This is a genomic window from Streptomyces sp. NPDC001970 (assembly GCF_053594115.1).
The window spans coordinates 22,018-77,726 of the sequence record NZ_JBSFDW010000011.1 but is presented as its reverse complement, the minus strand read 5'-3'; the positions used below and the strand labels follow the sequence as shown (position 1 = coordinate 77,726).

Sequence of the window (55,709 nt, the reverse complement as noted above, 5' to 3'; positions counted from 1 at the left end):
TCCTCGGCGGCATCGGGGTGGTCCAGCTGGAGCACCCCGTGGACATGGCCGCGGCCACGGAGGCGGCGGTGCGCGAGGGTGTGTGGCTTCGTCCGTTCCGGGACCTGGTGTACACGATGCCGCCGTACGTGACGGGCGACGAGGACCTCGCCCGCATCACCCGCGCGGTACGGGCGGCCGCGGCGGCGGGGTGACGCGGGGCTCCACCGAGGCCCGTCCGGCGCGCGGCACCGCCGAGGCCCGTCCGGCGCGCGGCACCGCCGAGGCCCGTCCGGCGCGCGGCTCCGCCGCCTGCGCCCCCCGCAGGTGCTCCCCCGCCCGGCGGACGGGCGGCACCGCAGCAGCACGGCAGCACAGGACAGCAGCACAGGAACAGACAACGGCAAGGAGCAGCGCGCGCATGGGTGTCATCGTCGTCACCGGGACCGGGACCGAGATCGGGAAGACCGTCGTCACCGCGGCCGTCGCCGCCGTCGCCGCCGTCCGGGGGCGGAAGGTGGCCGTCCTGAAACCCGCGCAGACGGGGCTGGGGAGCGGGGAGGCCGGGGACGCGGAGGAGGCCGCGCGGCTCGCGGGGAGCGGGGTGAGCGGGGTGGAACTCGCCCGGTTCCCCGAGCCGTTGGCACCGGCGACCGCCGCGCGGAGGGCGGGCATGGCGCCGGTGCGGCCGCACGCCGTGGCCGAGGCCGCCGAGAAGCTCGCCACGGAGCACGACCTCGTCCTGGTCGAGGGCGCCGGCGGCCTGCTCGTCCGGTTCGACGACGCCGCCGGCACCCTCGCCGACGCCGCCCGCACGCTCCGCGCCCCCGTGTTGATCGTGGCTCCGCCCGGGCTCGGGACGCTGAACACGACCGCCCTCACCGCCGAGGCGCTGCGCGCCCGTTCGCTGGAGCCCCTCGGCGTCGTCGTGGGCAGCTGGCCCGCCGTGCCCGATCTCGCGGCCCGCTGCAATCTCACCGATCTGCCCGAGGCGGCGGGCGCGCCGCTGCTGGGCGTCGTGCCGGAGGGATCGGGCTCGCTGCCGCCCGCCGCCTTCCGTACGGCGGCGCCGTACTGGCTCGGCCCCGCGCTCGGCGGGGTCTGGGACGCGGAGGCCTTCGCCGCGTCCGTACGCTGACGTCATGACCGCCATGCGAGCAAGAGTCGACGAGATCGTCTTCGACTGCGCCGAGCCCGCGGTTCTCGCCCGGTTCTGGTCCGGCCTGCTCGGCGGCGAAGCGGTGGTGCGGGACGCGGACTGGGCGTATGTCGATCCGCCCGGGTTCGTACGCGTCGCCTTCCAGCGCGTGCCGGAGGCGAAGTCCGCCAAGAACCGGCTCCATCTGGACCTGAACGCGGGAGACATCGAGGCAGCGGCCGCCGAGGTCGTGCGGCTCGGCGCGACCCTGGTCGGCGGGATCGTCGACGACGACCAGGGCCGTTTCCAGGTGGTGCGGGACCCGGAGGGCAACGAGTTCTGTTTTGTGAGTGGCTGACGGCTGACGCGGCCCGTCCGGGGGGACAATCACCGTATCGGACGTCGGAGGAGGCCCACGATGCCGTTGCGCAGTTCGAGTGTCCCCCGGGACGCCGTCCACCACCCCGTCTTCGCCCGCTTCTACGCGCGCATCAGCGTGACCGCCGACGCGAAGGGCGGGATCGCCGAGTACCGCAAGGAGTTGCTGTCCGGCCTGTCGGGCCGGGTCATCGAGATCGGCGCGGGCAACGGGCTGAACTTCGCCCACTACCCCGCCGCCGTCTCCGAGGTCGTCGCCATCGAGCCGGAGCGCACCCTGCGCCGGATGGCGGCGACCGCGGCGCTCCGCGCCGACGTGCCCGTCGATGTGGTGCCGGGTGCCGCCGAGGCGCTGCCGGTCAAGAGCGAGGCGTTCGACGGGGCCGTCGTGTCCCTGGTGCTGTGCACGGTACGGGACGTGCCGCGGGCGCTCTCGGAGATCAAGCGGGTGCTGCGCCCGGGCGGTGAGTTGCGCTTCTTCGAGCACGGTCTGGCGCCGGGCCGGGCGATGGCCAGGACCCAGCGGGCCCTGGACCGCACGGTGTGGCCGTGGCTGTTCGGCGGCTGCCACACGGCCCGCGACCCGATCGCCGCTATGGAGCGGGCCGGCTTCGACGTCGGCGCGTTCCGCGGGCTGAGCATTCCGGAGAAGGGACCCCGACTGCCCTCGTCCTTCGCGGTGCTGGGAGTGGCGCGCCGGCCGTACACGACCGACGCACCGGCCCAGGACGTGTCCTAGCTGGTCCCCCTCGGCATCGGGAAGCGCTCAGCGTCGCCGGTCGCCGTCGCCCTTCTCCAGCTCGTCGGCGAACGCCCGTAGCGCGTCGGCCAGTTCCTTCTTCGTCGGCAGTTGGTCGACCTTGGCGTTCAGCTCGTCGATGCGCTCGGCCAGGCCGTCCAGATCGGCGGGCGTGCTGGGCGAGGGGGACGGGGACGGGGGATCCGTCGGCGCGGGGTCGGTCGGGCCGGGCGGGCCGGTCGGGCTGGGGTCCGGTCCGCCGACGGTCTCGCCCGTCGAACCGCTGCCGTCGGACCCGTTCGTGGTGCCGCCGTCGCTCACGCCCACGCTGCCGCCGCTGTCGGTACCGCCGCCGTCGCTGCCGCTGCTGTCCCCGCCCGTCGATCCGCCGGTGTCCGGCGGCGTCGACGTCTCGTCGGCGACGCCGACGCGGGCGACCGGCCCGTCCGTCCCGTTCGCCGCGATCGCACCGCTGATGCCCAGGACCGCGATCACCGCGGCGCCGGAGACCGCGAGCGCCATTCGTCTCGTACGCGCGTTCTGTGTGGTGGCCATGCGTCGCAACCTAGCCACGGCCCACGTCCGGACGGGCGGCTTCCGCGGATCTTCCGCGATGGCCGGCTCAGTGGCTCCACTGGCGGAGTTCGCCGGCGATGGTCCGGACGTCCGCCTTGCCGTCCTTCACGAGCCGTGCGAGGTCACGGACCTGCTCGGGCGAGGTCACGACCTTCAGGCCCGATGCGACGAGATAGCCGTACGCGACGGCCGACGCGAACATCGCGTTGGAGTGCTCCAGCGCGGGAACGTGCAGCAGCAGTTGCAGCAGGGACGCGGCACGCGTGTGCGGATCGCTGTAGACGGGCGTGCCGAATATCTCCGCATCGTGACGGCTGACGGCGGCGACGAGCGCACCCCAGTCGGTGACCTGCGGATCGCCGGGCGTCTTGTGCTCGGCGACCATGAGAAGCCAGGCGAGGTCGATCGAGAGGTTCAACGCCCGCCCTTGCTCCGCTCCGCGCTTGACGCGCGGCCCGGCACGCTGCCCGACGCACCGCCCGACGCGCCGAACTCCTCGGCGAACACCGACTCGTACTGCTTCATGAAGTCGGCCGCGGCATCGACGAACGTGCGCCCGACCTCGCCCGCGTCCTGCTGGACGAGCTCCTCGATGTAGCGGTTCACGCTCACCCCGCGCTGGTGCGCCCGCCGGCGCGCGGTCTCGGCGGTGCTCTCGTCCACCCGTACGTTCAGCTGAGTCTTGGCCACCCCTTCACGCTAGCGCTGTGGCGCTAGCACCGACAACCCCTGGAGGCTGCCCGTACGCTCGGGGGTACGCAGCACGGAGCACGGAGTTCGGGAGCCGCAGACACCCACGACCCGGGAGGCAGCATTGTCCACTCCTGCCACAGCGCCGGCCCATGGACCGGCCACGGACGCGCCGCTCGCCGCGCGGGCCCGCGGCCTCACCAAGGCGTACGGCACGGGCGAGACGGCCGTGCTCGCCCTCGACTCCGTGGACGTGGACATCGCGCGCGGGCGCTTCACGGCCGTGATGGGCCCCTCCGGATCCGGCAAGTCCACGCTGATGCACTGTCTCGCGGGCCTCGACACGGTCTCCGCGGGGCAGGTCTGGCTCGGCGACACCGAGATCACCGGGCTCAGGGACCGTGAGCTCACCCGGCTGCGCCGGGACCGTGTCGGCTTCATGTTCCAGGCGTTCAACCTGCTGCCGACGCTCACCGCCGCCGAGAACATCACGCTCCCGATGGACATCGCCGGGCGGAGACCCGACCGGGAGTGGGTGGACCAGGTGATCGACACCCTGGGGCTGCGCGACCGGCTGAAGCACCGGCCCGCGCAGCTCTCCGGCGGTCAGCAGCAGCGTGTCGCCTGCGCCCGGGCCCTCGCCTCCCGCCCCGAGCTGATCTTCGCCGACGAGCCGACCGGCAATCTGGACTCGCGGGCCGGTGCCGAGGTGCTCGGCTTCCTGCGGGAGGCCGTGGACCGCCTGGACCAGACGGTGGTGATGGTGACCCATGACCCGGGCGCGGCAGGCCACGCGGATCAGATGCTGTTCCTCGCCGACGGGCGCATCGTGGACGTGATGCACGAGCCGACGGCCGAGGCGGTGCTGGAACGCCTCAAGCGTTTCGACACCCTGCGCAAGAGCTGAGGGACCGGCGCCGTGCTGAAGGCGACGCTGCGGAGCTTCCTCGCCCACAAGGGCCGCCTGCTCCTCTCGGCCCTCGCGGTGATCCTGTCCGTCGCTTTCGTCAGCGGCTCGCTGATCTTCTCGGACACGGTGGCCCGCACCTTCGACCGGCTGTTCGCCTCGACCTCGGCGGATGTGACGGTCTCCCCGAAGGAGGGTCTCGACGAGTACGTGCCCTCCGGTGTCGTCCGTACGGTCCCGGCGTCGCTCGCCCAGCGCGTCCGCGAGGTCGACGGTGTCGCCGACGCGCATGTCGACGCGGCCGTCGAGAACGTCACGGTCGTCGACGACCGCAAGGAGCCCCTCGGCCCGACGACGGGGGCACCCACCGTCGCCGCCAACTGGTACGTCACCGACCGCAGTCCGGTGCGGCTCACCGCAGGACACGCGCCGGAGGGTCCGGGCCAGGCCGTCGTCGACAAGGACACGGCCGACAAGAAGGACGTGCGCATCGGGGACACGCTCACCGTCGTGGCCCAGCCGGGCTCCTTCGATGTCGAGATCGTCGGCATCGCCACCTTCACCACCACCAACCCGGGTGCGGCACTCGTGTATCTCGACACGGCGACGGCCCAGCGGAGGCTGCTGGGCAGGCCGGACGCGGCCACGTCGATCTCCGTGGACTCGGCCGGCGGTGTGTCCGACGCCGAGCTGAAGCAGCGGATCGGCACCGTGCTCGGCGACACCTACGAGCTGAGGACGGCGGACGAGCAGGCCGAGTCGGCCGCCGAGCAGCTGGGCGGATTCCTCGATGTGATCAAGTACGTGATGCTCGGCTTCGCCGGCGTCGCGGTGCTGGTCGGGATCTTCCTGATCGTCAACACCTTCTCGATGCTGATCGCCCAGCGGACGCGCGAGTTGGGGCTGCTGCGGGCCCTGGGCGCGGACCGGCGGCAGGTGCGCCGCTCGGTGCTCACCGAGGCGCTGCTGCTCGGGCTGGTCGGCGCGACGCTGGGGCTGGCCGCCGGGATCGGTCTCGCCGCGGGTCTGATCGAGCTGATGGGCCTGTTCGGGATGAATCTGAGGGCCGCCGAGATGGTGGTCGGGCCGGTGACTCCGGTCGCGGCGTACGTCGTCGGTCTCGGCGTCACCTTTGTCGCCGCGTATCTGCCGGCCCGCCGCGCGGCCGGGGTGTCGCCGATGGCCGCCCTCGCGGACGCCGAAGTCGCGGGTGTGGGACGGCCGCTGAAGGTCAGGGCGGTCGCGGGTGGGCTCGTCGGGGCGGCGGGCCTCGCCGCGCTCGCGGGGTGTGCGGCGAGCGGGCGGACGGCGACCGCGTCCTCGCTTCTCGGACTGGGCGTGGTGCTGACGCTGATCGCCGCCGTGGTGGCCGGTCCGCTGCTGGTGCGGCCGGTGATCAGGCTGCTCGGCGGGGCGTACCCTCGGCTGTTCGGTGCGGTCGGCCGCATGAGCCGGCGCAACGCCCTGCGCAATCCTCGGCGTACGGGCGCGACGGCCGCTGCACTGATGATCGGGCTGGCGCTGGTGACCGGACTCTCGGTGGCGAGCGCCTCGATGACGCGCTCCTTCGACCGGCAGATCGACCGCACGCTGGGCGCCGACTTCGTCGTCCAGAACACCAACTTCCAGCCGTTCCCGCGGGAGGTCACCGAGAAGGTACGGGACGTGGCGGGCGCGGGCACGGTCGTACGGCAGCGGTTCACGCCGCTGGCGCTGACGCTTCCCGACGGCGGGCGGGTGGAGTCGACGGCCGCGGGGTACGACCCCGGGCTGGACGAGGCCGCGAACGTCACGTACGCGAGCGGGGACACGCGAGCCGCGCTGGCGCCGGACGCACTGGGCATGGACCGGGGCTTCGCCGCGGAGCACGGGGTGCGGATCGGTTCGGTGCTGCCGGTGGAGTTCCCCGGCGGACGGCAGGCCCGGCTGACGGTCGGCGCGCTGACGGACATGGACCAGGCCACGGGGCCCGGGATGCGGGGCGGACTGTTCATGGGTCTTGCCACCCTGGACCGGCATGTGCCGGGCGGTCAGGAGAGCGCGGTCTACGTGAACGCGGCGGGCGGCGTCGATCCGGGCGAGCTGCGCATGGCGCTGGAGGAGGCCCTGGAGCCGTATCCGCAGGTGCAGGTGAGGGATCAGGCCGACTACAAGGAGCTGGTGCGGCAGCAGATCTCCGTACTGCTCCATCTGGTGTACGCGCTGCTGGGCCTGGCGATCGTCATCGCCGTGCTGGGCGTCGTGAACACGCTGGCGCTCTCGGTGGTCGAGCGGACCCGGGAGATCGGGCTGCTGCGGGCGATCGGTCTCTCGCGGGTGCAGCTGCGCCGCATGATCCGGCTGGAATCGGTCGTGATCGCGGTCTTCGGAGCGGTACTGGGACTCGCGCTGGGCATGGTGTGGGGAGTGGCGGTGCAGCAGGTGCTGGAGCTGGAGGGCATGACCGAGTTCGCCGTGCCGTGGGGGACGGTCGTGGCGGTCGTGCTCGGATCGGTGGTGGTGGGTCTGGCGGCGGCGGTGCTTCCGGCGCTGCGGGCGTCGCGGATGAACGTGCTCAACGCCATCGCGCACGAGTAGCCGATCTTCCGAGGAGGGACTTCCTGGCCAGGCCGTTCCGGTTCGGGGTGAACATGGTGACGCCCGCCGAGGGCGAGGAGTGGCGCAAGCGGTGCCGGCGGGCGGAGGAGCTCGGCTACGACGTCGTCCTGGTGCCCGATCACCTGGGCATGGTGGCGCCGTTTCCGGCGTTGACCGCCGCCGCCGATGCGACGCAGCGGCCGCGGCTCGGCACGTTCGTCCTCAACGCGGCGTTCCGGAACCCCGCTCTGCTCGCCCGGGAGATCGCCACCGCCGATGTACTCGCGCGCGGGCGGCTGGAGATCGGGCTCGGCACCGGCTATGCGGAGGAGGAGCACGACCGCGCGGGCCTGGACTTCCTCCCGCCTGGCTGGGGGGACCTCCCAGGCGAAGCTCTGGGGGAGCGTGGACCGACCGGCCCGTAGGCTCGAGGAGGTGAACCGGTTGCCGGCGGACGAGGGACACGTGCCGCAACCGGTGCAGCGCCCGCGGCCACCTCTGCTGATCGGCGGGAACGGCAACCGGGTGCTGCGGCCGGCGGCCGAGTACGCGGACGTCGTCGCGTTCACCGGGGCCCGCGAGTCGAACGGCGTGCTGATGGCGCTCACCACGGAGGAGCTGGACGAGCGGGTGGCGGCGTACCACTCGTTCGCGGCCGGCCGTGAAAGCCCTGCCGAGCTCAACCTGCTCGTCCGGGCCCCGACGATCACCGACGACCGGCGGGCCGCGGCCCGGGAGTTGCTGCCGCTGGTCCCGCATTTCACCGAGGAGCAGGTGCTGGAGCTGCCGCTGCTCGCCGTCGGCACGGTGAAGCAGATCACGGACCAGATGAGGGAGCAGCGCGCGCGGTACGGCTTCTCGTACCTCACCGTGCTCGACCCGTGGATGGAGTCGTTCGGTCAGGTGATCGAGGAGCTGCGGGGCGACTGAGCGGGCCCGTATCGCATGGCGGAATGCCGTCGACGGGCCGTCGGGGCGATGCTGGGATGGCCGCCATGACTGATCTTCGGATACGGACCGCGACGCCGGCCGACCTCGGCTCCGTGCTCGCGTTCTGGAAGGTGGCGGCGGAGGGCACCAGCATCAGCGACGACCGGGCGGGGGTCGAGCTGCTGGTCGAGCGCGACCCCGATGCGCTGATCCTCGCGGAGCGCGACGGCGAGCTGGCGGGCACGGTGATCGCGGGCTTCGACGGCTGGCGCTGTCACTTGTACCGGCTGGCGGTCCATCCGGACCACCGGCGGTGCGGTGTGGGCGGGGCGCTGCTCGCGGCCGCGGAGGAACGTTTCGTACGGCTGGGCGGGCGGCGCGGGGACGCGATGGTGCTGGACGGGAACGAGACGGCGCACCATGCGTGGCGCTCGGCCGGATATGCGCCGCAGCCGGAGTGGAGCCGCTGGGTGAAGCGTTTCATCTGACGCCCCGGCCCCCTGCCCGGCAGGCCCTGCCGGGCAGGGGGTCGGCCTGCCGGGGAGGCCGCCCCGGCCGGGCAGGGGCGCGACATGACCCCTTTGCCCGTCCTTTAGCATGGTGTTCTCCCGACCATATGAACGAAAGGTGTGAGCGTCCGCCCATGGGCGAGCCTCCCAGTAGCAGACATCGCGCGATCCTCCTCCCCCTGGCCGATCATGGGACGGAGGTGAACCGATGACCGAGGTCCTCCTGCTCATGGTGGCGGTGCTGCTCTGCTTCGCCTGCGGGGCATTCGTCGCGGCGGAGTTCTCGCTCACGACCGTCGAGCGCGCCGACCTGGAGCGGGCCGTGGAACGGGGCGAGCGCGGGGCCGCGAGCGCCCTGAAGGCCGTGCGCGGGCTCACCTTCCAGCTCTCCGGCGCGCAGCTCGGCATCACGGTCACCAATCTGGTCGTCGGCATGCTCGCCGAGCCGTCCATCGCCAAGCTGATCAGCGGTCCGCTCGAGGCGCTCGGTGTGTCCCCGAACGTCTCGTCGTCCCTGGCGCTCGCCATCGGGACGGGCCTTTCGACGATCGTGCTGATGGTCGTCGGCGAGCTCGTGCCCAAGAACTGGGCGATCTCGTCGCCGCTGACGGTCGCGAAGGCCGTCGCGACGCCGCAGCGGTTCTTCTCTGCGGCCTTCCGCCCCCTCATCGGCCATCTGAACAACACGGCCAACCGCATCCTGCGCCGGCTCGGGCTCGAGCCGACCGAGGAGCTGGCGTCCGCGCGCACGCCCCAGGAGCTCGTCGCGCTGGCCCGGCACTCCGCCAAGGAGGGCGCGCTGGAGGCGGACACCGCCGAGCTGTTCGTCCGGACGCTCTGTCTGGCCCAGCTCACGGCGGAGAACGTGATGACGCCTCGTGTCCAGGTCACCGCCCTCGACATCCTGGCGACCGCGGAGGACGTCGCCAACGCCACGCGGGCCACCGGACTGTCGCGCTTCCCCGTCTACCGGGGCAGCCTCGACTCCGTCGTCGGCATCGCGCACATCAAGGACGTGCTGGCCGTCCCGGCCGAGCGGCGGCTCCGTCATCCCGTGGCCGAGCTGCTGCGCGAACCGCTGCTGGTGCCCGAGACGCTCACCGTGGACCGGCTGCTCGACCGGCTTTCCGGCAAGCGGACGATGGCGGTCGTGATCGACGAGTACGGCGGTACGGCCGGAGTGGTCACCCTGGAGGACATCGTCGAGGAGGTCGTGGGCGAGGTCCGTGACGAGCACGATCCGCACGAGACACCGGACCTCGCGAGGGCCGGTGAGGACGCGGACGGCCGGGCCCTGTGGTCGGCCGACGGTGCCGCCCGCGCCGACCAGCTGGAGGCGATCGGGCTGCGGGTGCCCGAGGGGCCGTACGAGACGCTCGCCGGGCTGATCGCCACGGAGATCGGCCGCATTCCCGTCGTCGGCGACGGCATCGAGCTGTCCGGCTGGCGACTCGACGTGGTCGACGCGTCCGGACGGCGCGCGGCGCGGGTGCTGATGCACGCGCCGCTCGCGCCGCAGGACTCCGACGGCTCCGACAGCTACGGGGACTACGACGAGGGGCGGTCCACGCGATGACGACCGTGATCCAGCTCCTGATCGGTTTTCTGACGCTGGTCGTCAATGCCTTCTTCGTCGGTGCGGAGTTCGCCCTGATCTCCGTGCGCCGCAGCCAGATCGAGCCGGAGGCGCAGGCCGGGAACAAGCGGGCCCGTGCCGTCGTGTGGGGCCTGGAACACGTCTCGGCGCTGCTCGCCGCGGCGCAGCTCGGCATCACCCTGTGCACCCTGGTGCTCGGTGTGGTCGCGGAGCCCGCCATCGCTCATCTGCTGGAGCCGGTCTTCGACGTCCTCGGTGTGCCGCACGGGCTGGTCCACCCGATCTCGTTCGTGATCGCCCTGGGGGTGGCGACCTATCTGCACATGCTGCTGGGCGAGATGGTGCCGAAGAACATCGCGCTCGCCGAGCCCACACGGACGGCGCTGCTGCTCGGTCCGCCGCTGGTGACCCTGGCCCGGGCCCTGCGCCCGGTGATCTTCGCGATCAACGCCTTCGCGAACGCGCTGCTGAAGCTGTTGCGGGTGGAGACCAGGGACGAGGTGACGGCGACGTTCTCGGACGACGAACTGGCGCGGCTGGTCAGGGACTCCGGGAGAGCCGGACTGCTGGACGACCGGGCGGCCGAGCGGCTGCGCGACGCGCTGGAGCTGGGGCGCCGGCCGGTGGCCGATGTGGTGGTGCCGGTGGAGCGGGTGGTGTACGCGCACGTGGGCGTCACGCCCGAGGAGCTGGAGCGGCTGTCGGCGGAGTCGGGGTACTCCCGCTTCCCCGTCGTGGACAGCACCCGCACGCTCCTGGGCTACCTGCATGTGAAGGACGCCCTGGACGAGTTCCCGCGCAACGCGCCGTTCCCGGTCACGGCGATGCGGCCCATCGCGCGGGTGCGTGCCTCGACGCCGCTCGACGATGTGCTGACCGCGATGCGCCGCAGCCGGACGCATCTCGCCGCGGTGCTGGACGAGGACGGCAAGCCCGCCGGTCTGGTCACCATGGAGGACGTGCTCCGGGAGCTGGTGAGGCCGCCCGGTCAGCTCAGCTGAGCCGCCACATCCTCGTTCGGCCGCTCCGGGCGCCTCGGACGCCTGGGTCCGTACGGTCCGTGGTCTCCGTGATGCCGGGGCCGCGCCCGCCGACACCGGACGCGCCGATAGCCGTGAGGACGGCGAGCAGCGCCGCCAGGCCCGCCGTCGCGAGGGCGGCGGGCCAGTCGACGTCGAAGAGGCTCGTCGCGCCGGCCATGAGCACCGCGGCGAGTGACTGGGCGAAGGTGCGGACGGCGCGTTCGGCGGTGGCGGCCCAGAAGGCCGCGCTCAGCAAGCTCGTCATGTACGGGACATACCCACTCGGCCATGTCCGGCAGGCGGCAGGCCGTCGACGAGCCGGTTACCGGGCCGTGGCGGAGAGCCAGGCGTCGAGCACGCGGCGGTCCCCGCTGTGCGTGAAGCGCGCGTCGGAGGGCTCGTAGGGGCCGTGGACGAGCAGCAGCAGGTCACCGCTCTCCGCCTCGACGGTGGCCGCGGCCTCGCCGCGGGCGGTGGCGGTCCAGCTCGTGCCCTGGCCCTGGAGGGCGACCGTCCAGGTGGCCCGGTGTCGGTGGCCCTCAGGCACCACGTCCGCCAGAGCCTCCGCCAGGGCGTTCAGCAGCGCATCGCTCACAGGTCTCCCCCTCCGCGTGGGACAGGCTCCCGGAGGCCGGAACCGGGGGACCGTACCGCGCGGTAGTATCGCTCCGCCATGCAGATGAATGCCACATACACCAGCTTTGTCGCGGTCGGCGACTCCTTCACCGAGGGCATGTCGGACCTGCTGCCCGACGGCTCGTACCGGGGTTGGGCCGATCTCCTCGCGGCGCGGCTGGCCGCCCGCGCGCCGGGGTTCCGGTACGCCAATCTCGCCGTCCGCGGCAAGCTCATCGGACAGATCGTCGACGAGCAGGTGGACCGCGCGGCCGCGATGAAGGCCGATGTGGTGACCCTCGTCGGCGGGCTCAACGACACCTTGCGCCCCAAGTGCGACATGGGCCGGGTGCGGGGGCTGCTGGAGGAGGCCGTTGAGCGGCTCGCGCCGTCGTGCGAGCGGCTGGTCCTGATGCGCAGCCCCGGCCGCAACGGCCCGGTCATGGAGCGTTTCCGGCCGCGCATGGAGGAGCTGTTCGACCACATCGACACGCTCGCGCCGCGGCACGGCGCGCTGGTGGTGGACCTGTACGGGGCGCCCGTCCTCGGCGATCAGCGGCTGTGGGACGTGGACCGGCTGCATCTGACCGCCGAGGGGCACCGCCGGGTCGCCGAGGCGGTGTGGCAGGCGCTCGGTCTGGCCGCCGAGGACGACTGGCAGGCGCCGCTGCCGCCGGTGGTGCCGCCCGGGTGGGCCGCCCGGCGGACGGCGGACGTGCGCTTCGCCCGGCAGTATCTGGGGCCGTGGATCGGGCGTCGGCTCACCGGGCGCTCGTCCGGTGACGGCCGGCCGGCGAAGCGGCCCGACCTGCTGCCGTACGAGGTCCGGGTCGATGTGCCGGTCGACGTTCCGCTCGACGTTCCGGTCGACGAGGCCCGCGATACGGCTCGCGACCGCGGACTCGTGTGACGTGAGCGGGCCCCGAGGCGGGTACTCGTAGCAAGCCACAAATCGGGGCGGGGCGCTGGCCTGCGCAAACCGCCAGTAGAATCCGTACACGTGACTGCAAAGCCTCGCATCCCCAACGTCCTGGCCGGCCGCTACGCCTCCGCGGAGCTCGCCGTCCTGTGGTCCCCCGAGCAGAAGGTGAAGCTGGAGCGTCAGCTCTGGCTCGCCGTCCTGCGCGCGCAGAAGGACCTCGGGATCGAGGTGCCGGACGCCGCCGTCGCCGACTACGAGCGCGTGCTCGACCAGGTCGACCTCGTCTCCATCGCGGAGCGCGAGAAGGTCACCCGGCACGATGTGAAGGCGCGCATCGAGGAGTTCAACGCCCTCGCCGGCCATGAGCACGTGCACAAGGGAATGACCTCCCGCGACCTGACCGAGAACGTCGAGCAGCTCCAGATCCGCCTCTCGCTCGAGCTGATGCGCGACCGCACGGTCGCGGTGCTCGCGCGCCTCGGGAAGCTGTCCGGGGAGTACGCGGAGCTGGTCATGGCCGGCCGCTCGCACAATGTCGCCGCCCAGGCGACGACGCTCGGCAAGCGCTTCGCGACGGCGGCCGACGAACTGCTGGTCGCCTACGCGCGGCTGGAGGAACTGCTCGGCCGCTACCCGCTGCGCGGCATCAAGGGCCCGGTCGGCACCGCCCAGGACATGCTCGACCTGCTCGGCGGGGACGCGGCGAAGCTCGCCGAGCTGGAGCAGCGCATCGCGGGCCACCTGGGCTTCGCCCACGCCTTCACGTCCGTCGGCCAGGTCTACCCGCGGTCGCTGGACTACGACGTCGTGACGGCCCTGGTGCAGCTCGCCGCCGCGCCGTCCTCGCTGGCGAAGACGATCCGGCTGATGGCCGGGCACGAGCTGGTCACCGAGGGCTTCAAGCCCGGCCAGGTCGGCTCGTCCGCGATGCCGCACAAGATGAACACCCGCTCCTGCGAGCGCGTCAACGGCCTGATGGTGATCCTGCGCGGCTACGCCTCGATGACCGGCGAGCTGGCGGGCGACCAGTGGAACGAGGGCGACGTGTCCTGTTCGGTGGTGCGCCGGGTCGCGCTCCCCGACGCGTTCTTCGCGTTCGACGGACTGCTGGAGACGTTCCTGACGGTGCTGGACGAGTTCGGCGCCTTCCCTGCGGTCGTCGCCCGCGAACTCGACCGCTACCTCCCGTTCCTGGCCACGACCAAGGTCCTGATGGGTGCGGTGCGCGCCGGGGTCGGCCGCGAGCTCGCCCACGAGGCCATCAAGGAGAACGCCGTCGCCTCGGCCCTGGCGATGCGCGAGCAGGGCGCCGAACGCAACGAGCTGCTGGACAAGCTCGCCGCCGACGACCGCATCCCGCTGGACCGCGCAGAGCTCGACGCGCTGATGGCGGACAGGCTGTCCTTCACCGGCGCGGCGGCCGACCAGGTCGCCTCGGTGGTCGCCCGCATCGAGGAGATCGCCAAGCAGCACCCGGACGCCGCCGCGTACGCGCCGGGTTCCATCCTCTGACCGGGATCGCTCCCGTGGCCCGGTTCACCCCCGCCGAGCTGGAGGCCGCCCGCGACCGCCTCGTTCCCGACGTGGTCGCGGACGGTCTGTCCGTCCTGTTCTGCGGCATCAACCCCGGTCTGATGTCGGCCGCGACGGGCCACCACTTCGCCCGGCCGGGGAACCGCTTCTGGCCGGTGCTGCATCTGTCGGGCTTCACCCCGCGCCAGTTGAAGCCGTCCGAGCAGGACGAACTGCTCAGGTACGGGCTCGGGATCACCAACGTGGCGGCCCGGGCGACCGCGCGGGCCGACGAACTCGGCGACGAGGAGTTCCGCGAGGGCGGCCGGATCCTCGCCGGGAAGGTGGAACGCCTGCGGCCGCGCTGGCTGGCGGTCGCGGGCGTCACGGCGTACCGCACGGCCTTCGGAGACCGCACGGCGCGCGTCGGCCCGCAGGAGCAGATGATCGGCGACACCCGGATCTGGGCGCTGCCCAACCCCAGCGGTCTCAACGCCCACTGGACGGCGCAGACCATGGCGGAGGAGTTCGCCCGGCTGCGAGAGGCCGCGGCCGCCCCGGGAGGAACCGGCCGCGCCTGAGGCGGCCCGGCCATTTCACGAGGGGGCTGCCCATCCACGAGCAGCCTGCCGATCCGCAGGCGGCCCGGCCGTTCCTACGGCGGGTCCGTGTCCGTCACGACGGCCAGCAGCTGGAACGGCAGCTCCGTGTCCCACTGCGAGAGGCCCAGCACCACCCACCGGCCGTCCACGCGCCACAGGTGCACATCGGGCACCGAGTTGCTGAGCGTCCCCCAGGGCTCCGGTATCTCCTCGCCGCCGTCGAAGGATCCGGCGAACACCGAGGCCAGACTGAAGACCTGCGCCTCGCCCCACCGCTCGCTCAGCAACAGCGCGAGGGCCTCGCGCTCCGCCTCGTACTGCTCCTCGACGAGCTCCCGCCGCGATCCGTCCTCCCAGAAGTCCTCGCTCGTACTCAGCTCGGCCATGTGAAAACCGGGACCGCTGGGGCCCACGTCCGATCTGCCGGGCTCCGCCGGAAAGGGACGGGCGCGCAGCAGATCGATGGTCGCCAGATGCCGTGCGAGGGTCATGAGGCCAGTAAACCTGCCCTCACTGACATGTGGCGGACCGTCAGGTGGACAGCCGGGAGCCCGGCAGGGCGTTTCCCGGCCGTGCGGTACGCACCTCTTCTGCGGACGCTCGCCGTGCCCCACCGCCATTGAGTACGATCCGCAGACACGCGCACGAGCTGGAAGGACACACGGTGGGTCGGCTGACCGGCGGGGACCCGTCGCTGCTGCGGCGGATCAACTCCGCGGTGGTACTCCATGCACTGCGGGGCGCCGACTCGACCACGCTCACCGACCTCACCCGGATCACCGGGCTGTCCCGGCCGACCGTCGAGGGTGTGGTCGAAGGGCTGATCGAGGCCGGTCTGGTCCTGGAGGCCGCACCCGACGAGAGCGAGGCCCGCCGGCAGGGTCGTCCGGCGCGGCGGTTCCGCTTCCGCGCGGAGGCCGGGCATCTGCTGGGAGTGGAGATCGGCCCGCACAGGGTTGCCGCGCTGCTGTCGGGGCTCGACGGGCGGATCACGGGCGCCGGGTCGCGGGAGGTGTCGGAGACCGCGTCGGTCGAGGAGCGGCTCGAGCGGGTGCGTGCCGTCGTCGCCGATGTCCTGCGCCGGTCCGGTGTCGCCCGGAGTTCGCTGCGCGCGGTCGGGGTCGGTACGCCGGGGATCGTCGAGGCCGACGGGACGGTGCGGCTGTGCACGGCTCTGCCCGGCTGGACGGGGCTCGCGCTCGGTGAGCGGCTGAGGCGGTCGTTCCGCTGCCCCGTGCTGGTGGAGAACGACGCCAACGCCGCGGCCGTCGCCGAGCACTGGAAGGGTGCCGCGACGGACTCGGACGACATCGTCTTCGTGCTGGCGGGGTTGAGCCCGGGCGCGGGCTCGCTGATCGGCGGGCGGCTGCACCGTGGCTACGGCGGCGCGGCCGGGGAGATCGGCGCGCTGCATCTGCTGGGCCGGGAGGTCACGCCCGAGACGCTGCTGTCGACGACCGGTGAACCATTGCATCCACTGGACGAGCAGGCCGTTGCCGCGGTGTTCGCGCTTGCCCGGCAGGGAGACCAGCGGGCGCGGGCTGCCGTGGACCGGTTCATCCAGCGGCTGGTGCACGATGTGGCGGCGCTCGTCCTGGCGCTGGACCCGGAGCTCGTCGTCGTCGGCGGCTGGGCTGCCGGTCTGGACGGCGTACTCGACCCGCTGCGGGGTGAACTGTCCCGCTACTGCCTCCGGCCGCCCCGCGTGGCGCTGTCGATGCTCGGTGAGGCCGTTGTGGCGACGGGGGCGCTGCGGCTGGCGCTGGACCATGTGGAGGAGCAGTTGTTCGCCGTCGAGGGATCGGTGACGGCTCGGCACTGAGCCCGCGGGCACGAGGACGGGCTCGAAGGAACGCGTACGGCCCGCCGCTCGGTGCGACGGGCCGAACAGGGCACCCGGCAGGCTTCCAGCGCACCCGGGAGGCCGGAGCGCGGAAGGCTCAGGAGGCCGGAGCGCGGAAGGCTCAGGAGGCGCGGCGCTGGTGTCCCTCGTGCCGGATCTCCAGGTCGCCCGAGTCGCCGAAGGTGAGCCGGCAGGTGTCCGCCCGGTACGTCGCGACGGACACGACGGCGGTGCGGCCCTCGCTGAAGTAGCGCGTGGTGACGACGAGAACGGGCGCGCCCGGCAGCCGGTCCAGCTCCTTGGCGTCGTCCGCGCGGGCCGATCCGAGCTCCACGGCACGGTCCTGGCCGTCGAGGGCCAGCCGCTGCAGCTCGCGCAGGACCCCGCGGGCACGCGCCGCGCCGGACGGAGCGCCGATGGCGGAGAGATCCGGCACGGAACCGGACGGGATGTAGAGCAGCTCGGCCGCGACCGGCTGGCCGTGGGTGACCAGCATCCGGCGCACGGTGTGGACTTCCTCGTCGCCGTCCGTGTCGAGCACGCGGGCCACGGCGGGCGGCGGCAGGGCGACCCTGCAGTCGAGCGGCTGCCAGGAGTCCTCGGGGCCACCGGGCCAGCCCTGCGGGGAGGTGGAGACGTCGACGCCCATGCGGGGCGGGGCGACGGTGGTGCCGACACCGCGGCGACGCTGCAACCGGCCCTCCAGCTCGAGCTGTTCGAGCGCCTGGCGGAGAGTGGCGCGGGCGACGCCGAAACGGGCGGCCAGCTCACGCTCGTTGGGCAGGATCTCACCGACCGAGAAGTCGGAGTCCAGCGCCTCGCCGATCACGGTCTTCAGGTGCCAGTACTTCGGCTCCGGCACCGATTCGAGCTGCGTGGTCCCCACCCTGTCCTCCGCAATCACCGTGGCCCCGGCGGCTTTCCGTGCCCTTGTTTATTAAAGGTTCCTGCACTAACTCTGCGACCATAGGACGGCGCACAGACTTGGTCAAGACCAATCCTGATGCGCGGGGACATGGAATCACCGTCTGCCACAGAGCGTTCACGGAAGGTTCGTGCTCCGGCGAAAAAGCAACGGCCCCGCATCCGGTCGGGATGCGGGACCACGCGGGGCGGCGGAACGGCGTCGCTGGGATCCGTCTTCAGGATCAGGCCGCACCGGCCCCGATCGGGCCGGTCCGGGCCGGAACGGATGGGGCCGGACAGGACCGGACCGGGGCGCCGGACAGGACCGGACCGGGGCGCCGGACCCTACGGCACCAGGCCGCCGAGCTTGTCCGGATTCCGTACGAGGTAGATGCACTGGATGAGGCCGTCCCTGACCTCGATCTGGAGGGCGGTGTCCAGGTGTCCACCCGCGAGCACCAGCAGGCCGGGCGCTCCGTTGAGCTCCGTGAGCCGGAACTCGGAGTCGGGCAGGGGCTCCTTGGCCACGGCGTGCAGGAAACGGCCCACCTTGTCCGCGGTCTCGATGACCCGCAGGGGCGCCTTCGACTTGCCTCCGCTGTCGCTGACCAGCCGGACGTCGGGGGCGAGGAGGTTCAGGAGCGCATCGAGGTCGCCGCCGGCCGCCGCGGCGAGGAACCGCTCGGTCAGGGCCCGGCGTTCGGCCGGATCGACGTCGTATCGCGGCTTGCGCTCCTCGACATGGCGCCGGGCCCGCCCGGCGAGCTGCCGCACCGCCGCCTCGCTGCGGTCCAGGGTCGTCGCGATCTCGCCGTACGGGAATCCGAAGGCCTCCCGCAGCACGAACACCGCGCGCTCCAGCGGCGAGAGGGATTCGAGGACGACCAGGACGGCGAACGACACGGACTCCATGAGCACGGCGCGCTCGGCGGTGTCGGGGGCGGTGTGGTCGAAGTCGGTGGCGACGGGCTCGGGCAGCCAGGGTCCGACGTACGCCTCACGGCGCGACTGCGCCTGTCGCAGCCGGTCGATGGCGAGCCGGGTGGTGATCCGTACGAGATAGCCGCGGGGCTCCCGGACGTCGTCCCGCTCCTCCGCGGACCAGCGCAGCCAGGCCTCCTGGACCACGTCCTCGGCGTCGGCGAACCTGCCGAGCATGCGGTAGGCCACTCCCGTCAGCACGGAGCGGTGGGCCTCGAAGACGTCGGTCACGGTGTCGGTCGCCACGGTTCCATCCCAGCCGACAGGTTCCCTCCTGTCCAGGCGATCGACGTGGGTCGCTCGGCACATCGGGGTGCGGCCCGTGCACACCATGTCCAGGCGGCGGCCGGTGGTCGGCGTCAGGACCTGGGAGGTCCCGATGCGGTACGGATCACTGGGCACCGGCGAGGTCGGGTGCACCCTTGCGAGCGAGCTGGTGAGGCTGGGGCACGAGGTGCGCGTCGGCTCTGCGCCCGATCCCCCGGCCGTGGTGTGGGCGGAGGCCGCCGGCCCGGCCGCGAGCAACGGCCGTTCGCCGAGGCCGCGGCGTTCGGCGAGGCAGGGATCCCGGCGGCGGGCGGGAACCCCGCGAAGGTGCCGGCCGCGCATCAGATCTTCGTGTCCGGGGACGACGAGGACGCGAAGGAGCAGGCGGCGGTGCTGCTGGGCGAGTTCGGGTGGCCGGCCGACCGGGTGATCGACATCGGCGGGGTCGGGTCGGCCCGCGCGGCGGAGATGACGATGCCCCAGTGGCGCACACTTCTCCGGAGGTTCGGGGACGCGGAGTTCAACTTCGGGGCGCGCAGGGCCGCTCATCGGCCGCCATCGGGCCGCGTGCCGGAGCGTTCCGGCGGGTACCCCTTGAACTGGAACCTACTGAGCGGTAATTGTTGCTGACAGCACGTCTGCAAAAGGGCACCATCAGGGAGCACAGGGAGCAGCGGCATGGCCTCGAAGGTCTCGTTCACGATCGATTCCCCCCGCGGGAGCCACACGGTCTCCGTGGCCTATGAACGCATCGGCACGGGCGAGCCCCTGTTGCTGCTCCACGGCATCGGGCACCACTGGCAGGCGTGGGAGCCGATCCTTCCGCTCCTCGCACCGGACCGCGACGTGATCGCCGTCGACCTGCCCGGCTTCGGCGCGTCCCCGGCACTCCCCGACGGCGTGTCGTACGACCTCTCGACGGTCGTGCCGGTACTCGGCGCCCTCTGCGAGGCGCTCGGGGTCGAACGCCCGCATGTCGCGGGCAACTCACTCGGCGGCCTGCTCGCCCTGCAACTGGGCCGCGAGAAGCTCGTCCGGTCCGTGACGGCCCTCTCCCCCGCCGGCTTCTGGACGGAGAGCGAACGCCGTTACGCCTTCGGCACGCTGCTCGCGATGCGACAGGGCGCCCGGATGCTCCCCCCGGCGGTCATCGGCCGGCTGTCGCGGACGGCCGCCGGTCGGGCGGCGCTCACCAGCACCATCTACGCCCGCCCCGGGCGCCGTTCACCCGAGGCTGTCATCGCCGAGACGCTCGCGCTCCGCGAGGCGACCGGCTTCCGCCAGACCCTCGACGCCGGCCGCCGGGTCCTCTTCACCGACGATGTGCCGGGCGTACCGGTCACCGTGGCCTGGGGCACCCGCGACCGGCTGCTGCTGCGCCGCCAGGGCATCCGCGCCAAGCACGCGATCCCCGGCGCCCGGCTCGTGCGGCTGCCCGGCTGCGGCCATGTGCCGATGAACGACGACCCCGCGCTGGTCGCCCGGGTCGTCCTCGACGGCAGCCGCTGACCTCCGGCCGTCGGCGGCCGGATCTCGGCCGGCGGCCCCCGACGTGCCCCGGGCCCACACGCCCGATCCCAGGGCGACTCCGGCCCCGACGAGGGCGCTGCCCGCCGCCTGTGCCGGACCGTACGTACCGGTGCCGACGAGCGGGGCGGTGAGGGCTGCCGAGACCGGGATCAGACCCGAGAAGAGCGTGGCCCGCTCGGCACCGATGCGCTGCACGCCCATGTACCAGCAGACGAAACCGATCACCGTCACGATCGCCGCCTGCCACACCAGGGCCAGGGACTCGGCGGCCGACGGCATCCGCACCACGCCGGCACCGTCGAGCACCAGCCCGATGAGGGCTGATTCGACGGCAGCGATCCCGCAGACCGCGGCGGCGAGCAGCCTGGGGCCGAGCGGCCGGAGGACGGGCACGGCCAGGACGGCGAAGCCCACCTCCCCCGCGAGGGCTCCCGCCGACCAGGCGACTCCGGCGGGGTCCGTCCTTCCCCACCCCTGGACGGCGAAGGCGCCCGCCGCCACGAGCAGAGCGCCGAGCACCACCGGCCGGGTGGGCCGTCGGCCGTCGAGCAGCGGTACGAGGCCCGCGACCACGAGGGGTGCGCAGCCGACGAGGACTCCCGGGACGGCGGGCTCAGACGTGCGCTCGGTGGCGAGGATCGCGAGGTTGAAGCCGACCATGCCGACGGCGGCGAGCAGGGCGAGCCGTCCCCACTGGCGGTGTGCGAGGGTCCGCAGCGGCGCGGCGCCGCCCCGGCCGAGAAGGGGCAGGAGAAGCAGGCAGGCGAGACCGTAGCGAAGGGCCTGGCCGCCGGCACGGGGGTAGTCGACGAGCACGCTGTTGGCGGTGAAGGAGGCGCCGACGAGGACGCAGGCGAAGGCGGCGAGGAGCGCTCCTCGTGCGGTCGGCCGGGCAGAGATCGCGTTCATGCCGTCGACGCTAGGGAGCGGGGTGGTCCGGATTAAGGTCCACTTCCATGACGGCATCGGGGACCAATCCGGATCCTGGGGCGAAGGCCCGGGGCAGGCACACGGACGGGGAGGGCACGGGAGGCGGGGCCGGAAACGGGGACGGGGACGGGACCGGAGACCGGGACGGGACCAGAGGCGGGGACGGGGACCGGACCGAACGCGGGAACGGGTCCGGGGACCAGGACGGGACCAGAGGCGGGGACGGGGACCGGACCGAACGCGGGAACGGGTCCGGGGACCAGGACGGGACCAGAGGCGGGGACGCGGACCGGACCGAACGCGGGAACGGGACCGGAGACCGGGACGGGACCGGAGGCGGGGACGGGGACGCGGACAGGACCGAACGCGGCAACGGGTCCGGGGACCAGGACGGGACCGGAGACCGGGACGGGGACGGGCGGCCGTGGACCGCAGCGTGGGAGCTGCTGCTGCCCGCCGCATCCGCCCCGGCCCGGGGACGCGGACGAGCCCTGCAGTCCGCGCTGCGCGAAGCCGTCAGGTCAGGGCGGCTCATGGCCGGCACGCGGCTGCCGTCGAGCCGTGAGCTGGCCGCCGACCTCGGCGTCTCGCGCGGGCTCGTCACCGAGGCGTACGAGCAGCTCACCGCCGAGGGCTATCTGCACAGCGGGCGGGGCGCGGGGACATGGGTGAGCGAGGCGGTCCGGGCGGCCGTACCGCCACCGGCGCGCAATCGGGCTCCGCGCGCCGCCGGCGCCGCCGTGGACTTCCGCCCCGGCACGCCGGACCTCGCCCTCTTCCCCCGGGCGGCGTGGGCCGCCGCGCACCGGTCCGTGCTGAGCCGGCTGCCGCACCAGGCGCTCGGCTACCCCGACCCGCGCGGGCTGCCGCAACTGCGCACGGCCCTGGCCGGCCTGCTCGCCCGGCGAAGAGGTGTGGTCGCCGATCCCGAGCGGCTGGTGGTGTGCTCGGGCGTGGCGCAGGCCCTCGCACTCCTCGCGCACGTCCTGAACCGGCGCGGGCACCGGACCGTCGGCGTGGAGGATCCGGGCAGTCCGGAGCACGGCGAGCTGTTCGATGCGGCCGGGCTCACCACGGTGCCCCTGCCGCTCGACGGCGAAGGCCCGGCGACGGCCCCGCTGGAGGCGTCCGGCGTACGGCTGGCCGTGACGACTCCGGCACACCAGTTCCCGACCGGTATCGCCTGTTCCGCCGCCCGCCGGTCCCAACTGCTCGACTGGGCCCGCTCGGTGGACGGGTACCTCGTGGAGGACGACTACGACGGCGACTTCCGCTACGACCGTGCACCTGTCGGCGCGCTCCAGGGCCTCGACCCCGAGCGTGTCGTCTACACGGGCTCGGTGAGCAAGTCACTGGCACCCGGCCTGCGCCTCGGCTGGCTCGTCGCGCCCGAGGCACTCACCGAGGAGATCGTGGCCCGCAAACGGACGACGGACCTCGGCAACCCCGCGCTCGACCAGGCCGTGCTGGCCGACTTCGTGACCCGCGGCGGCTACGACCGTCAGCTGCGCCGGTGCGGGCGCGCCTACCGCGAGCGGCGCGACGTTCTGGTCGCGGCGCTCGAAGCGCACTTCCCCGGTGCGGAGGTCAGCGGAATCGCCGCCGGTCTGCACATCATCGCTCGGCTGCCGGAGCGCTACGGCCCCGAGCCACGCTTCCTGGAACGCGCGGCACACGCCGGCGTCGCCGTGCCGCCGCTCACCGCCTACGGAACGGCGCGCCCCGGGGACCGAGGCGTGCGGCTGGTCCTCGGCTATGCGCATCTGACTCCGGCGGAGCTCAGGCGCGGGGTGCGGTTGCTGGCGGAAGCGGTCCAGGACGCGGGGCAGTTGGACCGGCCACGGCCGCACCGGAGGACGCAGTAGCCGTCAGGGGCCTTGACGGTGGCCCCCGTTCGTACCCGTACGGATTCGGCGACAGGACATGCTCTCAGCCAGGTCCCGTCTCCCTGCGCACCGTTGTTCACGCGGGGTTCGTGTGACAGCCGCCGCAGGGCACTAGGCATGGGCACGGCAACCTCCCCACCCTTCTCCGGAGGCGATCCGATGTCGTACAACCGTCGTGCCGTGCTGCGCGGTTCGCTCGCCGCTTCGGCGGCGCTCACACTCGGGGCGGCCGCCCCGGCCCAGTCCCTGCGCGGCAGGCCGGGCGCCGGCTGGGGCGTCCAGACCGGTGATGTGACGTCGTCGTCCGGTCTGGTGTGGGTACGGTCCGACCGGTCGGCCCGGATGATCGTGGAGACCTCGGCGACCGAGTCGTTCGGCCGTGCGCACCGATGGCACGGCCCGCTCCTCGGGCCCGGAACGGACTTCACCGGGACGACCGCGCTGCGCGGACTTCCGGCGGGCGAGCAGATCCACTACCGGGTCACGCTCGCCGACCCCGACGACGCGCGCCGCACCGGTGAGCCGGTGTACGGCACGTTCCGCACGGCCCCCGCCCGCCGCCGCTCGTCGGGCGTGCGGTTCCTGTGGTCGGGCGACATCGCCGGGCAGGGCTGGGGCATCAACCCGGACATCGGTGGCTACCGCGCGTACGAGGAGATGCGGCGGCTCGACCCGGACTTCTTCCTGGTCAGCGGAGACACGGTCTACGCGGACGGGCCCCTCGCCCCGAGCGTGACGCTGCCCGACGGACGGGTGTGGCGCAACGTCACGACCGAGGAGAAGTCGAAGGTCGCGGAGACGCTCGCGGAGTACCGCGGCAACTTCCGCTACAACCTGCTCGACGAGAACGTCCGCCGGTTCAACGCGCAGGTGCCGACCGTGGTGCAGTGGGACGACCACGAGGTACGCAACAACTGGTACCCCGGGCAGATCCTCGACGACGCGCGCTACACCGAGAAGAACGTGGATGTGCTGGCCGGGCGCGCCCTGCAGGCGTTCAGCGAGTACTTCCCCGTGTCGGCGCTGCGCATGGGCAGCCGCGAGGGACGGATGCACCGTGTCGTGCGGTACGGGCCCCTGCTGGACGTGTTCGTGCTCGACATGCGCTCGTACCGGAACGCCAACTCACCCGGGCGGCAGGCCGACGACATGACCGGCATCCTGGGCGCGGAGCAACTGGCCTGGCTCAAGCGTGAGCTGTCGCGGTCGCGTGCGGTGTGGAAGGTGCTCGCGGCGGACATGCCGCTCGGGCTCGTCGTCCCGGACGGCGCCACGAACTTCGAGGCGGTCGCGCAGGCGGATCCGGGTGTGCCGCTCGGACGCGAGCTGCAGATCGCCGGCCTGCTGCGGTTCATCAAACACCGGCGGATCACCGGCACACTGTGGCTGACCGCGGACGTCCACTACACCTCGGCGCAGCACTACGTCCCGGAGCGGGCGGCGTTCAAGGACTTCGCTCCCTTCTGGGAGTTCGTCTCCGGACCGCTCGCGGCGGGCGGTTTCCCGGCGAACGCGCTGGACGGGACGTTCGGGCCGGAGCGGGTGTTCGTACGGGCGCCGGAGCGGGCGAACGTGTCGCCGATGGAGTCGCCGCAGTACTTCGGCGAGGTCGACATCGACGGCGGGAGCGGGCAGTTGACGGTGCGGCTCCGGGCGGAGGGCGGAGCGGTGCTGTTCAGCAAGGTGCTGCAGCCGGGGCGGGTGGGCCAGTAGCCGCTCCGCCCTGCGCGCCGGCCTTGGTGCGCGACGTGGTCGAGGGGGACGATCGCGGGAACGTGACCGCGGGTGTCCGACGGGCAGGTGCCGCGCCGCGCCGGACGGGCCCGAATGCCGGGCGCCCGGGCGGTACCCGGGCAGCCGCCTGTGGATGCCCGGGGCGTTGTCAGTGGTGGGCCCTACCGTCCTTCACATGACGCGATCCGTACAGGCATTCGCCTATTCCCGGCCGTCCGCCCTGGAGTCCGCGGGGGACGGCCGGCTGCTCGGCCTCGAGACCGCCGGTGGACTGACGCCCACCGGCGCCAAGGCCCATCCCCGGTTCTTCTCCGGCTTTCTGACGTCGCCCCGGACCGCGGCCCGCGGGCTGCTCGCCGTGGCGGACGTGGCGGCCACGCGCTACTACCAGCGCGAGTTGCGCGCCTCCCTCGACCCGGTGGTGACGGGGAACGGCGACCGGTTGCGGTTCGAGTCGTTCTCCGGATGCTGCGGTGTGTACGCACGCCTCGACGTGCTCCAGGAGGGGCTCGACGGCGGCGAGACCGGCCACGGCACGACGAACGTCGACGTCAACAATCCGCTGCGGGAGGCGCTGTCACGGCTGGGCGGGGACGATCCGCTGCATCTGCGGGTCGGCCCGGACGAGCTCGCGGTGACCACGCTGGACGGTGCCGTCGTGGAGAAGAAGGTGCCGCTCCCCGACCGCTGGCTGCGCGGGTTCGCGGAGGCGCAGGTGGTCTCCGCCGGGTTCGATCTGCGGGCCGAACTGACCGCCGCCGAGGCCGTGCGTTTCCTTCGCTCGCTGCCGCGCTCGTCGGGCGGCGCCTCACGGGGTGCGATGTGGGTCGTCCCGGCGGGCAGGACGCTGCGGCCGACGACGCGACCCGTTCCCGGGGCCGTGTGTCTGCCGGGGCCCGAGCGGCTGGCGGCCTTGCAGCGGGTGCTGCGCCAGGCGACGGGGCTGCGTGTGTACGGCCCGCCGGTGACGGGCGGTGCCGGCGCGGGCGCCGCCGCCACGGCGAGCGCGTGGGAGGTGACGCTGCCGGGCATGCGGCTGACGCTCACGCTGTCGCCCGAGGCGGCCCGGGGCTTGTCGGGCGAGGGCGGGGTGCTGGAGGCGCTGGCCACCGACGAGGCCGCCGAGGACGCGGAGCTGGTGTCCGTGCTGCTGGCGTGGGAGCCCCGGATCGACCCTGCCGACCTGGCCGAGCAGTCGGGCCTCACGGTCGCGCGGGTGCGGGCCGCGCTCACCCGGCTCGGCACCGCGGGCCGGGTGGGGTACGACATCGCCGACGCGGCCTACTTCCACCGGGAGCTGCCGTACGACGCGGACCGCACGGAGCGGCACAATCCACGCCTGGTCGCGGCCCGGGCGCTGGTCTCGGCAGGTGCGGTACGGATCGACGGTGCGAACGCGACGGTCGTATCCGCCGAGCGGCGCTATCAGGTACGGGACGCGGGCGGGGCGCTGAACTGCACCTGCCAGTGGTGGGCCGACCACCGGGGCACGCGTGGCCCGTGCAAGCACGCACTGGCCGTCCGGATCGCGAAGCGGGGCACCGATCCCCACGGCGCGACGCAGCACGGCACGACGGCACAGGCCGCGCCTGCCGAGGGAGGCGTGCGATGAAGGAGCTTCTCGATGCCGCACGGGCGGGCCGGGTCCACGACGTGCCGGGCCTGCTGAAGCCGATGACGGCGGCCGAACGCCGCGCGGCACTCGCCGAGTTGAAGGAGCTGCGCCGTGAGGTGCGCGGCTGGGGCTGGGACCGCCGGCAGGCGCAGAGCGCCGCCCAGCGCGCGCTGCTCGTCGCCGGAGCCGGGTGCCACACCGGCGCGGCGGCCGCAGCGGCCTGGATCGGGGCGCGTGAGCTTCGCGACTGGCGGCCGCTGCCGAGCACGGACCTGCTCGATGTCCTGGCCCACCGGGAGCCGGCGTGGCTGAGCGATGTCGCGCACCGGCTCGCGGCCCGGGCCGCGACGGCCGCGGAGGACCATCCGTTCATCGCCGACCTGGTGCGGCTGGCCAAGTGCCCCGTGCCGACGACGGACGCCTTCGTGCACGGCTGGGCGGAGTCCCTGGTCTCGGCGAGGCCCTCTCGCGTTTCCCGGGCCCCCCTCTCCCTCGCGCTGCGCAGCGATCCGCATGTGCGGGAGCTGGCGCCACGTCTGTTCGAGACGGTGGAGCCGGCCCCGGCCCTCTCCTGGTACAGCGACCCGAAGGCGCCGGACCACTGGCCGTCGGCGCTCGCCGGGCTGGCCGAGGAGGGGGTGGTCGACCGGTCCGTGCTCGTCGACGGGTGCGTGGCCCGGCTGGTGCGCGGAGGGCGGCCCGCGGAGCTGCGGTTCTTCCTGGTGCTGCTCAAGCGGATCGCACTGACACCGGCGGAGGAGCGGGACCGTGCGGCGGACTGGATCGCGATGGCGGCGGACGGGCCCTCGTCGCCGGCCGGTCACGCCCAGGAGGTGCTCGCCCGGCTCGCCGAGTCCGGTGCACTGCCGGCGGGGCAGCTGGCGGAGATGTCCGCCGCGGTGCTGTTCCGTCCGGAGAAGAAGCTGGTACGGGCCCAGCTGGTGCTGATCGGCAAGGTGCTCCGGCGCGATCCGGGGGCCGCGGCCGAGCTGCTGCCGGTGGTGGCCGAGGCGTTCGGCCACGAGGACACCGCGATCCAGGAGCGGGCGCTGAAGCTGGTGGGCCGCCATGTCCGGGCCGGGCGAGGCGGCCCTGGTGTGGACGATGCCCTCCGGTCGGAACTGGCCGGCTTGGCCGGACAGTTGAGTCCGGTGCACCGGGCGCTCGCTGCCGAGGTGTTCGGCGAGGAGACGGCGGCGGGCGACGGGGCGCCGTACGAGGAGACTCTGCCACCGGCGCCGGTGCCCGCGCGGCTGGCTCCCGCACCGGACACCGTCGAGGAGACCGTGGAGCTCGTGGTCGCGCTGATCAAGTCGCGTTCCGCGTCGGTGGCGGAGTTCGAGCGCGCGCTCGACGGCCTGGTGCGCCACGCCCACCTGGACCGCCAGGCGCTGGCGGCGGCCCTGCGCCCCGCGCTGGCCGACCGATGGTGGCTCGGCGAGGCCTCGGACGGCGACCCCGTGGACCTGCCGTCCGCCGAGCGCTTCGAGGGCGTGGAGGTCGTCGCTGCGGCCGTGCTGGACCGGGTGTCGGTCCGCAGCCTGCGCGACGGCCTGGTCCGCGGCGGCCCCACTGCGGCCTGTGTCCATCTGGCGCTGGACTCCGTGGTCAACGTCCGCCTGTGGGAGGTCGCCTACCGCATTCGGACCCGGCAGCTGCCCTTCCTCCTCGCCACGCCCACGTGGGAGAACGGCGCGCTGGACGCGAGCGATCTGGTCGAGCGGCTCAGCGCGTACGGGCGGCTGTGCGCGGACCCCGTGGAAAGCGACTTCGCCCAGGCTCTGCTGCGGGTCCGCCGGAGTGCCGGCGGGACGGCCGGCGCCGCGGCTGCGGCCACGGCGCTGGGCACGCGGGAAGGCGAGAGGCTCGCCGCCTGGCTCGGCGCGGACGCCGGTGCGGCGCCGCTGGTGCGGCGCGTGCACGAGCCGGACGCCGAGGCCCGGCCGCACTGGTGGGACCGGGCACGGCAGGCCGCGCGCCACATCGTCGTCGAGAGCAGGGAACGTCTCGCCCTCCAGCGCGACTTCCCGCGGGCCTTCCAGAGGCTGGGGCGCCCGTACTCCGGATCGGGCCGCTGCTACCACTGGTCGGCCCTGGAGACCCAGTGGTTCGCGGTGCTGCCCGAGGACCGCGAGACGCTGGCCGCCTGGACACTGCCCGAGGTTGCGGCCTGCGCCACCGCCGAGGAGCGCGGCAACGCGGCGCTGCTGCCCCGGCTGACCGAGTGCGGCGGCCCGGCCGGTGAGGCCGTGCACCTGGCGGTCGCGTACGGGCTCGGCGCACGTCACGCGGAGGACCGGCTCGCGGCGGTGGACGCGCTCCTCGTGCTCGCCGCCCGCGGCGAGCTGGACGGCGGACGGCTGGGCCGCGAAGTGGCCGAGCTGCTGCGGCTCGGCGCGGTCAAGCCCAACCGGCTCGCGGATGCGGTCCGGACGGCCGCCGCGACCGGCGCGTACGCGACGATGTGGTCGGTGCTGGGCTCGGTCCTGCCCGGTCTGCTCGACGCCGGTGATCCACCGCGCGGGTCGGGCGGGATACTGGCCGTGGCCGCCGACTGCCTGGAGCGGTGCGGGGCGGCCACCGAGCCCGGCAGCGTCGCCGAGCCCGCCGGTCTCACGGAGCTGACCGCTCGCGGTGGCTCTTCCCAGCTGGTGGCCCAGGCCGACCGGCTGCTGACCGCGATCCGTCACAGCCACGATCAACCCAGGACGCAAAATGCCGAAAACAGCCAATAACCCGCTAGATCCATGCTTAACCAGTCAGTCACAAAGCGTTCGTGATCACGCAACACCGCTCGGTCACAGTGATTCCATGACTCAAGTGACGTACGCGAAGCGCACCCGCCGCCAGCACCACTGGCGGCGGGACCTCGTCGAGCTGGCCGCATTGTTCACCGCCGTCGCCGTCGCCGACGCCGTGGCGAACATGATCGCCCACGGTCCCGACGGCCCGTATCTGCTCGTCGCCTCCGCCGTCGCGCTCATCGCCACGGCCGCGTTCCACACATGGTGGGCACGCCGCCACGGCCATGCGCCTCCGGCCGCCGATACCGGCGGTCCCGGGGCCGACGGCTCCGGGACCGCCCGCCTCTCCGCCCCGACCGGCGCATCGGACGGCGCCGGCGGATCCGACGCGCCGCGCGAGACCATGCTCTGGCGGATGCGCACGACCGTGCGGGACGAGCCCGGCAGTCTCGCCGCGCTGTGCACGGCCCTTGCCCGGCACCACGTGGACATCCTCACGCTCCAGACGCATCCGCTGGCGGACGGGACCGTGGACGAGTTCCTGCTGCGGGCCCCCGCCGCGCTCCAGGCGCGGGAGATCACCCGCGAGGTCTCGGCCGCGGGCGGCAGCAGCACCTGGATCGAGCGCGCCGACGCCCACGACCTGGTGGACACCCCGACCCGGCTGCTCGGCCTCGCCACACGCACCGCGCTCGATGCGGCCGAACTACCCCTTGCACTGCGCCAGTTGCTCGGCCGCTGCACCATCCACTCCCTGCCCGCAGTCAACCTCGCGGGCCGGCCGACCGGCGAGCCCGCCCCCGTCGAGGGCGTGCTCGAGGAGACCGTGATGCGGCTGCGCGATCCGAGCGGCGGCACGATCACCGTCGAGCGGCCGTATCTGCCGTTCACGCCCACCGAGTTCGCCCGCGCCCGCGCGCTCGTCGAGCTCGACGCCCGCCTGGGCCCGCGCATTCCGCGCAGCCAGGACGTGCTGACCCTCCCCGAGGGCAACGAGATCACCGTGCGCCGGGCCGACCGCGGCGACGTCGCCGCCGCCCGGGCGATGCACGACCGCTGCTCCGCACGCACCCTGAGCCTGCGCTACCACGGCCCGGTCGGCGACGCGGACCGCTATCTGAACCATCTGCTCAGCCCCCGTTTCGGACGCACCCTCGCCGTCGAGACGTCCTCCGGCCGGCTCGTCGCCCTCGGCCATCTGCTGTGGGACGGCGACGAGACCGAGGTCGCCCTGCTGGTCGAGGACGAGTGGCAGCGCCGCGGCATCGGCTCCGAACTGCTGGGCCGGCTGGTCACGATGGCCGTCGAGGCGGGATGCGAGAGCGTGTACGCCGTGACGCAGTCGTCCAACACGGGCATGGTCGCGGCCATGCGCGCTCTCGGCCTCCCGCTCGACTACCAGATCGAGGAGGGCACCCTGGTGATCACAGCGCGGCTGGGCGCGACTCCCGTGGCGTCCCGCCTGCCGTACGAGATCCCGCACGGACTGCCTCGTGAGCTCCCGCAGATCCGGCCGCTCCCGCACGGGCGGAGCGAGCAGGCGTAGCGACGCTCAGCGCCTCGCACAGATCCGCCCAGAGATCCTCGACGTCCTCGAGGCCGACCGACATGCGCAGCAACCGGTCGCTGACGCCCGCGGCACGCCGGTCTCCCTCGGCCACGATGCGGTGGCTGATGGAGGCCGGGTGCTGGATCAGGCTGTCGACGCTGCCGAGACTCACCGCGGGCGTGATCAGCCGTACGCCCGCGATGACGTCGCGCGCCTCGCCGTACACCTCGAAGGAGACCATCGCGCCGCCGATCTCCGGATAGTGGACCCGGGCGACGCGCGGGTCGGCGGCGAGCCGCCGGGCCAGGTCGGCTGCGGTCACGGAGGCCGCCCTGATCCGTACCGGAAGCGTGGACAGCCCTCGCAGCAGCAGATAGCCGGCCATCGGGTGGAGCACCCCGCCGGTGGCGAAGCGCACCTGCCGCAGGGCGGACGCGAACTCGTCGTCGCAGGCCACGACGCCGCCCATCACATCGCCGTGCCCGCCCAGGTACTTGGTCGCGCTGTGCAGCACGATCCGGGCCCCGTGCTCCACGGGCCGCTGGAGGACGGGGGTGGCGAAGGTGTTGTCCACGAGCAGCGGCACCGAGCCGCAGGAGTGGGCGAGTGCCTTGATGTCGGTCTCGGCGAGAGTCGGGTTGGCGGGCGTCTCGACCATGACCAGCCCGGTGTCCGGCCGGATCGCGTCGGCGACGCCCGCGGGGTCGGTCCAGGTGACCTCGGTGCCGAGCAGTCCGCCGTCCAGCAGATGGTCGCTGCATCCGTACAGCGGACGGACCGCGACGACATGGCGCAGGCCCATGGCGGACCGGACCAGCAGCACCGCGGTCAGCGCCGCCATTCCACTGGCGAAGGCCACCGCGTCGGCCGTCCCCTCGAGCCGGGCCAGAGCGGTCTCGAAGCGGGCCGTCGTGGGATTGTCGAGCCGGGCGTAGACCGGCGGTCCGTCGAGCCGGCCCCCGCTCGCGGCGAAGGCGTCGATACGTGCCGCCTCCGCCTCCACGTCGTGCGAGGGGTAGGTGGTGGACAGGTCGATCGGTGCGGCGTGCACGCCCAGCTTCACGAGATCTTCGCGGCCGGCGTGCACGGCTTCGGTGGCCAGCGCCCTGGTGGCGGGGGTCAGGGCGGCGGAGGAGGCGTAGTCCATGGCCGCACTCTGAACAATTACCGGAGAGTAGCGCGATCGCTCCGTGTTACGTTCGGGCCATGGCTGATTCCGTCGTTCTCGACCCGGTGGATCTGCACATACTGCGCATTCTGCAGAACGACGCCCGGACCACGTACCGGGACGTGGCCGCCGAGGTGGGCGTCGCGCCCTCCACCTGCCTCGACCGGGTCGCCCGGCTCCGTCGCAGCGGGGTGATCCTGGGCCATCAGCTCCGCATCGATCCGGCCAAACTCGGAAGAGGGCTTGAAGCACTCCTCTCCGTTCAGGTACGCCCCCATCGCCGGGACCTGATCGGTCCGTTCGTCGAGCGGGTGCGGGCACTGCCCGAGTCGCGCGCGCTCTTCCATCTGACCGGCCCCGACGACTATCTGGTGCACGTGGCCGTCGCTGACGCGGCGGATCTCCAGCGGCTCGTACTCGACGAATTCACCTCGCGGCCAGAGGTCGCCCGGGTGGAGACCCGGTTGATCTTCCAGCACTGGGACTGCGGACCGCTGCTGCCGCCCGTCCCCTGAGCCCGCGGCGCAGGCTCGTTTGTCAGCCGACCGAGATCGGACGATGGTGACGCGGGCCCCTCGCAGCGGCCAGGATGAGCACATGCCAGAGACACCGAGCAGCGCGCTGCCCCGCCAGGTCGCCGACGCCTACGTCGACGCACTCATCGACCTCGATCCGATCACCGGTACCTACCTGGGCGTCCCGGAGAGCGCGAGCCGCCTCCCCGACTTCTCCCCGGCCGGCCAGGAGGCCGTGGCCGAACTCGCCCGCGAGACGCTGCGCCGCCTCGACGAGGCGGAGCGGCGGCCCGGAGCGGGTTCGGATGCCGAACGGCGCTGCGGGCGTCTCCTGCGCGAGCGGCTCACGGCGGAACTGGCCGTGCACGAAGCCGATGAGGGACTGCGCACCGTCAGCAACCTGCGCTCCCCCGCACACGCCGTGCGCAACGTGTTCACGCTGATGCCGACGGAATCGAAGGCGGACTGGGCCACGATCGCCGAGCGGCTGCGGGCCGTCCCCGACGCGCTGGCGGGCTACCGGGCCTCACTCTCCCTCGGCCTCGACCGCAAGCTGCCGGCCGGTCCGCGCGCCACGGCCGCCTTCACCACGCAGCTCGACGAGTGGTCGGGAGCGGCCGGCTCCGACGAAGAGGGCCGGAGCTGGTTCCAGGAGTTCGTCGCCGCTGGTCCGGACGGCCTGCGCGCCGATCTGGACAGCGCGGCGCTCGCGGCAACGGCCGCGGTCACCGGCCTGCGCGACTGGATGCGCGAGGTCTACGCCCCCGCGGTGGAGTCCGCGTCCGACACGGTGGGCCGCGAGCGGTACGCGCGCTGGGTCCGCTACTTCAACGGCACCGATCTCGACCTCGACGAGGCGTACGCGTACGGCTGGGCCGAATACCACCGGCTGCTCGGCGAGATGAAGGCCGAGGCCGACAAGATCCTGCCGGGGTCCGGCCCTTGGGAGGCCCTCGCCCATCTCGACGAGCACGGCACGCACATCGAGGGCGTCGAGGAGGTCCGGGTCTGGCTGCAGAGCCTGATGGACGAGGCGATCGAGGCACTCGACGGTACGCACTTCGAACTCGCCGAGCGGGTACGGAGGGTGGAGTCCCGCATCGCCCCGGCCGGCAGCGCGGCCGCCCCGTACTACACCGGTCCGTCGGAGGACTTCTCGCGGCCGGGCCAGACCTGGCTGCCCACGATGGGCGAGACGCGCTTCCCGGTGTACGACCTGGTGTCCACCTGGTACCACGAGGGTGTGCCCGGCCACCATCTGCAGATCGCGCAGTGGGTGCACGTCGCCGACCAGCTCTCCCGCTACCAGGCGACGATCGGCGGCGTCAGCGCGAACGCCGAGGGCTGGGCGCTGTACGCGGAGCGGCTGATGGACGAGCTCGGCTTCCTGCCCGACCCGGAGCGCCGGCTCGGCTATCTCGACGCGCAGATGATGCGGGCCTGCCGGGTCATCGTCGACATCGGCATGCACCTGGAGCTGGAGATTCCCGCGGACTCGCCGTTCCACCCGGGCGAGCGGTGGACGCCGGACCTGGCCCAGGAGTTCTTCGGCAGCCACAGCGGCCGGCCCGCGGACTTCGTCGAGAGCGAGCTGACCCGCTATCTGTCCATGCCGGCCCAGGCCATCGGCTACAAGCTCGGCGAACGCGCGTGGCTCCGCGGACGCGAGGCCGCACGCGCGGCGCACGGCGACGCCTTCGACGCCAAGGCCTGGCACATGGCGGCCCTGTCCCAGGGCCCGCTGGGCCTCGACGACCTGGTCGACGAACTCTCGAAGCTCTGACCTCGGCGCCGTACGGCGTCGACGTCACCGACCCGGCCGCGCGATCGGCGCGCGGCCGGGCGCCGGCGTGAGCGCCACCGGTGCCCTGCTGCTGAGGGCGCCGGGTGCGCGGTGAGCCGGGGTGTCCGTCCTCGAGCGCCGGACGAGCTGAGAATGCCCGGCACCCTCCGCCGGCCCCGGCCGCCCGTCCTCGGACGCGGAACCGGCTCGAGCGGAGCCCAGCCGGAAAGCCTTGAGTGGCGCCCGCCGGACACGCCGAATCCTCAGGAACGGCGGAAGCCGCCCTCCGAGTTGATCACCTGACCGGTGACCCACTCCGCCTCGTCCGTCGCCAGCCACGCGATGAGCCGCGCCGGATCGTCCGGCATACCCCATCTGCCCGCCGGAAAGAGCCCCGTGATCGCGTCGTACGCGTCGCCCGAGAGGTAGTCCGTGTCCACGGGACCGGGGTTGACGGTGTTGACCGTGACCGCGAGGTCGCCGAAGGCGGTGGCAAGGGTGCGGGTGGCCGAGGCCAGGGCGCCCTTGGCGAGCGCGTAGGCGAGCTCGTGGGGCATGCCGTCGGCGATGTCCTGCCCGGAAGTCAGCATGACGATCCGGCCACCGGGCGTGCGGGGCGGCAGGGTTGCCCGCAGCCGCGCATACGCCTGGGCCAGCAGGATCACGGAACGCGTGTCGATCGCCCAGTGGGCGTCGAGCATCGCCGCGTCGATCGCATCGAGCGTGCCGTCGAAGCCGCTGAGAGCGTGGTTGGCGACGAGTATGTCGACGCGGCCACCGAGCGACTCGGCCGCCCGGGCCATCAGCTCGGCCGGGGCCTCGGCGTGCGAGAGGTCGCCCGGGCCGTGGAACACGCGGGCATCCGGGTCGCCCAGGGCCTCCCGTACGCCATCGGCCACAGCCTCCGGGCCGCCGGGCTCGGCCCCCCAGGGCTGGGCGGCGTCGTGCGGGACGTGATGGTGGAGATGGACACTTGCGCCGTACGCGGCGAGCCGGCGCGCGACGGCGTACCCGATGCCGCCGCGTCTGCTCGCGCCGGTGACGAGGGCGGTGCGGCCGCGGAGCGGCAGGGGGTCGCGGCGCAGCGCCGCCGCGTCGGGGTTCGGAATCCTGGGCATGGCAGCCCATCCTGGCGGCCACCTCCGCGTGCTGTCACCCGCAATTCGGGTGGGTGGATGACGTGGGGGCGCACACGCCGCCCCCGGCCTCAGCAGCCACAGTCCTCCGCGGCGACCGGCGCGGTCAGCGGGTCCGGTGTCCGCCGCTCCTCGCCCTCCCAGGTCTCGTACGGGAAGCCCTCCCGTACCCAGTACTCGAAGCCGCCGAGCATCTCCTTGACCTGGTAACCGAGTTCGGCGAGGGCGAACGCGGCGCGGGTGGCGCCGTTGCAGCCGGGACCCCAGCAGTACGTGACGACCGGCACGGACGGGTCGAGGAGCTGCCCGGCCTGCTCGCGCATCAGGGCGGTGGGCAGGTGGATCGCCCCGGGGATGTGGCCCTGGTCCCAGGACTCGGCGGAGCGTGAGTCGATCACGACGAAGCCGGGGTCGCCGTCGGCGGCGAGCGCGGCGGCGACGTCCGAGACATCGGCGTGGAAGGCCAGACTGGCGGAGAAGTAGGCGGCGGCCGCGGCCGGGGAGGCCGCGGGAACACGGAGCACGGGGTTCGGGGCCGTGGTGAGCTGTGGCGTTGTCATGTCCCAGAATCTACGGTCGGTATTCGTCCCGCTGAAGTGGGATGTCCCGGCACTTCTCTTGATCGGCCGGGGAATCCCCTGCTATTTCTCGGGGATGACGGGATATTCACCGGACGCCACGGACTGGCGCATCCTCGACGCCCTGCAGAGCCAGGGCAGGGCCAGTTTCGCCGAGCTGGCCCGGACGGTCGCGATGTCGCCGAGCGCCGTGACGGAACGGGTCCGCAGGCTCGAGGAGGCCGGGGTGATCTCCGGGTACACGGCCGTGGTGGACCACGAGCGCCTCGGGCTGCAGGTGCTCGCGTTCGTACGACTTCGCTATCCGAACGGCAACTACAAGCCGTTCCACGATCTGCTCGCGGCGACGCCCGAGATCCTGGAGGCGCACCATGTGACCGGCGACGACTGCTTCGTGCTGAAGGTCGCCGCCCGGTCGATGCGCCACCTCGAGCAGGTCTCCGGGAAGATCGGCGCGCTCGGGTCGGTGACGACGAGTGTGGTGTACTCGTCGCCCCTGCCCCGGCGGGCCGTCACCCGCTGACGCCGACCGAGCCGCCGCCGCGCAACCGTACGGCGGATCCGTGCCGTTCCTTGACCACCTCCAGCTGGGCGGGGATCCGGCGGCGCAGGTCGGCGACATGGCTGACGATGCCGACGCTGCGGTCGCGCTCGCGGAGCGAGTCGAGGACGTCGAGGACCTCGTCGAGGGTCTGGTCGTCGAGGCTGCCGAAGCCCTCGTCGATGAAGAGGGTGTCCAGGCGCACTCCCCCGGCCTCGTCCGTCACGACATCGGCGAGGCCGAGGGCGAGGGCGAGGGAGGCGAAGAACGTCTCGCCGCCGGAGAGCGTCGCGGTGTCGCGCTCGCGGCCGGTCCAGGCGTCGACGACATGCAGGCCGAGTCCGGCGCGCTTGCCGCCGGAGCGGGCGTCGGAGTGGACCAGTGTGTAGCGACCGGAGGACATGCGCTGCAGGCGGACGGTGGCGGCGGCCGCGACCTGCTCGAGACGGGCCGCAAGGACGTACGACTCCAGACGCATCCGGCGGGTGTTGTCGGCGGAGGTGCCCGCGGTGAGTCCGGCGAGCCGGGCGACCCGGTCGTACTCCTCCCGGAGCGGACCGATGCGGCGCACCTCGGACACGGCGTCGCGCGAAAGACGGACGAGCTCGGCGCAGCGGTCGCGCGCGGCGGCGAGCGCGGACGCGGCGTCGCGCAGGGCACGGTCGGCGGCGTCGTGCGCCTGCTGCGCGGCGTACAGGTCCGCAGGTGGGCGCGCGGCGGCGGCCAGGGTCTCCGGCTCGGCGAGCCGGTCGGCGACCGCGGCGGCCTCGCGCTGCCAGGCGTCGAGCCGGTGCTGGAGCTCGCGCTGCGCGTCGTCGTCGAGCAGCGCGGCGGCGGCTTCGGCGGGTGTGTCGTACCCGGCGCGGAAGGCGGCGTCGGCGAGCCGGTCGTCGGCCTCCTTCAGCCGGCGGGCCGTGTCCTCGGCCGCGCGGACGGCTTCGGCGGCTTCGGCGAGCAGGCCGATCCGCCGCTCCAGCAGCGCGGACCGCTCGGCCACGCTGCCGGCGCCGCCCGTCGCTCGGGCGACCTCGGCGTCCAGCACGGCCTGCTCCCGGTCGAGCACCTCCCGCCGCTCCCGCAGCGCGGCCCCGCGGGTCTCGGCCGCCTGCCGTGCGGCAAGCCTCTCCTCGCGCTCCCGCTCGGCCCGGTCCAGCGCCTCCCGCGCGGCGTGCATCCCCGCGGCCAGCGCATAGGCCTCCCGGTGCTCGCGCTCCAGCGCCTCGACGACAGCGACCAGCTCCCGGACCTCAGGGTCCGCGTCTCCGCCGGCTTCTCCGCCGGCGTGGCCCGCCGGTCCACCGCCGGACCCGACGGCGCGGCCGGCCCCCTCGCGAGCCCCGTTTCCGTCCCGGCCGGTGCCGGACGGTCCACGACCGCCCCCGTCCATGCCCGCGGCCACGTCAGGCACCACGTCGGCGTGGGCGGTGGGCGCGCCCGGTGCGGGCGGGATTTCGCGGGCCGCCTTCCGCGCCGCGGTGAACGACTCGCGGACGACGGCCAGTTCGCGTTCCGCGTCGGCGCGGGCCGTGTCCGCGCGGGTGTACGTGTCGTAGGCCGCGTCCTCCCGGGCGCGGTCGATGTGGGCGGCGTCGGCCACGGCCGGGGCGGGGTGGTCGGGCGAGCCGCAGACCGCGCAGGGGTCGCCCGGCACCAGGCCGGCCGCGAGTTCGGCGGCGATGCCGCGGAGCCGGCGTTCCTTGAGGTCGAGCCAGGACTCGCGGGCCGCGCTCGCGCCGTCGCGGGCAGCGCGGAGGGTTTCCCCGACTGCCGCGGCGTGCGCCCCGAGGCGGTCGCGCTCACGGGCGGCGGCCACGCGGCGGCGCGCCGGATCGAGGCGGCCGGTCAGATGCTCGGCGCGGGTCGCGGCGTCCGCGGCGGCCTCGATGCGTTCCTGAAGGCCGCTGCGTACGGTCTCCCAGCCCGCCAGCCAGACGTCCGCGTCCTGGAGGAGCTCCTCGTCGGCGCGGGCCTGGCGGTCCAGGTCGGCGCGCTCGCGGGCGAGTTCCACACTGCGCTGCTCGGCGCGGCGCGCCGCACCGAGGCCCCCGAGCTCCTGGCCGAGCTCGCGCTCCAGCGCGGAGAGCTGCTCGCCGCCCGCGTCCACCAGGCTCGTGGGCAGCAACGCCCGCGCCCGCTCCCAGGCGAGGCTCGCGGCCCGGTGGTCCCGCTCCGCGTCCTCGCGCATCCGCAGTGCGGGGCCGACGAGTTCGGCCTTGCGGGCCAGGTCCAGCAGACCCTGGATCCTGTCCCGCTCGGGCCGACGGACCTCCAGCTCGTCCGAGCGCCGGCGCGCCTCCGCGTGGCGCTGCTGCAGCCCGGCCAACTCGCGCTCGTCGTCCAGGGCCCGCCGGGCAGCCGCCTGCCTGCTCTCCGCCGCGGACAGCGCGCATCCGGCGATGTCGAGGGCTTCGCGTGCGCCCGCGCGGGCCACGGCCGCCCACTCCAGGACGGAGCCGGCGAGTCCGGGGTCCCCGGGCCGGGCATCGGGGGCGGGCAGGCCGTCGGCCGCGTCGCCCGCGGCCTGGACCATCCGGTGGGCCACGGCCAGCAGCCTTTCGTCGCCCTCACGGACCTGCTGCTCGGCGCCGCGCCGCAGCTCGGCGAGCCGCTCCTCGACCGCGGCGAAGCGCCGGGTGTCGAAGAGCCGGCCGAGCAGCCTGCCGCGCGCCTCGGCGTCGGCCCGCAGGAACCGGGCGAAGTCGCCCTGCGGCAACATCACCACCTGGCAGAACTGCTCTCTGCTCATCCCGACGAGCTGGGTGACCTCCTCGCCGATCTCCTGGTGCGAGCGGCTGAGCGCCTTCCACTCGCCTCGCTCGGGGTCGTACTCCCGCAGCCAGCTCTGTGCCTTGTCGGTCGTGAAGCCCTTGCCCTTCTTCTTGGGGCGCGGCTGGGCGGGCCGCCGGGTGATCTCCAGCCGCCTTCCGCCCACGGTGAGTTCGAGGCAGACTTCGGTGTGCGCACCGGCCGGGGCGTGGTCGCTGCGCAGTGACGCACCCGGGCTCTGCCGGGCACCCGGCACCGCCCCGTACAGCGCGTAGCAGACAGCGTCGAGGACCGACGTCTTGCCGGCGCCGGTCGGACCGTGCAGCAGGAACAGCCCGGCGGCCGAGAGCGCGTCGAAGTCGACGTCCTGCCGCCCGCCGAAGGGCCCGAAGGCGGTCAAGCCCAGTCGGTGCAGTCTCACCCGGTCATCTCTCTTCCGAGGCTCGGGGCGCCTCCGGGGCGCGCTGAAGCCGGTGTCGACGGTCGGCCGTGCTCGGCCACGCACGCGGCGGTAGCCGTACATCGATCGAAGCCCTCGCGGCCTCCGCGCTCCTCCTGCCTTCGGCGAGTGGGGGTACTCCCCTTCGCCGTGCTTGACCGGCAGGCTCCGGCCGCGGGCGTCGCGCGCCCCTTCGGCTCACTCGGCACCGCGCACCGCCGCGTCCACCCTGACGTCGTCGAAGGCGCCGCGCAGCACGGCGCGCTCCCGCTCGTCGGGGCCGGCCCCGCCCCGCACATGGGCCACGAAGTCCTCGGCGACCTGGTGGTCGTCGCGGTCGCGCAGCCGCTCCGCGTACGTGGCGAGCGGGTCGTCCTCGGGCCGCTCGGGGGCGAAGACCAGGCTCAGGGTGTGCGGGAAGCGCTCGGTGAGCCGGACCATCGGCTCGTCGGGGCGCACTGCGTCGGTGAGCGTCGCCTCCACCCAGGACTGCTCGTCGCGCTCCAGCGCGGGGTCCTCCAGGAGGTCGTCGAGCCGCCCCCGGATGCGGGCGAGCTTCCGCGGCACCGGGCAGTCCACCCGCTCCGCCTCGATCTCCCCGTCCGGTCCAAGGTCGACGAGCCACATGCTCTTGCGGTGGCCTGACTCGGAGAAGGAGTAGGCCAGGGGGGAACCCGCGTACCGCACACGCTCGTTGATGCTCTGGCAGCCGTGCAGATGTCCGAGGGCCACATAGTCGACGCCTTCGAAGACCCCCGCGGGGACGGCTGCGACGCCGCCCACCGTGATGTCCCGCTCGCTGTCGCTGGGCTCCCCGCCGACCACGAACGCGTGCGCGAGAACGACGGACCGGGTGCCGGGCGTGCGCCCCGCGAGATCGGCCCGTACCCGCTCCATCGCGGCTCCGAGCACGGACTCGTGTCCGGCCGTCGCCGTACGGAACTCGTCCCGCACCAGGGCGGGCTCCAGATACGGCAGTCCGTACAGGGCGATGTCCCCGTGGGCGTCGGTGAGCACCACGGGCTCACCGCAGCCCGCCGGGTCGGTCCGCAGATGGATTCCGGCGCGGTCGATGAGTCCGGCGCCGACGCCGAGGCGGCGCGCCGAGTCGTGGTTCCCGGAGATCATCACCGTCGGCACGCCCACATCGGCCAGCCGGTGCAGAGCGTCGTCGAACAGCTCCACGGCGGACAGCGGCGGCACGGCCCTGTCGTACACGTCCCCTGCCACCAGCACCGCGTCCACGTCGCGCTCGCGCACCGTCGCCACCAGACGGTCGAGGAACGCGGCCTGGGCGTCGAGCAGGCTCACCCGGTGGAACGACCGTCCCAGGTGCCAGTCCGACGTATGCAGGAATCTCATGATCCCCGAGACTAACGGTGGGGTCTGACATCGCAGGCAGGTACCGAACTTCGCCTCGTTTTCACCCGATTCATCCCGCCTGCGCCCGCCCTGCACCCTGCCCGCGTCCCACCCGGAACCTGCACAGCGGTCCCGGTAGGCCTCAGGCGTCCCCGTACGCCTCGCCGCCGAGCTCCAGCTCCGCCGTCCCGGCCGTCGCGTCGGCGAGCCACGCGCGGAAGGATTCGACATCGGCGTCCGGCAGCCCGATCTCGATCGTCACGGCCTCGCCGTACCGCACGTCCCGCACCGACCGCCCGGTCGCGCGCAGATCGTTCTCCAGCTTGCCGGCGCGCTGGTGGTCCACGGTCACGGTGGCCAGCCGGAAGCGCCTGCGCGTGACGGTGCCGAGCGCGTCGAGCGCCTCGCCGACAGCGCCCCCGTACGCGCGGATGAGACCGCCCGCGCCGAGTTTGACGCCGCCGTAGTAGCGCGTCACGACGGCCACGACGTAGCGGACCTCACGGCGCATCAGCATCTGCAGCATCGGCACCCCGGCCGTGCCGCCCGGCTCCCCGTCGTCGCTCGCCTTCTGGACCGCGGCGTCGGTGCCGATGACGTACGCGAAGCAGTTGTGGGTCGCGGTCGGGTGCTCCTTGCGGATGCGTGCGACGAAGTCCTGCGCCTCCTGCTCGGTCGCGGCGGGCGCGAGGGCGCAGATGAAGCGCGATCGGTTGATCTCGGTCTCGTGCACGCCCTCACGGGCCACCGTCCGGTACTGCTCCTGCATTCCGCCACCCTATGCGGCGGGACGGGAATGGTCCGCGCGGGCCTTCCGTTGAGCGGGCATGTACGCAGACGCAGAGACGATCCGGAAGATCCTCACCGAGACGGGCGACACCTGGGCCGTGGTCGGGCTGTCGAACAACGAGTCCCGCGCCGCCCACGGGGTCGCGAGGGTCCTCCAGCGCTTCGGCAAGCGCATCGTGCCCGTGCACCCGAAGGCGGAGACGGTCCACGGGGAGCAGGGGTACGCCACGCTCGACGAGATCCCTTTCCCCGTGGACGTCGTGGATGTGTTCGTCAACAGTGAACTCGCCGGGTTCGTCGCGGACAACGCCGTGGCCAAGGGCGCGAAGGCGGTCTGGTTCCAGCTCGGCGTGATCGACGAAGAGGCGTACGACAGGACCCGCGGAGCCGGGCTCGACATGGTCATGGACCGCTGCCCGGCGATCGAGATCCCGCAGCTCGGCTGAGGCGCGGGCCGACGGCCCCGGGCCTCGCGCAGCGGGGTCGGGCAACGAGTGACGGCAGCGGGTGACGGACCTGGAGCCCAGGCGGACCCGGGCCGCGACGGACCAGGGTCGCGAGCGGACCAAGGACGTGCGCGGACCCGGGACTCAGGCGACTCCGAGGCCCTCCAGGACCACCGCGCCCGGCAGCCCCGCGAAGACCTTTCCGGGCACGATGAGCTTGCCGCGACGGCGCCCGCTGCCGATCAGCACCCACTCGGTGTCGACGACGGCGGAGTCGACGAGCAGCGGCCAGCCGGCCGGGAGCCCGATCGGCGTGATGCCGCCGTACTCCATGCCGGTCTCACCGGTGGCGGTGTCCATGGAGGCGAACGAGGCCTTGCGGGCGCCGAGTTGCTTGCGCACGGCGCCGTTGACGTCGACGCGGGTCTTGGACAGGACCAGACAGGCGGCGAGCGTCGACTCACCGCCACGCCTGCCGGCCACGACGACACAGTTCGCGGAGGTGTCGAGGAGGTCGGCGCCATGGTGCTCGACGAAGGCCGCCGTGTCGGCGATCCGCGGGTCGGTGTCCACGTACAGCAACTGCTCGGCCGGGACGTCCCCGCTCCAGCCGCGCACCGCATCGGCGACGGGCGGCGTGAGCACGTCGAGGCAGTCCGGGGCGGGCCTGGCGTTGTCGAAGTCTCCGATGGGTGCGCGCATACCCGTCACGCTAACAGCCCTCGGGCACGCCGCGATTGGGCGTCTCAGCGAGCGGGCGGCACGGAGATCGCCATGGTCATCTCCACCTTTTCCGTGCCGCTGTTGCGGTAGACGTGCGGCACGTTCGCCTCGAAGGTCACCGACGTCCCGGCGGGGACGCCGTGGGACTCCCCCTCGACGACGAGTGTGAGCTCGCCCTCGGTGACGTGGATCAGCTCGACGGTGCCGTCGGGGTGCGGATCGGACGCGCTCTCGTCCCCCGGCATGAGCGTCCATGCCCACAGCTCGAACGGGCCGCGGGCCTCGGTGCCGACGAGCAGTGTGGTGGAGCTCCCGGCGGGCGTGGACCACATGCGCACGGCCTGTTCCTTCGGTACGAGCTGGACCTGCGGTCCCTGCTCGTAGTCGAGGAGCGTGGTGATGCTGACGCCCAGTGCGTCGGCGAGCTTCACGGTCGTGCCGACGCTGGGGTTCGTGCGAGCCTGCTCGATCTGGATGATCATGCCCCGACTGACGCCGGAGCGGGCGGCGAGGGCGTCGAGCGTGAAGCCCCGCTCGCTGCGCCAGTGCTTGACATTACGGGCGAGCGATTGCGTGAGCTGGTCCAGGTCCGACACGTTCCGTCCAATATTCTGGATGATAAAGTTCAATAGACTGCACTACGGTGTGGTGCACCGGATCGTTCACCGAACTGTACTGCGAGGCCGCCATGACCGCCCTGTTCGCCCTGGCCACCAGTCTCCTCTGGGGGCTGGCCGACTTCGGCGGCGGGCTGCTCACACGGCGTGCGCCCGCGCTGACCGTGGTCGTAGTGTCCCAGTCGATCGCGGTCGTCGTGCTCGGCGCGATCGTGGTCGCGACCGGCAGCTTCGCCGAGGCGGGTCCGCGGCTCTGGTATGCGGTGGCGGCCGGTGTGGTCGGCCCCGTCGCCATGCTCAGCTTCTACAAGGCGCTGGCGCTCGGCCCGATGGGCGTGGTGTCGCCGCTCGGCTCGCTGGGGGTCGTCGTACCGGTCTCGGTGGGGCTGCTGCTGGGAGACCGGCCCGGACTGCTGCAGTTCGCGGGCATCGGCGTGGCGGTGGTCGGGGTCCTGCTGGCCGGCGGACCGGAGCTGCGCGGGGCGCCCGTGCAGCGACAGGCGGTCCTGCTGACCCTGCTCGCGGCATTCGGCTTCGGGTCCGTGATGGCGCTGATCGCCGAGGCGTCGACCACGCTCACCGGGCTCTTCCTGGCGCTGTTCGTGCAGCGGGTCACCAATGTCGCGGTGGGCGGCGCCGCGCTGTACGCCTCGGTGAAGCGGGGCGGCCGGGCGCTGCCGCCGGCCGAGGAGGGTGGGCTGCGGCTCATCGTGCGCTCGCTGCCCGCCCTGGCGTTCGTGGGCCTGGCCGACGTCGCCGCGAACGGTACGTACTCGATCGCCGCCCAGCACGGTCCGGTGACCGTCGCCGCCGTGCTCGCCTCGCTCTATCCGGTGGTGACGGCGCTGGCCGCGCGGGGCGTCCTGAGGGAACGGCTGCGGGCCGTTCAGGCGGCCGGAGCCGGGCTGGCGCTGGTCGGCACGGTGCTGCTGGCGAGTGGCTGACCGGCTGCGGACCGCCCGCACAGGCCCCGGGTGAGCCGCCGTGCGTCCGAGCTCGGTCAGCCCTCGTCAGGCTCCAGCGCTGCGAGCGCCCTCAGATCCTCCGGAGTGACGCCTTCCGGAATCGGCACCGGCGCGGGCGTGCGCAGCGGCGGCCGCCAGCCCTGCTCGGCGTCCCAGCGGCGTACGACCTTGGCCGGCGCCCCGGCCACCACCGCGTGGTCGGGCACCTCACCGCGCACGACGGAGCCGGCCGCGACGACCACATTGCGGCCGATGCGCGCGCCGGGCAGGACCACCGCTCCCGTGCCGAGCCAGCAGCCGGGGCCGATCTCGACCGGCTCGGCCCGGGGCCACTGCCGGCCCACCGGCTGGTGCGGATCGTCGTAACTGTGATTGGTCGAGGTGATGTAGACGTACGGGCCGCAGAACGTGTCCGAGCCGATGGTCACCGTCGTGTCGGCGATCACGTGGCTGCCCCGCCCGAGGACGACGCCGTCGCCGAGGGTCAGGATCGGATCGGGCCCGAGATCCAGATCGGGCATCATGCCCGCGGTCAGGGTCACCTGCTCGCCGATGATGCAGTGGTCACCGAGCTCGATCCAGGCCTCGCCGAACACGGTGCCCTGCGGAAAGGCGAGCCGGGTGCCGGTGCCGATCCTGCGGAAGCGCAGCGCTCCCGGCGTCTCCGCGGTGACCGCGCCCGCCTCCTGCACCCAGCGCCAACCGCGGTGCACGGCCCGGGCGACGAGGCGGCGCCGCCACGCGGCCAGTGAGGAGAACGTGTTTCTGTTGTTCGGCACCCGGACACGGTAGTGGGCGAGGGCATCGCAGGTCAGAGAGGTGAGCTGTGATGTTCGCCCTACAGCGGGGCTTCGCACACGGTCGCGACGGGGAAGGGGAAGAGGGTGTCCGAAGCGACCGAACCACTGCGCGACCTCGTACGGCGTCACCGGGAACCGGCTGTCGTCCAGACCGTGCGCTCCACCGCCGCCGCCGTCATCTCCTACGTCGTCGCCCTCCAGCTCAGCAGCGAGCCCGCGCCGCTCACCGCACCCCTGACGGCGCTCCTCGTCGTTCAGGTCACGCTCTACTCGACCCTCACCAACGGCATCCGCCGGGTGAACTCGGTCGTCGCGGGCGTGCTCATCGCGATCGGCTTCAGCGCACTGGTGGGCCTGAGCTGGTGGAGCCTCGGCCTGGTGATCCTGGCGTCGCTGGTGATCGGCCGCTTCGTCAGGGTCGGCGAGTACGTGCCCGAGGTGGCGATCAGCGCGATGCTCGTGCTGGGCGTGACCCAGGTGACCGCGACGGCGTGGGACCGGGTCCTGGAGACGCTGATCGGCGCGATCGTCGGGCTTCTGTTCAACTTCCTGTTCGTACCGCCCGTGTGGGTGAGTGACGCGAGCGAGGCGATCAGCGACCTCGCCGGGCGGATGCAGAAGCTGCTCGCGCACATCTCCCGACAGCTCGGCGAGCACACGCCCGTCGAGCAGGCCGCGGCCCGGCTCCACGAGGCCCGCCGCCTCGACCACGACATCGTGCAGGTGGACGCGGCCCTGCGGCAGGCGGAGGACAGCCTGCGGCTCAATCCGAGGGTCAAGGAGCCGGTGCTCTCCCGGCTCGTGCTGCGCACGGGCCTCGACGCGCTGGAGATCTGTGCGGTGATCCTTCGGGTGTCCGCCCGAACGCTCACCGATCTCGCCAAGACCCGCAGCTCCGGAACGTTCTTTCCGCCGCCCGTGACCTCCGAGCTCCAGGAGCTGTTCGGTCATCTGGCCAACGCGATCGGGAGCTTTGCCGAACTGATCACCACGCAGGTGTCGGCGAACGCCGAGGAGGCCGAGTCCCGGCTCGCCACGGAGCTGGCCGCGGGCCGTGAGTGCCGGAACCGGGTCGCCCGGCTGCTGCTGGACGGCGTCCGCGAGGACGCCGACCACTGGCAGCTGCACGGAGCGCTGCTCGCGGAGGCGGACCGCATCCTGGACGAGCTGGACGTGGAGAAGCGCTCCGAGCGACTGATCGAGGAGCTCGACCGGCACTCCAGCGCACCGCCTGCGGGCCGCCAGTGGTTCGACAACGTGAAACGCAGGGTGCGCGGAAGCTTTCGGCGCGGCGGCGGCGAGCCTGGCTGAGCAGTCAGGCCCGGCACGTACGTCCGGACGCGCCGGGGCGGCCGCACCCGTGCTGTGCGGGCGCGGCCGCCTCGGGTCATGCAGGCGGGACCGGGAGGCTTACCGGCCGGACTTCTTCACCCGCTCGGCCGCGTTCTCCAGGGACTCCTGGGTCTTGCCCATCGCCTGCTCGCCGCGGCCCTCGGCCTGCATGCGCTTGTCGCCCATGGCCTTGCCTGCGGTTTCCTTCATCTGACCCTTGGCCTGCTTCGCCTTGGCCTTTGCCTTGCCCATGAGGGTGGTCCCTTCACTGTGGGGGGTGGACTGGCGTATCCACCTTGCGCCCATCACCCAGTGTCCGCAATCGGTGACACTGAGCGGCTGGTCGGACGGCCTCGTCAGTCGGGCGGCTCGGGCAGCGGCCGGGTGCCGGGTTCCGGGTCCGGAGGCGGCGCGTGGTCGGGCTCCGGGGCCGGTTCGGGCGGCTGAGGGTCTCGCGGCACGGGATCGGGACCGCTCGGCACGGGCGCCGGGCCGCCGGGGGGCGGTTCCTTCGGGGTGGTCATGGCTGAGCCTTTCAGGTTCGCGCCTGTCATCCCCCGCCCGCTGCGACTACCCCGTGCCCCGCGGCCCCAATCAGCGGACCGGCGGCAGCAGCAGGGCGGTCAGCCGTCGAGCGCCGCCCGGTGCCCCTTCACCAGCTCCAGGTACATGGCCGCGTTGAGCTTGATGCCCTCCCGTTCCTCCTCGGTCAGTTCGCGCCTGACCTTGGCGGGCACGCCCGCGACGAGGGAGCCCGGCGGGATCCGCATGCCCTGCGGGACGAGGGCCTGCGCGGCGACGAGCGAACCGGCGCCGATGTGCGCGCCGTTGAGGACGGTGGCCCCCATGCCCACGAGGACGTCGTCCTCCACCGTGCAGCCATGCAGTACGGCGTTGTGCCCGACCGACACGCGCTCGCCGACGGTCACCGGGAAGCCCGGGTCGACGTGCACGGTGCAGTTGTCCTGGATGTTGCTGTCGGCACCGACGACGATCGGGCCGCAGTCGGCGCGCAGCACGGTGTGATACCAGACACTCGCCCCGGCCGCCATCGTGACGTCGCCGATCACGACGGACGTGGGCGCCGTGAACGCGTCGGGAGCGACCTGCGGCTCCTTCCCGCCCACTCCAGAGATCAGTGCCCGCTCGCGCTCTGCCATCGCCGTCTCCTCACCACGTCATCGCGTCACGTCATCGCGTCACGTCATCGCGTCACGTCATCGCGTCGTCACGACGCCAGTTCTGCGTCGCGCCCGCGTGCACCGTAGGCGACGTCTCCTCGGCAGCCTCAGCGGGGGCGCCGTCCGCTGCGCTCTCCATGCGTGCGGCCGCCTTCTTCGCGCGGCTCTTGAGGACGAGCATCGAGGTGACGCCGATCAGTACGGCGAGGACGAGGCCCAGCCAGGAGAAGCGCTTGAGCCAGGCCTCGGCGACGACGCCGACGGAGTAGATGACGGCGGTCGTGCCGCCGGCCCAGAGGATTCCGCCGAAGACATTGGCGATGAGGAACTTCCAGTACGGCATGCGCAGCACACCGGCGAGCGGTCCGGCGAAGATCCGCAGCAGCGCGACGAAGCGGCCGAAGAAGACGGCCCACATGCCCCACTTCTCGAAGGACCGCTCGGCCACGGCGATGTTGGCCGCGCTGAAGTGCTTGGGGAACTTCCCGCCGAGCCAGGTCAGCAGGGGGCGGCCGCCCTTGCGCCCGATGGCGTAGCCGATCGAGTCGCCGATGACCGCGCCGGCCGTGGCGCAGGCGCCGAGCACCCAGGGGTCGATGTCGCCGTGCTGGGAGGCGAGAAGCGCGGAACTGACGAGAACGATCTCGCCCGGTAGCGGGATGCCGAGGCTCTCGAGGCCGATGACCACGCCCACCAGGACGTAGATGCTGACCGCGGGGACGGCCTCGAGCCACTCCTGGACGTGCAACGCCGCTTCCTCCCGTTGTCGTCGGCGCCGGCCCGTGGTCGTGGTCGTGGTCGTGGTCGAGCCCAGCTGCCCGGCGTGCGCCGCGAAGGGCGCACGCCGGGCAGCCTACCTGGTCTTACCACCCGGTTCGCCGCGCATCCGGCCCGAGGGAGATCGCAGGCCAGGACGCAGGGCGGGTACGAAACGGGGCGCGCAGCCGGCGCCGGGCGCACGTCCCGGCCGTGGCTGCGCACCGCACGGGCGACCGGGACGGTCGCGCCACCGGCACGCTCAGGCCGCCGGAGGGCTCAGACAGTCGGGACGCTCAGGCCGCCGGAGGGCCCAGACAGTCGGGACGCTCAGGCCGCCGGAGGGCCCAGACAGTCGGGACGCTCAGGCCGCCGGGACGCTCAGGCGTTGGGCCGAAGCGTCCAGACGACGGTCATCTCGCCCGTCACGGCGCCGTCTGCGCGCGTGATCGCGATGTCGACGGGGAACTCGGGGCGGTGGCCCTCGTCCAGTTCCGCGACGACCTCGGCGACGGGGCGGCCGAGGGTGGCGGTGGCCGTGACGACCCCCATGGCGAGCTTCTTGTAGCCGATCTCGGCCTTGACGGCGAGCGGCACCGCACGGTTCAACTGGTCGCCGAAGGCGGCGAGCACGATCGCTCCGCTCGCCGACTCGGCGAGCGTGAACATCGCTCCGGCGTGCGGCCCGCCGACGTGGTTGTGGTAGTCGGGCTGGTCCGGCATACGGACCACTGCACGCTCCGCGGTGGTCTCCACGAACTCCAGGTTGAGGGTCCTGGCCATGGGCACCGTGGCGGCGAGCATCTCGCCCACGGTCATCTGATCTGCGCTCATGCGAACCGATGTTACCCATGGGTAGGAGCTCTTGACCATCCCCCCGGGGGCGACGTGGCAGCGGGACGCCCGTCACCTCTATGGTTATCGGCCATGTGGCCAGGACAGCAGCCGCCCGGGGGCGAGCAGAACCCGCAGGACCAGAACCCGTACGCGCAACCGGGTTACCAGCAGCCGAATCCGTACGCGCAGCCGGGATACCCGCAGCAGCCCGGGTACCAGCAGCCGGGTTACCCCCAGCAGCCCGGGTACCAGCAGCCGCCGAACCCGTACCAGCAGCCGACCGTGCCGCAGTACTCCGTGCCCGGTCCGCCCCAGCCCGGTGGGCCCGGCCCTTCCGAGAAGAAGAAGACGGCGATCGTTGCGGTCGTCGCCGCCACGGCCGTCGTCGCCGCGGCTGTCATCACCGGCGTCGTGGTGCTGAACGACGACGACGCGAAGGATCCGAAGGCGGACGGCAACAAGCCCGCCGCGTCGGGGACCCCGTCGGAGCAGAGCGCCTCGCCCACGGCCAACCCGCGGGACGGCTCCGGCGCGGCCAAGCCCACGATCGCGGGCTGGAAGGTCGTCACCAACCCCAAGCACGGAACGCGCTTCGACGTCCCGGCGACCTGGGAGGTGTCGGGCAGCGGCGTCGGCAGCGGGTTCGAGGACTCCGAGAAGGGCGACGGCTCGCCCCTCGTCATGATGTCGGCGCCGGCGTTCTACAAGAGCAAGTGGTGCTCCGTCGACTCCGACAAGGACGGGAAGACGGAGGACTCCGGTCTGGGTGGCACCGGAACCAAGGGCGGCCAGGGCGCGAAGGACACTGCGGACGCGGCCTATCAGGAGGCGGGCACCTGGGTGTTCGCCGCCTACGCCCAGAAGCAGAAGAGCCTCGTCAAGATCACCAAGGCGCGGCCCTACACGACGAAGTCCGGTCTGAGCGGGCATGTCGCGACGGCCACCGCCCTCGGGGTGAAGAAGGACGACAAGTGCGACACGGACGGCAAGTCGATCGCCTTCTCCTTCAAGAACACCAAGGGTGACTTCGCCACCTGGGTCCTCTACGCCAACGTGGGCGTCCCGGAGGAGATCCCGGACGCGACGATCCAGCAGATCCTCGGCACCGTACGACTGGCTGACGAACCCGCGGCGTAATCCGGTTTGGCAAGGAGGGCCGGCGGCGGCGATAGTCCACGGGTGAACAATCCCGCCGCATCCCTCCCCAACCGCCGAAAGCGCCGCCCCGAGTGGGCCGGGCGCAACTACTCACTGCTGACCGCCGCCGCGATCGTCACCAACCTGGGCACCCACGGTGCCCTGATCGCGGCGGCGTTCGCCGTGCTGGAGTCCGGCGGCGACGGCGGTGACGTCGGGCTCGTGGCGGCGGCCAGGACCCTGCCGCTCGTGCTCTTCCTGCTGATCGGCGGGGTGATCGCCGACCGGCTGCCGCGGCACCGGGTGATGGTGGCCGCCAACGCCCTCAACTGCGTCTCGCAGGCCGCCTTCGCCGCCCTGGTGCTGGCCGGCGAGCCGCAGCTGTGGCAGATGATGCTCCTCACCGCGCTCTGCGGCACGGGGCAGGCCTTCTTCAACCCGGCCGCCGAGGGCATGCTGATGTCCAGCGTCGACGGCGAGCAGGCGAGCCGGGCCTTCGCGCTCTTCCGGATGGCGATGCACGGTGCCGGCATCGGCGGTGCGGCGCTCGGGGGCGCGATGATCGCCGCGGTCGGCCCGGGCTGGGTGCTCGCGATCGACGCCGCGGCCTTCGCTGTGGCGGGCGCCCTCCGCGCCTTCCTCGACGTGAGCCACATCCCGGACCGTGCCCCCGGCGGCGGGCTGCTCGCCGATCTGCGCGACGGCTGGAAGGAGTTCATCGGCAGGCCCTGGCTGTGGTCGATCGTGGCCCAGTTCTCGGTGGTGGTCGCCGTCGTCGGCGCGGCCGATTCGGTCTACGGGCCGCTGGTCGCCGCGGAGTCACTGGGCGGCGCGCGGCCGTGGGGCCTGGCTCTGGCGGCGTTCGGACTGGGCACGCTGGGCGGGGCGCTGCTGATGATGCGGTGGAAGCCGCGGCGGATGCTGCTCGTGGGCACCCTGTGCGTCTTTCCGCTGGCGCTGCCCTCGGCCGCGCTCGCCGTTCCGCTGTCGTTCGGTCCGCTGGCCGTGGTGATGTTCGCCAGCGGTGTCGCGATCGAGGTGTTCGGCGTCGCGTGGATGACCACGCTGCACCAGGAGATCCCGGAGGAGAAGCTGTCCCGGGTCTCCGCGTACGACTGGTTCGGCTCGACGGCGATGCTGCCCCTGTCCACGGCGCTGGCGGGACCCGCGGAGGGCCTGTTCGGCCGGGAGCAGGCGCTGTGGGGGTGCGCGGCGCTGATCGTGCTGGTGACCGCGCTGGTGCTGCTGGTCCCCGACGTACGGAATCTGACGAGGCGTACGCGGCATGTGACCGGACGGGAGGCGGCGGCGCTCTCAGCCGATGCCGAAGGCCCCGTCGGGCGGCTCGGGTGACGCGACTGCGTCCTCGTCCCGCACCGCACGCGCATCCCCGATGAGGCGCCGAAGGGCCTCGCCGTGCTCGACGCGGGCCGGGAAGGCGTCGGACGCGGTGCGACGGGCGAGTACCGCCGTGTCGATCGCGCGGTGCGACGCGAGCAGTACGGCGTTGCCGAACCTGCGGCCGCGCAGCATCGCGGGCTCGGCGATGAGCGCCAGCTCCTCGAACTCCGCGGCGAAGGTGGCCAGCTGGGAGCGGAGGAAGCCGAAAGGAGCACCGTCGGCGAGGTTGGCGGCGTAGACCCCTCCGGGGCGCAGGACGCGCTCCGCGGCCCGTGCGTACTCGCCCGATGTGAGGTGCGCGGGCACCCGCGACCCGCCGAACACATCGGCGATCAGGACGTCGGCCGAATCCGCCGGGGCCCGCTCGAGCCACTCGCGGGCGTCGGCGCCGTGCACGGCGATCCCCGCGCCGGGCGGCAGCGGCAGGTGCTCGGCGACGAGCGCGAGCAGCCCCCGGTCCGCCTCCACGACGTCCTGCCGCGAGCCGGGCCTGGTCACCGCGACGTAGCGGGGAAGCGTCAGGGCCCCGCCGCCGAGGTGCAGGACGTCGAGGGGCGCACCCGCGGCGGCGACGCAGTCGACGACATGGGCCAGCCTGCGCGCGTACTCGAACTCGAGGTGCGTGGGCTCGTCCAGATCGACGTACGACTGCGGCGCCCCGTCCACGGTCAGCAGCCAGGCCCGCTCCCGGTCCACGTCCGGCATGAGCTTGGCGGTGCCGTGATCGACGGCGCGGACGACGGGTATGGACTCGTTCACCCGCCCATTGTCCGCCCGACGGACACCGCCCGTCGCACGGATACGGCGCGCCCACCCGGTCCGTCCGGCGCTCGAAAACGGACACCCGCGCCCACCACCCGGTACCGGACACACATCAGGCCCGTCCGGCGCTCGAGGACGGTCGGACCGGCTCGCTGCACTCGGGCGGCCAGGGTGCCCGAGCCCGTCACCCGGTACCGGACACACATCAAGCCCGTCCGGCGCTCGAGGACGGTCGGACCGGCTCGCTGCACTCGGGCGGCCAGGGTGCCCGAGCCCGTCACCCGGGCCAGAGACGGCGGACCTCGTCCGCGTGGGCCGTCGCCTGGGCCAGGCCGGCGCGGGCGGAGGGGGCCCGTCGCGCAGGGTCCAGGACATTGCGCCCGAACGCCTTGCGGGCGGCCCGGTCCGGCGTGATCAGGAGCACGCGCGCCCCCGCGGCGGCGAGCAGGGCGGCCTGCGTCCGGGCGGAGATGACCGGCCCGCCACCGACGGCGATGGGGGCGACGATGACCACGGTGTCGTAGCCGAGGGCCAGGTCGGCGTTGGTCGAGGAACGGACTCCGCCGTCGATGAAGCGCCGCCCGTCGATCGTGACGGGCGGCCAGACGCCGGGGACGGCGCAGCTCGCGCCGACCGCGTCGATGAGCCCCACCCCGCTCTCCCGGTCGAACGCCCGGAACTCGCCGGTCACCGCGTCCACGGCCGTGACGACCAGCCTGCGTGCCCGCGGCCACTCGTGCGCGAGCAGCCGCTCGGTGAAGACGGCGCGCCGCACCTCCTCCGGTTCGGTGCGGGTCGACAGCGCGAGACGGCCCATGCGGGCCCCGTACGCCTCGGTGTCGCGTGACCGCAGGACGCCCCAGAGGTAGCGGGCGAGCACGGCCGGGCCCATACCCGCGGGCACCTCCCCCTCGGGGTCGCTCAGCTGACGCTCGTACAGCTCCGGCAGGGTCAGCCGGCCCGAGGTGAGCTGCGCGCCGACGACCGAGCCCGCCGACGTGCCGACGATGAGATCGGCGCCGGTCGGGTCGGCGCCGGCACTGGCGAGCCCGTGAAGGATGCCGATCTCCCAGCCGATGCCGGCGAGCCCGCCACCGCCGAGTACCAGCGCCGTCCGGTTCCCGTTCTTCTTCGCGTCGTCGTCCTTCTCCGCCATGGCAGCAGTGTGGCGCCTGCGGGGTGGGTCCGCCCCCCGCATGTGGCGGGAGGCGGACCCTGCGGAGCCGAGTGGCTCAGACCAGTCCGGTCACCGTGCCGGCGCCGACCGTGCGCCCGCCTTCGCGGATCGCGAAGCCGAGTCCGGGCTCCAGCGGGATGTCGCGACCGAGCTCGACGGTCATCGTGACCGTGTCGCCGGGGCGCGCGACCGCCGTCTCGCCGAGGTCGACGTCCCCGACGACGTCCGCGGTCCGGATGTAGAACTGCGGTCGGTAGCCGGTGCCGATCGGGGTCGTACGGCCGCCCTCGCGACCGGACAGGACGTACACCTGCGCGGTGAAGCGGCGGCTCGGTGTGACGCTGCCCGGCGCCGCGACCACATGCCCGCGGCGCACCGCGTCGCGCGGCACTCCGCGCAGCAGCAGCGCCACGTTGTCGCCCGCTTCGGCGGACTCCATCGGCTTGCCGAAGGTCTCCAGGCCGGTGACGACGGTCGTGACGTCCGCACCGAGCACCTCCACCTGGTCGCCGACGCGCACTGTGCCGCGCTCGACGGCGCCGGTGACGACGGTGCCGCGCCCGGTGATGGTGAGCACGTTCTCCACCGGCAGCAGGAACGGCGCGTCCGTGTACCGCACGGGCATCGGCACGTACGTGTCCACCGCGTCCAGCAGCGCCTCGATCGCCCCCGTCCAGCGTGGGTCGCCCTCCAGGGCCCTGAGCCCGGAGACCCGGACGACGGGCACGGAGTCGCCGCCGTACCCGTGCGCGGTGAGCAGCTCGCGGACCTCCAGCTCGACGAGGTCGGTCAGCTCGGGGTCGCCGGCGTCGGCCTTGTTGAGCGCGACGACGATGTGGTCGACGCCGACCTGACGGGCCAGCAGGACGTGCTCGGCGGTCTGCGGCATGATCCCGTCGAGCGCGGAGACCACGAGGATCGCCCCGTCGAGCTGAGCGGCGCCGGTGACCATGTTCTTGACGTAGTCGGCGTGACCGGGCATGTCGACGTGTGCGTAGTGCCGGGTGTCGGTCTCGTACTCGACGTGCGAGATGTTGATGGTGATGCCGCGGGCGGCCTCCTCCGGGGCCCGGTCGATCCGGTCGAACGGCACGAACGTGCCGGTGCCGCGCTCGCTGAGGACCTTGGTGATGGCGGCGGTGAGGGTGGTCTTGCCGTGGTCGACGTGGCCCATGGTGCCGATGTTGAGGTGCGGCTTGGTCCGCACGTATGCCGTCTTGGGCATGGCTGACGCAGTTCCTTCCCGGAACTCGAAGAGTGGACTCCACGTGGAGGGGGACCCCTGGGCCGTACCGACCCTCCCCCTACGGGGTCCGCCGGACAGTCCGGGAAGGGTCAGCTTCGGGCGCCGTCGAGGGGCGCCGCGACAGCGGCTGCGGCGACGGCCGCTGCGCCCGCGGGGAAAGCGGCAGCCTTCGGCGCGTCCGCGACTGCGGACGGCGCTGCGGAGAAGGCGAGCCGGAACATGCGTCGATGATCGCTGCCGCGGACGGCCCGCGTCGAATGGTTTTCCCGCCGCGGTCGGCTGGTTCACCGGGCGCCGTCGGCCGATTTCCCGCCGCCGTCGGCTGGTTCACCGGGCGCCATCGGCCGATATCCCGCCGCGGTCGGCTGGTTCACCGGGCGCCGTCGGCCGATTTCCCGCCGCCGTCGGCTGGTTCACCGGGCGCCATCGGCCGATATCCCGCCGCCGTCGGCTGGTTCACCGGGCGCCATCGGCCGATATCCCGCCGCCGTCGGCTGGTTCACCGGGCGCCATCGGCCGATATCCCGCCGCCGTCGGCTGGTTCACCGGGCGCCATCGGCCGATATCCCGCCGC

The 55,709-nt window shown here is 73.1% G+C and carries 52 protein-coding genes and 3 pseudogenes (1 of these 55 running past the window's edge); 29 read left to right on the top strand and 26 right to left on the bottom strand.

Going from position 1 to position 55,709, the window contains the following annotated elements:
- From ACWCP0_RS16080 to ACWCP0_RS16065, 4 genes are all read left to right on the top strand, one after another.
- Window positions 1–194 carry the 3' end of an adenosylmethionine--8-amino-7-oxononanoate transaminase gene (locus ACWCP0_RS16080; protein ID WP_451079427.1) on the top strand. Its footprint begins 1,096 nt before the window's first position, so the window shows 194 of its 1,290 coding nt (coding positions 1,097–1,290); its start codon lies off the left edge, out of view; the stop codon is at window positions 192–194.
- Between the two features lie 206 nt (window positions 195–400).
- The gene (gene bioD / locus ACWCP0_RS16075) at window positions 401–1,117 is read left to right on the top strand and encodes a dethiobiotin synthase (protein WP_451079426.1); all 717 of its coding nucleotides are present in this window, start codon (window positions 401–403) and stop codon (window positions 1,115–1,117) included.
- 13 nt (window positions 1,118–1,130) lie between these two features.
- Window positions 1,131–1,475: a VOC family protein gene (locus tag ACWCP0_RS16070; RefSeq protein WP_451079535.1), complete on the top strand. Its 345-nt coding sequence runs from the start codon at window positions 1,131–1,133 to the stop codon at window positions 1,473–1,475.
- Between the two features lie 60 nt (window positions 1,476–1,535).
- A complete protein-coding gene (locus tag ACWCP0_RS16065) occupies window positions 1,536–2,234 on the top strand; it encodes a class I SAM-dependent methyltransferase (protein ID WP_451079425.1) in 699 nt (232 codons plus the stop codon).
- 27 nt (window positions 2,235–2,261) lie between these two features.
- Here the strand turns inward: ACWCP0_RS16065 and ACWCP0_RS16060 are convergent, their stop codons facing one another.
- The 3 genes from ACWCP0_RS16060 to ACWCP0_RS16050 all read right to left on the bottom strand — a co-directional run bounded on the left by ACWCP0_RS16060 (window position 2,262) and on the right by ACWCP0_RS16050 (window position 3,500).
- A complete protein-coding gene (locus tag ACWCP0_RS16060; protein WP_451079424.1) occupies window positions 2,262–2,789 on the bottom strand; it encodes a hypothetical protein in 528 nt (175 codons plus the stop codon).
- Between the two features lie 67 nt (window positions 2,790–2,856).
- Complete coding sequence (locus ACWCP0_RS16055) at window positions 2,857–3,228, bottom strand: fic family toxin-antitoxin system, toxin component (protein ID WP_451079423.1); 372 nt, start codon at window positions 3,226–3,228, stop codon at window positions 2,857–2,859.
- Window positions 3,225–3,500, bottom strand: a complete 276-nt coding sequence (locus ACWCP0_RS16050; protein ID WP_451079422.1) for an antitoxin — start codon at window positions 3,498–3,500, stop codon at window positions 3,225–3,227. Before ACWCP0_RS16050 ends, ACWCP0_RS16055 begins: the two co-directional genes overlap by 4 nt.
- Window positions 3,501–3,624: 124 nt before the next feature.
- Between ACWCP0_RS16050 and ACWCP0_RS16045 the strand changes: the two genes are divergently transcribed.
- From ACWCP0_RS16045 to ACWCP0_RS16020, 6 genes and pseudogenes are all read left to right on the top strand, one after another.
- Window positions 3,625–4,407 (top strand): ABC transporter ATP-binding protein, encoded by a 783-nt coding sequence (locus tag ACWCP0_RS16045; protein WP_451079421.1) that lies wholly within the window; start codon window positions 3,625–3,627, stop codon window positions 4,405–4,407.
- Between the two features lie 12 nt (window positions 4,408–4,419).
- Complete coding sequence (locus tag ACWCP0_RS16040) at window positions 4,420–6,984, top strand: ABC transporter permease (RefSeq protein WP_451079420.1); 2,565 nt, start codon at window positions 4,420–4,422, stop codon at window positions 6,982–6,984.
- 23 nt (window positions 6,985–7,007) lie between these two features.
- Window positions 7,008–7,914: pseudogene (locus tag ACWCP0_RS16035) on the top strand (TIGR03621 family F420-dependent LLM class oxidoreductase).
- Window positions 7,915–7,937: 23 nt separating this feature from the next.
- A complete protein-coding gene (locus ACWCP0_RS16030; RefSeq protein WP_451079419.1) occupies window positions 7,938–8,402 on the top strand; it encodes a GNAT family N-acetyltransferase in 465 nt (154 codons plus the stop codon).
- A gap of 229 nt (window positions 8,403–8,631) precedes the next feature.
- A complete protein-coding gene (locus ACWCP0_RS16025) occupies window positions 8,632–9,999 on the top strand; it encodes a hemolysin family protein (RefSeq protein ID WP_451079418.1) in 1,368 nt (455 codons plus the stop codon).
- On the top strand, window positions 9,996–11,021 hold the full coding sequence (locus tag ACWCP0_RS16020) for a hemolysin family protein (protein ID WP_451079417.1): 1,026 nt from the start codon (window positions 9,996–9,998) through the stop codon (window positions 11,019–11,021). The genes ACWCP0_RS16025 and ACWCP0_RS16020 overlap by 4 nt, the downstream gene beginning before the upstream one ends.
- Here the strand turns inward: ACWCP0_RS16020 and ACWCP0_RS16015 are convergent.
- Together ACWCP0_RS16015 and ACWCP0_RS16010 are read right to left on the bottom strand one after the other, a co-directional pair.
- Window positions 11,014–11,307 (bottom strand): holin, encoded by a 294-nt coding sequence (locus ACWCP0_RS16015; RefSeq protein ID WP_451079416.1) that lies wholly within the window; start codon window positions 11,305–11,307, stop codon window positions 11,014–11,016. The genes ACWCP0_RS16020 and ACWCP0_RS16015 overlap by 8 nt on opposite strands.
- Before the next feature lie 57 nt (window positions 11,308–11,364).
- Window positions 11,365–11,637: a hypothetical protein gene (locus ACWCP0_RS16010; protein ID WP_451079415.1), complete on the bottom strand. Its 273-nt coding sequence runs from the start codon at window positions 11,635–11,637 to the stop codon at window positions 11,365–11,367.
- Window positions 11,638–11,715: 78 nt separating this feature from the next.
- On the opposite strand from ACWCP0_RS16010, the gene ACWCP0_RS16005 reads away from it, so the two are divergent.
- The 3 genes from ACWCP0_RS16005 to mug all read left to right on the top strand — a co-directional run bounded on the left by ACWCP0_RS16005 (window position 11,716) and on the right by mug (window position 14,672).
- Window positions 11,716–12,567, top strand: coding sequence for an SGNH/GDSL hydrolase family protein (locus ACWCP0_RS16005; RefSeq protein WP_451079414.1), 852 nt, complete (start codon window positions 11,716–11,718; stop codon window positions 12,565–12,567).
- 90 nt (window positions 12,568–12,657) lie between these two features.
- Window positions 12,658–14,091: an adenylosuccinate lyase gene (purB, locus tag ACWCP0_RS16000; protein ID WP_451079413.1), complete on the top strand. Its 1,434-nt coding sequence runs from the start codon at window positions 12,658–12,660 to the stop codon at window positions 14,089–14,091.
- 14 nt (window positions 14,092–14,105) lie between these two features.
- A complete protein-coding gene (gene mug / locus ACWCP0_RS15995; protein WP_451079412.1) occupies window positions 14,106–14,672 on the top strand; it encodes a G/U mismatch-specific DNA glycosylase in 567 nt (188 codons plus the stop codon).
- 74 nt (window positions 14,673–14,746) lie between these two features.
- Here the strand turns inward: mug and ACWCP0_RS15990 are convergent, their stop codons facing one another.
- Window positions 14,747–15,184, bottom strand: a complete 438-nt coding sequence (locus ACWCP0_RS15990; RefSeq protein WP_451079411.1) for a hypothetical protein — start codon at window positions 15,182–15,184, stop codon at window positions 14,747–14,749.
- A 173-nt stretch (window positions 15,185–15,357) separates the two neighbouring features.
- Between ACWCP0_RS15990 and ACWCP0_RS15985 the strand changes: the two genes are divergently transcribed.
- Window positions 15,358–16,515, top strand: coding sequence for an ROK family transcriptional regulator (locus ACWCP0_RS15985; RefSeq protein ID WP_451079410.1), 1,158 nt, complete (start codon window positions 15,358–15,360; stop codon window positions 16,513–16,515).
- 142 nt (window positions 16,516–16,657) lie between these two features.
- Here ACWCP0_RS15985 and ACWCP0_RS15980 read toward each other — a convergent pair whose 3' ends face one another.
- Complete coding sequence (locus ACWCP0_RS15980) at window positions 16,658–17,422, bottom strand: GntR family transcriptional regulator (protein ID WP_451079409.1); 765 nt, start codon at window positions 17,420–17,422, stop codon at window positions 16,658–16,660.
- Between the two features lie 365 nt (window positions 17,423–17,787).
- On the bottom strand, window positions 17,788–18,669 hold the full coding sequence (sigJ, locus tag ACWCP0_RS15975) for an RNA polymerase sigma factor SigJ (protein ID WP_451079408.1): 882 nt from the start codon (window positions 18,667–18,669) through the stop codon (window positions 17,788–17,790).
- 246 nt (window positions 18,670–18,915) lie between these two features.
- Here sigJ and ACWCP0_RS15970 point away from each other — a divergent pair, with 246 nt between their 5' ends.
- Complete coding sequence (locus ACWCP0_RS15970) at window positions 18,916–19,320, top strand: hypothetical protein (RefSeq protein WP_451079407.1); 405 nt, start codon at window positions 18,916–18,918, stop codon at window positions 19,318–19,320.
- A gap of 48 nt (window positions 19,321–19,368) precedes the next feature.
- Window positions 19,369–20,199, top strand: coding sequence for an alpha/beta fold hydrolase (locus ACWCP0_RS15965; protein WP_451079406.1), 831 nt, complete (start codon window positions 19,369–19,371; stop codon window positions 20,197–20,199).
- Window positions 20,200–20,712: 513 nt separating this feature from the next.
- On the opposite strand, the pseudogene ACWCP0_RS15960 reads toward ACWCP0_RS15965, so the two are convergent.
- Window positions 20,713–21,129, bottom strand: a pseudogene (locus ACWCP0_RS15960) (EamA family transporter); the annotation flags it as partial.
- Between the two features lie 47 nt (window positions 21,130–21,176).
- On the opposite strand from ACWCP0_RS15960, the gene pdxR reads away from it, so the two are divergent.
- The 5 genes from pdxR (at window position 21,177) to ACWCP0_RS15935 (ending at window position 30,675) form a co-directional block, all read left to right on the top strand.
- Window positions 21,177–23,015, top strand: a complete 1,839-nt coding sequence (pdxR, locus tag ACWCP0_RS15955; protein WP_451079405.1) for a MocR-like pyridoxine biosynthesis transcription factor PdxR — start codon at window positions 21,177–21,179, stop codon at window positions 23,013–23,015.
- A gap of 180 nt (window positions 23,016–23,195) precedes the next feature.
- A complete protein-coding gene (locus ACWCP0_RS15950; protein ID WP_451079404.1) occupies window positions 23,196–24,749 on the top strand; it encodes an alkaline phosphatase D family protein in 1,554 nt (517 codons plus the stop codon).
- 196 nt (window positions 24,750–24,945) lie between these two features.
- Entirely contained in the window at window positions 24,946–26,382 is a 1,437-nt protein-coding gene (locus ACWCP0_RS15945; protein WP_451079403.1) for an SWIM zinc finger family protein, read from the top strand.
- Complete coding sequence (locus ACWCP0_RS15940; RefSeq protein WP_451079402.1) at window positions 26,379–29,120, top strand: DUF6493 family protein; 2,742 nt, start codon at window positions 26,379–26,381, stop codon at window positions 29,118–29,120. Before ACWCP0_RS15945 ends, ACWCP0_RS15940 begins: the two co-directional genes overlap by 4 nt.
- A 76-nt stretch (window positions 29,121–29,196) precedes the next feature.
- Window positions 29,197–30,675 (top strand): GNAT family N-acetyltransferase, encoded by a 1,479-nt coding sequence (locus tag ACWCP0_RS15935; RefSeq protein WP_451079401.1) that lies wholly within the window; start codon window positions 29,197–29,199, stop codon window positions 30,673–30,675.
- On the opposite strand, the pseudogene ACWCP0_RS15930 reads toward ACWCP0_RS15935, so the two are convergent.
- Window positions 30,611–31,825, bottom strand: a pseudogene (locus ACWCP0_RS15930) (trans-sulfuration enzyme family protein); the annotation flags it as partial. The gene ACWCP0_RS15935 and the pseudogene ACWCP0_RS15930 sit on opposite strands and share 65 nt — an antisense overlap.
- Before the next feature lie 59 nt (window positions 31,826–31,884).
- Between ACWCP0_RS15930 and ACWCP0_RS15925 the strand changes: the two are divergent.
- Both ACWCP0_RS15925 and ACWCP0_RS15920 read left to right on the top strand, forming a co-directional pair.
- Window positions 31,885–32,361 (top strand): Lrp/AsnC family transcriptional regulator, encoded by a 477-nt coding sequence (locus ACWCP0_RS15925; protein WP_451079400.1) that lies wholly within the window; start codon window positions 31,885–31,887, stop codon window positions 32,359–32,361.
- An 82-nt stretch (window positions 32,362–32,443) separates the two neighbouring features.
- Window positions 32,444–34,144, top strand: coding sequence for a DUF885 domain-containing protein (locus ACWCP0_RS15920; RefSeq protein ID WP_451079399.1), 1,701 nt, complete (start codon window positions 32,444–32,446; stop codon window positions 34,142–34,144).
- A gap of 263 nt (window positions 34,145–34,407) precedes the next feature.
- Here the strand turns inward: ACWCP0_RS15920 and ACWCP0_RS15915 are convergent, their stop codons facing one another.
- Window positions 34,408–35,262, bottom strand: a complete 855-nt coding sequence (locus ACWCP0_RS15915; RefSeq protein WP_451079398.1) for an SDR family oxidoreductase — start codon at window positions 35,260–35,262, stop codon at window positions 34,408–34,410.
- 89 nt (window positions 35,263–35,351) lie between these two features.
- On the bottom strand, window positions 35,352–35,840 hold the full coding sequence (locus ACWCP0_RS15910) for a rhodanese-like domain-containing protein (RefSeq protein WP_451079397.1): 489 nt from the start codon (window positions 35,838–35,840) through the stop codon (window positions 35,352–35,354).
- 94 nt (window positions 35,841–35,934) lie between these two features.
- Between ACWCP0_RS15910 and ACWCP0_RS15905 the strand changes: the two genes are divergently transcribed.
- Complete coding sequence (locus ACWCP0_RS15905) at window positions 35,935–36,381, top strand: Lrp/AsnC family transcriptional regulator (RefSeq protein ID WP_451079396.1); 447 nt, start codon at window positions 35,935–35,937, stop codon at window positions 36,379–36,381.
- On the opposite strand, the gene ACWCP0_RS15900 is transcribed toward ACWCP0_RS15905, so the two are convergent.
- From ACWCP0_RS15900 to ACWCP0_RS15890, 3 genes are all read right to left on the bottom strand, one after another.
- Entirely contained in the window at window positions 36,371–39,586 is a 3,216-nt protein-coding gene (locus ACWCP0_RS15900) for an AAA family ATPase (protein WP_451079395.1), read from the bottom strand. The two genes, ACWCP0_RS15905 and ACWCP0_RS15900, sit on opposite strands and share 11 nt — an antisense overlap.
- A 216-nt stretch (window positions 39,587–39,802) precedes the next feature.
- Complete coding sequence (locus tag ACWCP0_RS15895; protein WP_451079394.1) at window positions 39,803–40,966, bottom strand: exonuclease SbcCD subunit D; 1,164 nt, start codon at window positions 40,964–40,966, stop codon at window positions 39,803–39,805.
- A 142-nt stretch (window positions 40,967–41,108) separates the two neighbouring features.
- Window positions 41,109–41,735 carry a YigZ family protein gene (locus ACWCP0_RS15890; RefSeq protein ID WP_451079393.1) on the bottom strand — a complete coding sequence of 209 codons (627 nt, stop codon included), beginning with the start codon at window positions 41,733–41,735 and terminating at the stop codon, window positions 41,109–41,111.
- A 58-nt stretch (window positions 41,736–41,793) separates the two neighbouring features.
- On the opposite strand from ACWCP0_RS15890, the gene ACWCP0_RS15885 reads away from it, so the two are divergent.
- Window positions 41,794–42,201: a CoA-binding protein gene (locus ACWCP0_RS15885; RefSeq protein ID WP_451079392.1), complete on the top strand. Its 408-nt coding sequence runs from the start codon at window positions 41,794–41,796 to the stop codon at window positions 42,199–42,201.
- Between the two features lie 144 nt (window positions 42,202–42,345).
- Here ACWCP0_RS15885 and ACWCP0_RS15880 read toward each other — a convergent pair whose 3' ends face one another.
- On the bottom strand, window positions 42,346–42,903 hold the full coding sequence (locus ACWCP0_RS15880; RefSeq protein WP_451079391.1) for a YbaK/EbsC family protein: 558 nt from the start codon (window positions 42,901–42,903) through the stop codon (window positions 42,346–42,348).
- Between the two features lie 44 nt (window positions 42,904–42,947).
- The gene (locus ACWCP0_RS15875) at window positions 42,948–43,520 is read right to left on the bottom strand and encodes a helix-turn-helix domain-containing protein (RefSeq protein ID WP_451079390.1); all 573 of its coding nucleotides are present in this window, start codon (window positions 43,518–43,520) and stop codon (window positions 42,948–42,950) included.
- Window positions 43,521–43,612: 92 nt separating this feature from the next.
- Between ACWCP0_RS15875 and ACWCP0_RS15870 the strand changes: the two genes are divergently transcribed.
- Entirely contained in the window at window positions 43,613–44,485 is an 873-nt protein-coding gene (locus ACWCP0_RS15870) for an EamA family transporter (protein ID WP_451079534.1), read from the top strand.
- A gap of 56 nt (window positions 44,486–44,541) precedes the next feature.
- Here the strand turns inward: ACWCP0_RS15870 and ACWCP0_RS15865 are convergent, their stop codons facing one another.
- Entirely contained in the window at window positions 44,542–45,285 is a 744-nt protein-coding gene (locus ACWCP0_RS15865; RefSeq protein ID WP_451079389.1) for an acyltransferase, read from the bottom strand.
- Window positions 45,286–45,390: 105 nt separating this feature from the next.
- Here ACWCP0_RS15865 and ACWCP0_RS15860 point away from each other — a divergent pair, with 105 nt between their 5' ends.
- Entirely contained in the window at window positions 45,391–46,617 is a 1,227-nt protein-coding gene (locus ACWCP0_RS15860; RefSeq protein WP_451079388.1) for an FUSC family protein, read from the top strand.
- A gap of 99 nt (window positions 46,618–46,716) precedes the next feature.
- On the opposite strand, the gene ACWCP0_RS15855 is transcribed toward ACWCP0_RS15860, so the two are convergent.
- The 4 genes from ACWCP0_RS15855 to ACWCP0_RS15840 form a co-directional block, all read right to left on the bottom strand.
- Window positions 46,717–46,890, bottom strand: coding sequence for a CsbD family protein (locus ACWCP0_RS15855; RefSeq protein ID WP_451079387.1), 174 nt, complete (start codon window positions 46,888–46,890; stop codon window positions 46,717–46,719).
- A gap of 371 nt (window positions 46,891–47,261) precedes the next feature.
- Window positions 47,262–47,798 carry a gamma carbonic anhydrase family protein gene (locus ACWCP0_RS15850; RefSeq protein WP_451079386.1) on the bottom strand — a complete coding sequence of 179 codons (537 nt, stop codon included), beginning with the start codon at window positions 47,796–47,798 and terminating at the stop codon, window positions 47,262–47,264.
- A gap of 52 nt (window positions 47,799–47,850) precedes the next feature.
- On the bottom strand, window positions 47,851–48,567 hold the full coding sequence (locus ACWCP0_RS15845) for a DedA family protein (protein ID WP_451079385.1): 717 nt from the start codon (window positions 48,565–48,567) through the stop codon (window positions 47,851–47,853).
- Window positions 48,568–48,956: 389 nt separating this feature from the next.
- Window positions 48,957–49,394, bottom strand: a complete 438-nt coding sequence (locus ACWCP0_RS15840) for a DUF4442 domain-containing protein (protein ID WP_451079533.1) — start codon at window positions 49,392–49,394, stop codon at window positions 48,957–48,959.
- 108 nt (window positions 49,395–49,502) lie between these two features.
- On the opposite strand from ACWCP0_RS15840, the gene ACWCP0_RS15835 reads away from it, so the two are divergent.
- The gene (locus ACWCP0_RS15835) at window positions 49,503–50,549 is read left to right on the top strand and encodes a hypothetical protein (protein ID WP_451079384.1); all 1,047 of its coding nucleotides are present in this window, start codon (window positions 49,503–49,505) and stop codon (window positions 50,547–50,549) included.
- Window positions 50,550–50,591: 42 nt separating this feature from the next.
- Entirely contained in the window at window positions 50,592–51,902 is a 1,311-nt protein-coding gene (locus tag ACWCP0_RS15830) for an MFS transporter (RefSeq protein ID WP_451079383.1), read from the top strand.
- On the opposite strand, the gene ACWCP0_RS15825 is transcribed toward ACWCP0_RS15830, so the two are convergent.
- From ACWCP0_RS15825 to ACWCP0_RS15810, 4 genes are all read right to left on the bottom strand, one after another.
- Window positions 51,864–52,709 (bottom strand): spermidine synthase, encoded by an 846-nt coding sequence (locus tag ACWCP0_RS15825; RefSeq protein ID WP_451079382.1) that lies wholly within the window; start codon window positions 52,707–52,709, stop codon window positions 51,864–51,866. The genes ACWCP0_RS15830 and ACWCP0_RS15825 overlap by 39 nt on opposite strands.
- Before the next feature lie 280 nt (window positions 52,710–52,989).
- Window positions 52,990–53,868, bottom strand: coding sequence for a patatin-like phospholipase family protein (locus ACWCP0_RS15820; protein ID WP_451079381.1), 879 nt, complete (start codon window positions 53,866–53,868; stop codon window positions 52,990–52,992).
- Window positions 53,869–53,944: 76 nt separating this feature from the next.
- Complete coding sequence (tuf, locus tag ACWCP0_RS15815; protein ID WP_451079380.1) at window positions 53,945–55,114, bottom strand: elongation factor Tu; 1,170 nt, start codon at window positions 55,112–55,114, stop codon at window positions 53,945–53,947.
- A 110-nt stretch (window positions 55,115–55,224) separates the two neighbouring features.
- A complete protein-coding gene (locus tag ACWCP0_RS15810; protein WP_451079379.1) occupies window positions 55,225–55,356 on the bottom strand; it encodes a hypothetical protein in 132 nt (43 codons plus the stop codon).
- Between the last annotated feature and the right edge of the window lie 353 nt (window positions 55,357–55,709).

Excerpts from the sequence above, each read along its gene's own strand:
- bioD (WP_451079426.1), top strand. The coding sequence starts at position 401 with ATGGGTGTCATCGTCGTCACCGGGACCGGGACCGAGATCGGGAAGACC.
- ACWCP0_RS16070 (WP_451079535.1), top strand. The coding sequence starts at position 1,131 with ATGCGAGCAAGAGTCGACGAGATCGTCTTCGACTGCGCCGAGCCCGCG.
- ACWCP0_RS16065 (WP_451079425.1), top strand. The coding sequence starts at position 1,536 with ATGCCGTTGCGCAGTTCGAGTGTCCCCCGGGACGCCGTCCACCACCCC.
- ACWCP0_RS16060 (WP_451079424.1), bottom strand. The coding sequence starts at position 2,789 with ATGGCCACCACACAGAACGCGCGTACGAGACGAATGGCGCTCGCGGTC.
- ACWCP0_RS16030 (WP_451079419.1), top strand. The coding sequence starts at position 7,938 with ATGCCGTCGACGGGCCGTCGGGGCGATGCTGGGATGGCCGCCATGACT.
- ACWCP0_RS16025 (WP_451079418.1), top strand. The coding sequence starts at position 8,632 with ATGACCGAGGTCCTCCTGCTCATGGTGGCGGTGCTGCTCTGCTTCGCC.
- ACWCP0_RS16020 (WP_451079417.1), top strand. The coding sequence starts at position 9,996 with ATGACGACCGTGATCCAGCTCCTGATCGGTTTTCTGACGCTGGTCGTC.
- ACWCP0_RS16015 (WP_451079416.1), bottom strand. The coding sequence starts at position 11,307 with ATGACGAGCTTGCTGAGCGCGGCCTTCTGGGCCGCCACCGCCGAACGC.
- ACWCP0_RS16005 (WP_451079414.1), top strand. The coding sequence starts at position 11,716 with ATGCAGATGAATGCCACATACACCAGCTTTGTCGCGGTCGGCGACTCC.
- ACWCP0_RS15990 (WP_451079411.1), bottom strand. The coding sequence starts at position 15,184 with ATGACCCTCGCACGGCATCTGGCGACCATCGATCTGCTGCGCGCCCGT.
- ACWCP0_RS15965 (WP_451079406.1), top strand. The coding sequence starts at position 19,369 with ATGGCCTCGAAGGTCTCGTTCACGATCGATTCCCCCCGCGGGAGCCAC.
- pdxR (WP_451079405.1), top strand. The coding sequence starts at position 21,177 with ATGACGGCATCGGGGACCAATCCGGATCCTGGGGCGAAGGCCCGGGGC.
- ACWCP0_RS15950 (WP_451079404.1), top strand. The coding sequence starts at position 23,196 with ATGTCGTACAACCGTCGTGCCGTGCTGCGCGGTTCGCTCGCCGCTTCG.
- ACWCP0_RS15945 (WP_451079403.1), top strand. The coding sequence starts at position 24,946 with ATGACGCGATCCGTACAGGCATTCGCCTATTCCCGGCCGTCCGCCCTG.
- ACWCP0_RS15940 (WP_451079402.1), top strand. The coding sequence starts at position 26,379 with ATGAAGGAGCTTCTCGATGCCGCACGGGCGGGCCGGGTCCACGACGTG.
- ACWCP0_RS15935 (WP_451079401.1), top strand. The coding sequence starts at position 29,197 with ATGACTCAAGTGACGTACGCGAAGCGCACCCGCCGCCAGCACCACTGG.
- ACWCP0_RS15925 (WP_451079400.1), top strand. The coding sequence starts at position 31,885 with ATGGCTGATTCCGTCGTTCTCGACCCGGTGGATCTGCACATACTGCGC.
- ACWCP0_RS15920 (WP_451079399.1), top strand. The coding sequence starts at position 32,444 with ATGCCAGAGACACCGAGCAGCGCGCTGCCCCGCCAGGTCGCCGACGCC.
- ACWCP0_RS15915 (WP_451079398.1), bottom strand. The coding sequence starts at position 35,262 with ATGCCCAGGATTCCGAACCCCGACGCGGCGGCGCTGCGCCGCGACCCC.
- ACWCP0_RS15910 (WP_451079397.1), bottom strand. The coding sequence starts at position 35,840 with ATGACAACGCCACAGCTCACCACGGCCCCGAACCCCGTGCTCCGTGTT.
- ACWCP0_RS15905 (WP_451079396.1), top strand. The coding sequence starts at position 35,935 with ATGACGGGATATTCACCGGACGCCACGGACTGGCGCATCCTCGACGCC.
- ACWCP0_RS15895 (WP_451079394.1), bottom strand. The coding sequence starts at position 40,966 with ATGAGATTCCTGCATACGTCGGACTGGCACCTGGGACGGTCGTTCCAC.
- ACWCP0_RS15890 (WP_451079393.1), bottom strand. The coding sequence starts at position 41,735 with ATGCAGGAGCAGTACCGGACGGTGGCCCGTGAGGGCGTGCACGAGACC.
- ACWCP0_RS15885 (WP_451079392.1), top strand. The coding sequence starts at position 41,794 with ATGTACGCAGACGCAGAGACGATCCGGAAGATCCTCACCGAGACGGGC.
- ACWCP0_RS15880 (WP_451079391.1), bottom strand. The coding sequence starts at position 42,903 with ATGCGCGCACCCATCGGAGACTTCGACAACGCCAGGCCCGCCCCGGAC.
- ACWCP0_RS15870 (WP_451079534.1), top strand. The coding sequence starts at position 43,613 with ATGACCGCCCTGTTCGCCCTGGCCACCAGTCTCCTCTGGGGGCTGGCC.
- ACWCP0_RS15855 (WP_451079387.1), bottom strand. The coding sequence starts at position 46,890 with ATGGGCAAGGCAAAGGCCAAGGCGAAGCAGGCCAAGGGTCAGATGAAG.
- ACWCP0_RS15850 (WP_451079386.1), bottom strand. The coding sequence starts at position 47,798 with ATGGCAGAGCGCGAGCGGGCACTGATCTCTGGAGTGGGCGGGAAGGAG.
- ACWCP0_RS15840 (WP_451079533.1), bottom strand. The coding sequence starts at position 49,394 with ATGACCGTGGGCGAGATGCTCGCCGCCACGGTGCCCATGGCCAGGACC.
- ACWCP0_RS15835 (WP_451079384.1), top strand. The coding sequence starts at position 49,503 with ATGTGGCCAGGACAGCAGCCGCCCGGGGGCGAGCAGAACCCGCAGGAC.
- ACWCP0_RS15820 (WP_451079381.1), bottom strand. The coding sequence starts at position 53,868 with ATGGCGGAGAAGGACGACGACGCGAAGAAGAACGGGAACCGGACGGCG.
- tuf (WP_451079380.1), bottom strand. The coding sequence starts at position 55,114 with ATGCCCAAGACGGCATACGTGCGGACCAAGCCGCACCTCAACATCGGC.
- ACWCP0_RS15810 (WP_451079379.1), bottom strand. The coding sequence starts at position 55,356 with ATGTTCCGGCTCGCCTTCTCCGCAGCGCCGTCCGCAGTCGCGGACGCG.